At 51.5% G+C, this 56420-nt stretch carries 66 protein-coding genes, 1 rRNA gene and 1 other annotated feature (1 of these 68 running past the window's edge); of the genes, 1 reads left to right on the top strand and 66 read right to left on the bottom strand.

Annotation, left to right across the window (positions count from 1 at the left end):
* From DNH61_RS05365 to DNH61_RS05120, 50 genes are all read right to left on the bottom strand, one after another.
* On the bottom strand, window positions 1-111 hold the 5' portion of the coding sequence (locus tag DNH61_RS05365) for a KOW domain-containing RNA-binding protein (RefSeq protein ID WP_111145646.1). The gene continues 171 nt to the left of window position 1, outside the view; 111 of the gene's 282 nt are visible here — the first part of the coding sequence; its start codon is at window positions 109-111; the stop codon falls past the left edge of the window.
* A 63-nt stretch (window positions 112-174) separates the two neighbouring features.
* Window positions 175-930: a type I methionyl aminopeptidase gene (map, locus tag DNH61_RS05360; protein WP_111145645.1), complete on the bottom strand. Its 756-nt coding sequence runs from the start codon at window positions 928-930 to the stop codon at window positions 175-177.
* Window positions 927-1580: an adenylate kinase gene (locus DNH61_RS05355; protein WP_111145644.1), complete on the bottom strand. Its 654-nt coding sequence runs from the start codon at window positions 1578-1580 to the stop codon at window positions 927-929. The genes map and DNH61_RS05355 overlap by 4 nt, the downstream gene beginning before the upstream one ends.
* Before the next feature lie 87 nt (window positions 1581-1667).
* Entirely contained in the window at window positions 1668-2960 is a 1293-nt protein-coding gene (gene secY, locus DNH61_RS05350) for a preprotein translocase subunit SecY (RefSeq protein WP_111145643.1), read from the bottom strand.
* Complete coding sequence (gene rplO / locus DNH61_RS05345) at window positions 2961-3401, bottom strand: 50S ribosomal protein L15 (RefSeq protein ID WP_111145642.1); 441 nt, start codon at window positions 3399-3401, stop codon at window positions 2961-2963.
* 45 nt (window positions 3402-3446) lie between these two features.
* Window positions 3447-3632: a 50S ribosomal protein L30 gene (gene rpmD, locus DNH61_RS05340; RefSeq protein ID WP_111145641.1), complete on the bottom strand. Its 186-nt coding sequence runs from the start codon at window positions 3630-3632 to the stop codon at window positions 3447-3449.
* A 12-nt stretch (window positions 3633-3644) separates the two neighbouring features.
* Window positions 3645-4142 (bottom strand): 30S ribosomal protein S5, encoded by a 498-nt coding sequence (gene rpsE / locus DNH61_RS05335; protein WP_111145640.1) that lies wholly within the window; start codon window positions 4140-4142, stop codon window positions 3645-3647.
* A gap of 31 nt (window positions 4143-4173) precedes the next feature.
* Entirely contained in the window at window positions 4174-4542 is a 369-nt protein-coding gene (gene rplR / locus DNH61_RS05330) for a 50S ribosomal protein L18 (RefSeq protein ID WP_111145639.1), read from the bottom strand.
* A gap of 89 nt (window positions 4543-4631) precedes the next feature.
* The gene (gene rplF / locus DNH61_RS05325; RefSeq protein ID WP_111145638.1) at window positions 4632-5174 is read right to left on the bottom strand and encodes a 50S ribosomal protein L6; all 543 of its coding nucleotides are present in this window, start codon (window positions 5172-5174) and stop codon (window positions 4632-4634) included.
* Between the two features lie 30 nt (window positions 5175-5204).
* Window positions 5205-5603 carry a 30S ribosomal protein S8 gene (gene rpsH / locus DNH61_RS05320; RefSeq protein WP_111145637.1) on the bottom strand — a complete coding sequence of 133 codons (399 nt, stop codon included), beginning with the start codon at window positions 5601-5603 and terminating at the stop codon, window positions 5205-5207.
* 31 nt (window positions 5604-5634) lie between these two features.
* The gene (locus DNH61_RS05315) at window positions 5635-5820 is read right to left on the bottom strand and encodes a type Z 30S ribosomal protein S14 (RefSeq protein ID WP_013312154.1); all 186 of its coding nucleotides are present in this window, start codon (window positions 5818-5820) and stop codon (window positions 5635-5637) included.
* A 24-nt stretch (window positions 5821-5844) separates the two neighbouring features.
* Entirely contained in the window at window positions 5845-6387 is a 543-nt protein-coding gene (gene rplE / locus DNH61_RS05310) for a 50S ribosomal protein L5 (RefSeq protein ID WP_111145636.1), read from the bottom strand.
* 30 nt (window positions 6388-6417) lie between these two features.
* A complete protein-coding gene (gene rplX / locus DNH61_RS05305) occupies window positions 6418-6771 on the bottom strand; it encodes a 50S ribosomal protein L24 (protein WP_111145635.1) in 354 nt (117 codons plus the stop codon).
* 61 nt (window positions 6772-6832) lie between these two features.
* Window positions 6833-7201, bottom strand: coding sequence for a 50S ribosomal protein L14 (gene rplN / locus DNH61_RS05300; protein ID WP_111145634.1), 369 nt, complete (start codon window positions 7199-7201; stop codon window positions 6833-6835).
* 44 nt (window positions 7202-7245) lie between these two features.
* Window positions 7246-7509, bottom strand: a complete 264-nt coding sequence (gene rpsQ, locus DNH61_RS05295) for a 30S ribosomal protein S17 (protein ID WP_111145633.1) — start codon at window positions 7507-7509, stop codon at window positions 7246-7248.
* Between the two features lie 52 nt (window positions 7510-7561).
* The gene (rpmC, locus tag DNH61_RS05290) at window positions 7562-7762 is read right to left on the bottom strand and encodes a 50S ribosomal protein L29 (protein WP_111145632.1); all 201 of its coding nucleotides are present in this window, start codon (window positions 7760-7762) and stop codon (window positions 7562-7564) included.
* On the bottom strand, window positions 7749-8186 hold the full coding sequence (gene rplP / locus DNH61_RS05285) for a 50S ribosomal protein L16 (RefSeq protein WP_111145631.1): 438 nt from the start codon (window positions 8184-8186) through the stop codon (window positions 7749-7751). The genes rpmC and rplP overlap by 14 nt, the downstream gene beginning before the upstream one ends.
* A 2-nt stretch (window positions 8187-8188) precedes the next feature.
* Entirely contained in the window at window positions 8189-8854 is a 666-nt protein-coding gene (rpsC, locus tag DNH61_RS05280) for a 30S ribosomal protein S3 (protein ID WP_111145630.1), read from the bottom strand.
* 13 nt (window positions 8855-8867) lie between these two features.
* Window positions 8868-9203, bottom strand: coding sequence for a 50S ribosomal protein L22 (gene rplV, locus DNH61_RS05275; protein WP_111145629.1), 336 nt, complete (start codon window positions 9201-9203; stop codon window positions 8868-8870).
* Between the two features lie 44 nt (window positions 9204-9247).
* Window positions 9248-9529, bottom strand: a complete 282-nt coding sequence (gene rpsS / locus DNH61_RS05270; protein WP_111145628.1) for a 30S ribosomal protein S19 — start codon at window positions 9527-9529, stop codon at window positions 9248-9250.
* A gap of 78 nt (window positions 9530-9607) precedes the next feature.
* Window positions 9608-10438: a 50S ribosomal protein L2 gene (rplB, locus tag DNH61_RS05265; RefSeq protein WP_111145627.1), complete on the bottom strand. Its 831-nt coding sequence runs from the start codon at window positions 10436-10438 to the stop codon at window positions 9608-9610.
* Between the two features lie 17 nt (window positions 10439-10455).
* Window positions 10456-10749 carry a 50S ribosomal protein L23 gene (gene rplW / locus DNH61_RS05260; RefSeq protein WP_111145626.1) on the bottom strand — a complete coding sequence of 98 codons (294 nt, stop codon included), beginning with the start codon at window positions 10747-10749 and terminating at the stop codon, window positions 10456-10458.
* A complete protein-coding gene (gene rplD, locus DNH61_RS05255; RefSeq protein WP_111145625.1) occupies window positions 10749-11372 on the bottom strand; it encodes a 50S ribosomal protein L4 in 624 nt (207 codons plus the stop codon). The genes rplW and rplD overlap by 1 nt, the downstream gene beginning before the upstream one ends.
* Window positions 11373-11399: 27 nt before the next feature.
* Window positions 11400-12023 carry a 50S ribosomal protein L3 gene (gene rplC / locus DNH61_RS05250; RefSeq protein ID WP_111145624.1) on the bottom strand — a complete coding sequence of 208 codons (624 nt, stop codon included), beginning with the start codon at window positions 12021-12023 and terminating at the stop codon, window positions 11400-11402.
* A 43-nt stretch (window positions 12024-12066) separates the two neighbouring features.
* Entirely contained in the window at window positions 12067-12375 is a 309-nt protein-coding gene (gene rpsJ / locus DNH61_RS05245) for a 30S ribosomal protein S10 (protein WP_005544556.1), read from the bottom strand.
* Between the two features lie 373 nt (window positions 12376-12748).
* Window positions 12749-13939 carry an elongation factor Tu gene (gene tuf / locus DNH61_RS05240; RefSeq protein ID WP_111145623.1) on the bottom strand — a complete coding sequence of 397 codons (1191 nt, stop codon included), beginning with the start codon at window positions 13937-13939 and terminating at the stop codon, window positions 12749-12751.
* 119 nt (window positions 13940-14058) lie between these two features.
* Window positions 14059-16134: an elongation factor G gene (gene fusA, locus DNH61_RS05235; RefSeq protein WP_111145622.1), complete on the bottom strand. Its 2076-nt coding sequence runs from the start codon at window positions 16132-16134 to the stop codon at window positions 14059-14061.
* 29 nt (window positions 16135-16163) lie between these two features.
* On the bottom strand, window positions 16164-16634 hold the full coding sequence (gene rpsG, locus DNH61_RS05230; protein ID WP_111145621.1) for a 30S ribosomal protein S7: 471 nt from the start codon (window positions 16632-16634) through the stop codon (window positions 16164-16166).
* Window positions 16635-16687: 53 nt separating this feature from the next.
* Window positions 16688-17107 (bottom strand): 30S ribosomal protein S12, encoded by a 420-nt coding sequence (gene rpsL, locus DNH61_RS05225; protein WP_111145620.1) that lies wholly within the window; start codon window positions 17105-17107, stop codon window positions 16688-16690.
* 137 nt (window positions 17108-17244) lie between these two features.
* Complete coding sequence (locus tag DNH61_RS05220) at window positions 17245-17472, bottom strand: ribosomal L7Ae/L30e/S12e/Gadd45 family protein (RefSeq protein ID WP_111145619.1); 228 nt, start codon at window positions 17470-17472, stop codon at window positions 17245-17247.
* 234 nt (window positions 17473-17706) lie between these two features.
* Entirely contained in the window at window positions 17707-21324 is a 3618-nt protein-coding gene (rpoC, locus tag DNH61_RS05215; RefSeq protein ID WP_111145618.1) for a DNA-directed RNA polymerase subunit beta', read from the bottom strand.
* Window positions 21325-21481: 157 nt separating this feature from the next.
* On the bottom strand, window positions 21482-25027 hold the full coding sequence (rpoB, locus tag DNH61_RS05210) for a DNA-directed RNA polymerase subunit beta (protein ID WP_111145664.1): 3546 nt from the start codon (window positions 25025-25027) through the stop codon (window positions 21482-21484).
* Window positions 25028-25445: 418 nt separating this feature from the next.
* On the bottom strand, window positions 25446-26048 hold the full coding sequence (locus DNH61_RS05205; protein WP_111145617.1) for a class I SAM-dependent methyltransferase: 603 nt from the start codon (window positions 26046-26048) through the stop codon (window positions 25446-25448).
* A 76-nt stretch (window positions 26049-26124) separates the two neighbouring features.
* Window positions 26125-26490: a 50S ribosomal protein L7/L12 gene (gene rplL, locus DNH61_RS05200; protein ID WP_111145616.1), complete on the bottom strand. Its 366-nt coding sequence runs from the start codon at window positions 26488-26490 to the stop codon at window positions 26125-26127.
* A gap of 62 nt (window positions 26491-26552) precedes the next feature.
* Window positions 26553-27056, bottom strand: coding sequence for a 50S ribosomal protein L10 (rplJ, locus tag DNH61_RS05195; RefSeq protein ID WP_111145615.1), 504 nt, complete (start codon window positions 27054-27056; stop codon window positions 26553-26555).
* 59 nt (window positions 27057-27115) lie between these two features.
* Window positions 27116-27275 (bottom strand) — a sequence feature (ribosomal protein L10 leader region).
* Window positions 27276-27288: 13 nt separating this feature from the next.
* A complete protein-coding gene (gene rplA, locus DNH61_RS05190) occupies window positions 27289-27981 on the bottom strand; it encodes a 50S ribosomal protein L1 (protein WP_111145614.1) in 693 nt (230 codons plus the stop codon).
* 121 nt (window positions 27982-28102) lie between these two features.
* Window positions 28103-28528, bottom strand: coding sequence for a 50S ribosomal protein L11 (gene rplK, locus DNH61_RS05185; protein ID WP_111145613.1), 426 nt, complete (start codon window positions 28526-28528; stop codon window positions 28103-28105).
* A 114-nt stretch (window positions 28529-28642) separates the two neighbouring features.
* The gene (gene nusG / locus DNH61_RS05180; protein ID WP_111145612.1) at window positions 28643-29176 is read right to left on the bottom strand and encodes a transcription termination/antitermination protein NusG; all 534 of its coding nucleotides are present in this window, start codon (window positions 29174-29176) and stop codon (window positions 28643-28645) included.
* A gap of 23 nt (window positions 29177-29199) precedes the next feature.
* The gene (gene secE / locus DNH61_RS05175) at window positions 29200-29409 is read right to left on the bottom strand and encodes a preprotein translocase subunit SecE (protein WP_111145611.1); all 210 of its coding nucleotides are present in this window, start codon (window positions 29407-29409) and stop codon (window positions 29200-29202) included.
* 18 nt (window positions 29410-29427) lie between these two features.
* Window positions 29428-29577: a 50S ribosomal protein L33 gene (rpmG, locus tag DNH61_RS05170; protein ID WP_081666981.1), complete on the bottom strand. Its 150-nt coding sequence runs from the start codon at window positions 29575-29577 to the stop codon at window positions 29428-29430.
* A 326-nt stretch (window positions 29578-29903) separates the two neighbouring features.
* Entirely contained in the window at window positions 29904-30554 is a 651-nt protein-coding gene (sigH, locus tag DNH61_RS05165) for an RNA polymerase sporulation sigma factor SigH (protein WP_111145610.1), read from the bottom strand.
* Window positions 30555-30782: 228 nt separating this feature from the next.
* Window positions 30783-31313 (bottom strand): NYN domain-containing protein, encoded by a 531-nt coding sequence (locus DNH61_RS05160; RefSeq protein WP_111145609.1) that lies wholly within the window; start codon window positions 31311-31313, stop codon window positions 30783-30785.
* Between the two features lies 1 nt (window position 31314).
* Window positions 31315-32103 (bottom strand): 23S rRNA (guanosine(2251)-2'-O)-methyltransferase RlmB, encoded by a 789-nt coding sequence (rlmB, locus tag DNH61_RS05155; protein ID WP_111145608.1) that lies wholly within the window; start codon window positions 32101-32103, stop codon window positions 31315-31317.
* Complete coding sequence (locus DNH61_RS05150; RefSeq protein WP_111145607.1) at window positions 32100-32579, bottom strand: Mini-ribonuclease 3; 480 nt, start codon at window positions 32577-32579, stop codon at window positions 32100-32102. Before DNH61_RS05150 ends, rlmB begins: the two co-directional genes overlap by 4 nt.
* Entirely contained in the window at window positions 32576-34015 is a 1440-nt protein-coding gene (gene cysS, locus DNH61_RS05145) for a cysteine--tRNA ligase (protein ID WP_111145606.1), read from the bottom strand. Before cysS ends, DNH61_RS05150 begins: the two co-directional genes overlap by 4 nt.
* Window positions 34012-34674, bottom strand: a complete 663-nt coding sequence (gene epsC / locus DNH61_RS05140; RefSeq protein ID WP_111145605.1) for a serine O-acetyltransferase EpsC — start codon at window positions 34672-34674, stop codon at window positions 34012-34014. The genes cysS and epsC overlap by 4 nt, the downstream gene beginning before the upstream one ends.
* Before the next feature lie 663 nt (window positions 34675-35337).
* Window positions 35338-36798, bottom strand: a complete 1461-nt coding sequence (gene gltX / locus DNH61_RS05135) for a glutamate--tRNA ligase (RefSeq protein WP_111145604.1) — start codon at window positions 36796-36798, stop codon at window positions 35338-35340.
* Between the two features lie 42 nt (window positions 36799-36840).
* Window positions 36841-37323: a 2-C-methyl-D-erythritol 2,4-cyclodiphosphate synthase gene (gene ispF / locus DNH61_RS05130; protein WP_111145603.1), complete on the bottom strand. Its 483-nt coding sequence runs from the start codon at window positions 37321-37323 to the stop codon at window positions 36841-36843.
* Window positions 37324-37327: 4 nt separating this feature from the next.
* The gene (gene ispD / locus DNH61_RS05125; protein WP_111145663.1) at window positions 37328-38050 is read right to left on the bottom strand and encodes a 2-C-methyl-D-erythritol 4-phosphate cytidylyltransferase; all 723 of its coding nucleotides are present in this window, start codon (window positions 38048-38050) and stop codon (window positions 37328-37330) included.
* A 165-nt stretch (window positions 38051-38215) separates the two neighbouring features.
* A complete protein-coding gene (locus DNH61_RS05120) occupies window positions 38216-39313 on the bottom strand; it encodes a PIN/TRAM domain-containing protein (protein ID WP_111145602.1) in 1098 nt (365 codons plus the stop codon).
* 156 nt (window positions 39314-39469) lie between these two features.
* On the opposite strand from DNH61_RS05120, the gene DNH61_RS05115 reads away from it, so the two are divergent.
* Complete coding sequence (locus DNH61_RS05115; protein WP_111145601.1) at window positions 39470-39859, top strand: DUF1573 domain-containing protein; 390 nt, start codon at window positions 39470-39472, stop codon at window positions 39857-39859.
* A 71-nt stretch (window positions 39860-39930) separates the two neighbouring features.
* Here the strand turns inward: DNH61_RS05115 and pssA are convergent, their stop codons facing one another.
* The 16 genes from pssA to DNH61_RS05035 form a co-directional block, all read right to left on the bottom strand.
* Entirely contained in the window at window positions 39931-40674 is a 744-nt protein-coding gene (gene pssA, locus DNH61_RS05110) for a CDP-diacylglycerol--serine O-phosphatidyltransferase (RefSeq protein ID WP_111145600.1), read from the bottom strand.
* 113 nt (window positions 40675-40787) lie between these two features.
* On the bottom strand, window positions 40788-41864 hold the full coding sequence (disA, locus tag DNH61_RS05105; protein WP_111145599.1) for a DNA integrity scanning diadenylate cyclase DisA: 1077 nt from the start codon (window positions 41862-41864) through the stop codon (window positions 40788-40790).
* Window positions 41865-41874: 10 nt separating this feature from the next.
* Window positions 41875-43242 carry a DNA repair protein RadA gene (radA, locus tag DNH61_RS05100; RefSeq protein ID WP_111145598.1) on the bottom strand — a complete coding sequence of 456 codons (1368 nt, stop codon included), beginning with the start codon at window positions 43240-43242 and terminating at the stop codon, window positions 41875-41877.
* A 182-nt stretch (window positions 43243-43424) separates the two neighbouring features.
* Entirely contained in the window at window positions 43425-44522 is a 1098-nt protein-coding gene (locus tag DNH61_RS05095; RefSeq protein WP_111145597.1) for an ABC transporter ATP-binding protein, read from the bottom strand.
* Window positions 44522-46273, bottom strand: a complete 1752-nt coding sequence (locus DNH61_RS05090) for an ABC transporter permease (protein ID WP_245947951.1) — start codon at window positions 46271-46273, stop codon at window positions 44522-44524. The genes DNH61_RS05095 and DNH61_RS05090 overlap by 1 nt, the downstream gene beginning before the upstream one ends.
* A 14-nt stretch (window positions 46274-46287) precedes the next feature.
* Complete coding sequence (locus tag DNH61_RS05085; protein ID WP_111145596.1) at window positions 46288-47376, bottom strand: ABC transporter substrate-binding protein; 1089 nt, start codon at window positions 47374-47376, stop codon at window positions 46288-46290.
* Window positions 47377-47580: 204 nt separating this feature from the next.
* Window positions 47581-47964, bottom strand: a complete 384-nt coding sequence (locus tag DNH61_RS05080) for an antibiotic biosynthesis monooxygenase (RefSeq protein ID WP_111145595.1) — start codon at window positions 47962-47964, stop codon at window positions 47581-47583.
* 162 nt (window positions 47965-48126) lie between these two features.
* Window positions 48127-50583, bottom strand: coding sequence for an ATP-dependent protease ATP-binding subunit ClpC (gene clpC / locus DNH61_RS05075; RefSeq protein WP_111145594.1), 2457 nt, complete (start codon window positions 50581-50583; stop codon window positions 48127-48129).
* 2 nt (window positions 50584-50585) lie between these two features.
* The gene (gene mcsB, locus DNH61_RS05070) at window positions 50586-51662 is read right to left on the bottom strand and encodes a protein-arginine kinase McsB (protein ID WP_111145593.1); all 1077 of its coding nucleotides are present in this window, start codon (window positions 51660-51662) and stop codon (window positions 50586-50588) included.
* A gap of 21 nt (window positions 51663-51683) precedes the next feature.
* On the bottom strand, window positions 51684-52202 hold the full coding sequence (gene mcsA, locus DNH61_RS05065; RefSeq protein ID WP_111145592.1) for a protein-arginine kinase activator protein McsA: 519 nt from the start codon (window positions 52200-52202) through the stop codon (window positions 51684-51686).
* 48 nt (window positions 52203-52250) lie between these two features.
* Window positions 52251-52712, bottom strand: coding sequence for a CtsR family transcriptional regulator (locus DNH61_RS05060; RefSeq protein ID WP_111145591.1), 462 nt, complete (start codon window positions 52710-52712; stop codon window positions 52251-52253).
* 265 nt (window positions 52713-52977) lie between these two features.
* Window positions 52978-54153 carry a GNAT family N-acetyltransferase gene (locus DNH61_RS05055; RefSeq protein WP_245947949.1) on the bottom strand — a complete coding sequence of 392 codons (1176 nt, stop codon included), beginning with the start codon at window positions 54151-54153 and terminating at the stop codon, window positions 52978-52980.
* Window positions 54154-54275: 122 nt separating this feature from the next.
* Window positions 54276-54686: a DUF3147 family protein gene (locus DNH61_RS05050; RefSeq protein ID WP_111145589.1), complete on the bottom strand. Its 411-nt coding sequence runs from the start codon at window positions 54684-54686 to the stop codon at window positions 54276-54278.
* A 13-nt stretch (window positions 54687-54699) separates the two neighbouring features.
* Entirely contained in the window at window positions 54700-55068 is a 369-nt protein-coding gene (locus tag DNH61_RS05045) for a DUF3147 family protein (RefSeq protein ID WP_111145588.1), read from the bottom strand.
* Between the two features lie 311 nt (window positions 55069-55379).
* Window positions 55380-55592: a hypothetical protein gene (locus DNH61_RS05040; protein ID WP_111145587.1), complete on the bottom strand. Its 213-nt coding sequence runs from the start codon at window positions 55590-55592 to the stop codon at window positions 55380-55382.
* 207 nt (window positions 55593-55799) lie between these two features.
* Window positions 55800-56420, bottom strand: a 23S ribosomal RNA gene (locus DNH61_RS05035); the annotation flags it as partial.

The raw sequence follows: 56420 nt of genomic DNA, 5'->3' as shown, positions 1-56420 counted from the left end.
CGCGATGAGCACAAACCGGTCATCAACGATACCGATGATTACCGCCAGGCCATCTTGGCCTTTACCGCGCAGCACCTTTACGATCCGCCCGATAGCAACCTCCGATTCCATACCGATAATCCCCTCCTGGAATTGCCCATCCTGCAGCCTAGCAAGGGCTATTGCTTAAGTGTATTACGCAATAGCCGAACGGGTCAATATTTCAAAGCCATCAGGCGTCACGGCTACTGTATGCTCAAAATGTGCACACCATGTACCGTCCTGGGTTACAACCGTCCAATTATCCTCCAGCGTACGCACATAACGCTCGCCTAGAACAACCATCGGTTCGATTGCAAGAACCATACCGGGTTTAAGCCGCGGTCCACGATCCGGCATTCCGTAGTTCGGAATTTGCGGCTCCTCATGCAGACTGGTGCCGATTCCGTGCCCTACATATTCACGAACAATGGACATGCCCGCCGATTCAACGACCTGCTGAATCGCATGCGAAACGGTATACAGCCGAACATCCGGCTTGACATGCTGCAAACCCGCGTAAAGGGACTGTTCAGTGACCTCGAGCAGCTTCTGGACTTCCTCGGATATTTGACCCACACCATAAGTCCAGGCCGAATCGCCGTGGTAGCCTTTATACTGCGCACCGATGTCGATACTGATAATGTCGCCTTCATTCAAGACCCGAGATCCAGGGATGCCATGTACCAATTCGTCATTAACAGAAGCACATATACTCGCGGGAAATTGATTGTAGCCTTTGAAGGAAGGTATGGCGTCCTGGCTGCGAATGTAATCTTCAGCAATCTTGTCGAGCTCACTTGTGGTGACCCCTGGCTTGATTGCCTGCGCAAGGAGCCGATGTGTGTCGGCTACAATGCGACCTGCTTCCCTCATGAAACTTAGTTCCATCTCGGATTTGCAGATAATCATTCGGCCTGCCCCTTTAAGCAAGATACGATTTCCGAGGTTACCGTATCAATTTCCTTCTCACCATCCACCTCGCGAAGAAGGCCTTTATTCTCATAATAGGCCAGCAGCGGTGCTGTTTTGGAGATGTACTCGTCAAGACGGGTACCGACCTTCTCCTCCGTATCATCGGAGCGCTGGTACAGTTCTCCTCCACACTTGTCGCACACGCCTTCCTGCTTCGGCGGGTTGAATAACACATGATAAGTCGCTCCACAAGCTTTGCATATGCGGCGTCCGGTAAGACGGGCCAGCAGCAAACTGCGGTCGACTTTAAGGTTTACCACATGGTTGATTTGCTTGCCCATATCAGACAGCATGTCATCCAATGCTTCTGCCTGAGCAAGAGTACGCGGGAATCCGTCTAACAGAAACCCATTGTCGCAATCGCTCTGCTGAAGTCTTTCACGCACGATACCATTGGTTACGTCATCAGGCACCAGCAGTCCCTGATCTACGTATTCTTTGGCCTTCTGACCGAGCGGTGTTCCCTGCTTCATCGCAAGACGGAATGCATCGCCAGTCGAGATGTGCGGGATTTCAAATGTTTCCACGATCCGTTCGGCTTGTGTGCCTTTACCGGCACCCGGAGGCCCCATAAACAGGATATTCATTCGAAGTACCTCGCTTTAAGCAGAATAGGCCCGGTCGGGCGTGGCGTTCCGGCAAGCGGTATCCGTCAGCCCGTTCTGAACCTACTGTTATTTATTGATAAACCCTTTGTAGTGGCGTTTGATCAATTGGGTTTCGATCTGCTTCATCGTGTCGAGTGCAACACCGATTACGATCAGGAGCGAAGTACCGCCCAGCTGAACGGATTGCGGCAGTCCGGCCAAAGCGCCGAATGCTACAGGAAGCAGTGAAATCAGGGCCAGGAAGAGCGCACCTGACAACGTAATCCTGGACAAGACACGCGTGATGAACGTCGATGTCGGTTTGCCAGGACGAATACCCGGAATGTAACCGCCATTCTTCTTCATCTGATCAGCCATCTGTACAGGGTTAATCTGCACAAAGGTATAGAAGAAGGTGAAGGCGATAATCAGTATAACATACAGGACCATCCCAAGCGGCTGAACATAGTCAAGATGCTCTATGATCCAGTTCGCCCAAGCTTTACCCTGCCAGAACTGAGCTATCGTTCTCGGGAAGTAAAGCAAGGAAATCGCGAAGATTACCGGGATAACGCCGGCACCATTCACTTTAAGCGGAATGTGTGTCGATTGGCCGCCATACATTTTCCTTCCGACAACACGCTTCGCGTATTGAACCGGAATTTTGCGAACACCTTGTTGAACGAATATGACGCCCACAAGGATCGCGATAACCGCAATCAGGATTGCGACTACTTTCAGAATGCTAAGGAACAAGTTATCCGCATTATCCAGGAATTCACTGGCATACAATGTACGGATATGTCCCGGTATCGAAGCTACGATACCCGCAAAGATGATGATCGAAATACCGTTGCCAATCCCTCTCTCGGTGATCTGTTCACCGAGCCACATCAGGAATGCGGTACCCGCAGTCAATACAATTGCAATCATCGCATAGGTTGTAAACCCGGCATCAATAACGATATTGAACTGGTTATGGAAACCAATCGATGTTGCAAAAGCTTGAATCAACGCTAGAACAATCGTTCCGTAACGGGTGATCTGTGCAAGCTTGCGTTTGCCATTCTCGCCTTCTTTAGCCCACTCCGCAAACTTAGGTATAACATCCATACTTAGCAGCTGCACGATAATCGAGGCTGTAATGTACGGGAATATACTCAGCGCGAAGATAGAGAACTGGAACAAGGCACCGCCGGAGAACGTGTTAAGCAGTCCAAACAGGTTCTCCTGGTTGTTCGCCGCTTCCAGCATCGTCTTATCGATGTTGGGAACGGGGATGAACGAACCGACACGGTAGATCAATAAGATGAAAAGTGTGAAGAGAATACGTCTCCGCAAATCCTCCACTTTCCAGATATTGGACACGGTCTTGAACAATTAGATCACCTCGGTTTTACCGCCGGCAGCCTGGATTTTCTCTACCGCAGATTGAGAGAACTTATTTGCTTTAACAGTGAGTTGGACGTTGATGTCGCCGTTACCCAGGATCTTGATGCCGCTCTGCGGGTTCTTAACGATACCCTGCTCCATCAAAAGCTCAGGCGTTACTTCAGTACCTGCTGCAAAGCTGTTCAGCTCTTCAATGTTTACAACGGCGTATTCCTTACGGAACGGGTTGTTGAAACCACGCTTCGGAAGACGACGGTAAAGCGGGTTCTGGCCACCCTCGAAGCCCGGACGAACACCGCCGCCGGAACGAGCGTTTTGACCTTTGTGACCTTTGCCGGCCGTTTTGCCATTTCCGCTGCCGATACCGCGTCCTTTACGTTTCGGTTCCTGACGCGAGCCTTCAGCTGGCTTAAGCTCATGCAATTTCATCGTTCGTAGCACCTCCTTGTGATTTATGCTTTATCTATGGCTGTATTAGCCCTGTACTTCTTCAACTTTAACCAAGTGGCTGACATGATTCACCATGCCGCGAATGGCCGCGTTGTCAGTTTTAACAACGGATTGATGAAGCTTGCGCAGGCCCAGTGCTTGAACGGTAGCGCGCTGCTTCTCGTTACGACCAATCAGGCTGCGAACGAGGGTGATTTGAAGTTTTGCCATCAGATTCCCTCCTTAACCCAGCAGCTCTTCCACTGTTTTGCCACGCAGTTTGGCAACGTCTTCTGCACGCTTCAGGCGGGAAAGCCCTTCGAGTGTAGCGTTAACCATGTTGATGGAGTTGGAAGAACCCAGAGATTTCGTCAAAATGTCGCCAACGCCAGCCAGTTCGAGTACTGCACGAACCGGTCCGCCAGCGATAACACCGGTACCTTCGGAAGCAGGCTTCAGAAGAACTTCACCAGCGCCGAAGTGACCGAGCACGAGATGAGGAATCGTCGTGCCAACAAGCGGTACATGGATCAGGTTTTTCTTAGCATCGTCAATGCCTTTGCGGATTGCATCCGGCACCTCGCCTGCTTTACCGATCCCTGCGCCAACCCAGCCCTTGCCGTCACCGACAACTACAAGTGCGCTAAAGCTGAAACGGCGTCCGCCCTTTACAACTTTTGCTACGCGGTTGATATGAACAACTTTTTCTGTCAGTTCTAACGTATTCGGATCTACACGCAAGTCGTTTTACCTCCTTATTAAGTAAAGTCGATTAGAATTCGAGACCAGCTTCACGCGCTGCTTCAGCCAGTGCTTGAATTCTGCCGTGGTACAAGTAACCGCCGCGGTCAAATACGATTTTCTCGCAGCCTTTTGCTTTTGCACGCTGTGCAATCAGTTCGCCTACTTGACGAGCTGCTTCCACGCTGCCGCCGTTGCCGATCTTACCAGCGAGTTCTTTGTCCTGTGTGGATGCTGCAGCAACCGTTACGCCTTGAACATCATCAATCAGCTGAGCATAGATGTGTTTGGAGGAACGGTATACAGACAAACGTGGACGTTGTGTCGTTCCGCTGATTTTCTTACGGACTCGCAGATGTCTCTTCAGACGTGCTTTGTTCTTGTCGCCCTTAGTAATCATTGTGCATTTCACTCCTTCCTACCAGTCCGGTCTAAGCCGCATGTATAGGCGGGCTAGCCGCCTTCACGTTCATTAAGCCGCATGGCTTATTATTTCTTCTTACCTGCTTTACCTTCTTTACGAAGGATCCGTTCGCCTTCATACTTGATACCTTTGCCCTTATAAGGCTCTGGCTCACGTACGGAGCGGATTTTGGCAGCTGTTGCGCCGACAAGTTCCTTGTCGATGCCTTTAACGATAATTTTCGTGTTGGAAGGTACTTCGAATTCAATACCTTGCTCAGCAGCGATTTCAACCGGGTGAGAGTAGCCAACGTTCAGAACTACTTTCTCGCCTGTCTTATTTGCACGGTAACCAACGCCCACGAGCTCAAGGGATTTGGTGAAACCTTCTGTAACACCGCTGACCATGTTGGCAACGACACTACGAGTTGTTCCGTGCAGGGAACGGTGAAGTTTATTGTCAGAAGGACGTTCGATCGAAATTTCGTTTTCACCAACGACAACCTTCATATCTTTATGAAGCTCGCGGGAAAGCGTACCTTTCGGTCCTTTAACTGTAATAACAGAATTGTCCAGGGTAATGTTTACGCCGTTAGGCACCTGGATCGGTTTGCGGCCAATACGTGACATGGTGACACCTCCAATCGTTGTAACTTCTTCTTACCAAACGTAGCAAACGACTTCGCCGCCAGCTTTCGCTTGACGTGCTGCTTTATCGGTCATAACCCCTTTGGAAGTGGAAATGATCGCAATTCCGAGTCCGCCCAGTACGCGAGGGATCTCAGTTGATTTCGTGTACACGCGAAGTCCCGGTTTACTGATGCGCTTCAGTCCGGTGATAACGCGCTCGTTGTTCGGGCCGTATTTCAGGAAAATACGGATAATCCCTTGTTTGCTGTCCTCTATGAATTCAGCGTCACGAATGAAGCCCTCGCTCTTCAGAATTTCGGCGATTTGCTTCTTAATGTTCGAAGCGGGCATCTCCACGGTCTCATGACGTACAGTATTCGCGTTACGAATACGGGTCAGCATATCTGCAATCGGATCAGACATAACCATTATTCGAAAACCTCCTTCCCGGTCTAGCTGATTACCAGCTCGCTTTTTTAACGCCAGGGATCTGGCCTTTGTATGCTAACTCACGGAAACAAATCCGGCAGATTTTAAACTTTTGAAGAACGGAATGCGGACGGCCGCAACGTTCACAGCGCGTATAAGCACGCACTTTGAACTTCGGGGTACGTTGCTGCTTCACTTTCATCGAAGTTTTTGCCACTTGGTTACACCTCCTAGAAGTGGATTACTTCGCGAACGGCATACCCAGTTGGGTCAGCAGCTCACGAGCTTCTTCGTCCGTTTTTGCCGTCGTGACGATGACGACGTCCATACCGCGCGTTTTATCAACTTTATCATACTCGATCTCAGGGAAGATCAGTTGTTCCTTGAGGCCCAGTGTATAGTTACCGCGTCCATCAAATGCTTTGGTCGAAACACCACGGAAGTCACGTACACGTGGAAGCGAGATGTTGAACAGCTTATCGAGGAAGTAGTACATACGCTCACCGCGCAGGGTTACTTTCACACCGATTGGCATGTTCTCACGAAGCTTAAATCCAGCGATGGATTTCTTCGCGCGTGTTACAACTGGCTTTTGGCCGGCGATTTGTTGAAGTTCATCAACAGCTACGTCCAGAACTTTGGAGTTTGCTACCGCTTCGCCAACACCCATGTTGATAACAACCTTCTCAACCTTCGGCACTTGCATTACCGTCGAATAGTTGAATTTCTGCATCAGAGCAGGCGTAATTTCGTTTAGAAAACGATCTTTCATTCTTGCAGCCATGAATCATGGACCTCCTTTCCGCTATGCAAATTAGTCGATTACCTCGCCGGATTTCTTCGCAATCCGAACCTTCTTGCCGTTGCTTTGCACTTGGTAGCCGATACGAGTCGGTTTGCCGCTCTTCGGATCAATGTGCATCACGTTCGAAACATGGATCGGCGCTTCCTGCTCAATAATTCCGCCTTGCGGATTTTGCTGGGAAGGACGCGTATGCTTCTTCACCATGTTCACGCCTTCGATAAGTACGCGATTCTCACGCGGGTAAGCTGCGATAACGCGGCCTTTTTTACCTTTATCCTTGCCCGTGATTACGATGACGTTATCGTCCTTCTTCACGTGCAGCTTGTTGTTGTGCGATTCCAGAACTTTTTTGAGTCTTGGCATTTGTTACACCTCCTGCGTGCGTCTGCACTCAAGCATTTATCGAGTTCCCGTCTGTACGGGATTAGATGACTTCTGGTGCCAGCGATACGATCTTCATGAAATCCTTATCGCGAAGCTCACGGGCAACTGGTCCAAAGATACGAGTACCGCGTGGGCTCTTATCTTCCTTCACTACTACTGCAGCGTTCTCGTCGAACGAGATGTAAGAACCGTCTTTACGGCGAACCGTACGCTTCGTGCGAACGATAACCGCTTTGACTACGTCGCCCTTTTTGACAACGCCACCTGGTGTTGCGGATTTTACAGAACAAACAATCAAATCACCGATATGACCGACACGACGTCCCGTACCACCCAGCACACGAATACACATCAATTCTTTAGCGCCGGAGTTGTCAGCGACAGCCAAACGTGTAAATGGTTGAATCATGTTTAGGTCCTCCTTTCGGAAAAATGCTTAATGACACGCAAATCTTAAAGGATAACTGCTTCTTCAACGATCTCAACGAGTCTGAAGCGTTTGTCCTTGGAGAGCGGACGAGTTTCCATAATCTTAACAACGTCGCCGATCTTAGCTTGGTTGTTCTCGTCATGCGCCTTGAACTTCTTTGTGTATTTGATGCGCTTGTGGTAAAGATCATGCTTCTTGTAAGTTTCCACCGCTACCACGATAGTTTTGTCCATCTTGTCACTTACAACTTTACCGATTTGTACTTTACGTGCGTTGCGTTCACTCATGTTTTTCCTCCTTCCTGAAGGCGAGGTATTCCATCTATTCAATATCTATTAATTAGCTGGTGATACCCAGTTCACGTTCACGGATTACCGTTTTGGCACGAGCTATTTCTTTCCGAACATCGCGGATGCGAGTCGGATTGTCAAGCTGACCGGTGGCCAATTGAAAACGAAGGTTGAACAGCTCTTCCTTGAAACCTGCGATCTTTTGTTCAAGCTCAGCAGTGGTAAGGTTGCGGAATTCACTTGCTTTCATTTGCTTCACCACCCACTTCTTCACGTTTCACGAACTTCGTCTTTACAGGAAGCTTGTGAGCCGCCAGACGCATAGCTTCACGTGCGATTTCCTCGGACACGCCAGCAAGTTCGAACATTACTTTACCTGGTTTAACAACTGCTACCCACTTCTCAACGTTACCTTTACCGCTACCCATCCGGACTTCAAGAGGCTTCTGGGTGATTGGCTTAGCAGGGAAGATCTTGATCCATACTTTACCACCACGGCGAATGTAACGAGTCATGGCAATACGAGCAGATTCGATCTGACGGTTTGTGATCCAGCCTGGTTCAGTTGCCTGAAGACCGAATTCGCCGAAATGAACTTCCGTACCGCCTTTGGCACGGCCTCTCATGTGGCCGCGTTGCTGCTTACGATGTTTTACACGTTTTGGTACCAACATGATTAGTTGCCTCCTTCCTGGATGGCAGCTTTCTTCTTCGACGGAAGGATTTCACCACGGTAGATCCATACTTTTACGCCAATGCGGCCGTAAGTTGTATGAGCTTCTGCCGTACCATAATCGATATCGGCACGGAGTGTATGCAGAGGCACTGTGCCTTCGCTGTAGCCTTCAGTACGTGCGATTTCCGCACCGCCAAGGCGTCCGCTTACCGAGGTTTTGATTCCCTTCGCGCCTGCACGCATCGTACGCTGCAGCGCTTGTTTCATAGCGCGGCGGAACGAGATACGACGTTCAAGCTGCTGTGCGATGCTTTCTGCTACGAGGATAGCGTCCAGATCTGCTTGTTTGATTTCAGAGATGTTAATGTGTACTTTCTTGCCGTTTGTAATCTTAGCAAGCTCTGTGCGAAGGTTCTCAACCTCGGAGCCGCCTTTACCGATTACCATACCAGGCTTCGCTGTATGAATTGTTACGTTTACGCGGTTAGCTGCACGCTCAATCTCAATGCGGGAAACAGCCGCGTCCTTCAGTTTATTCTTAAGGAATTCACGAATTTTCACGTCTTCCAGGAGCAGATCGCCGAAATCTTTACCGGCGTACCATTTGGATTCCCAATCCCGGATGATCCCGATACGAAGACCGACCGGATTTACCTTTTGACCCACACGTTTTCCCTCCTTATTTTTCGGATACCACCAAAGTAATGTGGCTGGTTCTCTTGTTGATCCGGCTTGCACGTCCCATTGCACGAGGGCGGAAACGTTTCATAGTTGGACCCTGATTTACAAAAACTTGCGATACCACCAATTTGTTAACGTCCATTTGGTAGTTATGCTCTGCATTCGCGATAGCCGAGTTCAGAAGCTTCTCAACAACAGGAGATGCCGACTTCGGTGTGTGACGCAGAATCGCAATGGCTTCACCAACCTGCTTACCGCGGATCAAGTCCACAACCAGTTGTGCTTTCCGAGGAGCGATGCGGACATGGTTTACGCTGGCTTTAGCTTGTTGCATGGTTGAACCTCCTCTCTTACGTGTAGAAAATCATAACCGGCAGATTATCTTCTGCCCGTCTTCTTGTCGTCGTCTGTATGGCCTTTGTACGTACGCGTAGGCGCAAACTCGCCCAGCTTGTGTCCGACCATATCTTCCGTTACATAAACCGGAACATGCTTACGACCGTCATAAACAGCGAAAGTGTGTCCGATGAATTGCGGGAAAATCGTAGAACGACGGGACCAAGTTTTGATAACGACTTTCTTGTTCGTTTCGTTCAAATCTTCGACTTTTTTCAGAAGGTAGCCGTCAATAAACGGACCTTTCTTCAAACTGCGACCCATGGGTGTTCCTCCCTTCAAGCTTGCTTGATATCGTTCACGCCGCCTCAGGCAGGCTGAGGCGCACTGACTGAACGGTTATTATTTCGTGCGGCGACGAATAATATATTGGCTGGAAGCCTTCTTCTTCTTGCGAGTCTTGAATCCAAGCGTCGGCTTACCCCAAGGTGACATCGGCGATTTACGACCGATCGGAGCACGGCCTTCACCACCACCGTGTGGGTGATCGTTAGGGTTCATGACGACACCGCGAACTTCTGGACGCTTACCGAGCCAACGGCTACGGCCGGCTTTACCGATTTTCACGAGCTCGTGATCCTCGTTGCCTACAGTACCGATTGTAGCACGGCAAGTTTTCAGGATACGGCGCATTTCACCGGAACTAAGACGAATTACTACGTACTCATCTTCCTTACCGAGAAGCTGTGCTTCAGTACCTGCAGCGCGAACCAGCTGTCCGCCCTTGCCTGGCTTCATTTCGATGTTGTGGATAACTGTACCCACAGGAATGTTCTCAAGCGGAAGTGCGTTACCAACTTTGATGTCGGCGCCAACTCCGGACATTACCTGATCGTTTACTTTCAAGCCTTTAGGCGCGATGATGTAGCGCTTCTCACCATCTGCATAATGCAACAAAGCAATGTTCGATGTACGGTTTGGATCGTATTCAATCGTCGCTACGCGAGCTGGAACGCCGTCCTTGTTCCGTTTGAAGTCAATTACACGGTATTTACGCTTGTGACCGCCGCCATGATGGCGAACCGTGATTTTACCTTGGTTGTTGCGGCCTGCTTTCTTGTGAAGCGGCGCAAGCAACGATTTCTCCGGTTGATTCGTGGTGATCTCTTCGAATGTCGATACAGACATACCACGACGGGCCGGCGATGTCGGTTTATACTTCTTAACTGGCACTAGATTTCCCTCCTTACTTATACGGATGCTTCGAAGAACTCGAGCTCTTTACTGTCATCGCTCAATTGAACGATTGCTTTCTTCCATTCGGAAGTATATCCGGAATGACGGCCATAACGCTTCGGCTTAGCCGGCATACGCAGTGTATTAACGCTAACAACCTTCACTTTGAAGATTTGTTCGATAGCAGCTTTAATTTCGGTCTTGTTAGCACGGAGATCAACTTCAAACACATAACGCTTGTTAACCATGAAGTCGCTCGTTTGTTCCGTGATGACCGGGCGCTTGATAATATCGCGTGGATCTTTCATTACGCAAGCACCTCCTGTACTTTCTCGACTGCTTCCTTCGTGATGACCAGCTTGTCGTAGGACAATACATCCAGAACATTAATACCGTCTGCAGCGACGAACTTAACACCTGGGATGTTGCGAGCCGACAATGCAACGTTATCTTCGTAGTTAGCCGTTACAACCAGTGCCTTGCGGGCAACTTTCAGATTGTTCAGGATCGCTGCGAATTCTTTCGTCTTCGGCTGTGCCAATGCAAGTTGATCCAATACGATAATCTCGTTATCGATCACTTTGGAAGACAGTGCGGATTTAATTGCCAGACGGCGAACTTTCTTAGGAAGCTTGAAACCGTATTTGCGCGGAGTTGGGCCGAATACTGTACCGCCGCCAACCCATTGCGGGGAACGGATACTACCTTGACGTGCGCGACCAGTACCTTTCTGTTTCCAAGGCTTACGGCCGCCGCCGCGTACTTCAGAGCGTCCTTTCGTCTTGTGCGTACCTTGACGCTCAGCTGCCTGCTGAAGCAGTACGGCACTATGAAGGACGTGAACGTTTGGCTGGATTCCGAATACGCTGTCGGACAGCTCGAATTCACCAACCTGTGAACCGCTCACGTTGAAGAGTGCTACTTTTGGCATTTCATGTTCCTCCTTTCTTCAGTCGTATTATTTCTTCACCGTAGATTTAATTTTTACGAAGCTGTTCTTCGCACCAGGAATCGAGCCTTTAACGAGAATAACGTTACGCTCTGCATCCACACGTACAACTTCGAGGTTTTGAATCGTAATGGTCTCGGAGCCCATGTGACCTGGCAGGCGTTTGCCTTTAGGTACGCGGTTCGCTTGAATCGAACCCATGGAACCTGGTCCACGATGATAACGGGAACCGTGAGACATCGGTCCAGTGCTTTGTCCCCAACGCTTGATAACGCCGGCAAAGCCTTTACCTTTTGAAATGCCCGTTACGTCAACAAATTCGCCCTCTGCGAACAAGTCAGCCTTCAGTTCCTGGCCAACTTCATAATCACCGATAGTAATGCCGCGAATTTCACGAACGTAGCGCTTAGGAGCCGTGTTGGCTTTTTTGGCGTGGCCGATTTCCGGCTTGATCGTTCTCTTCTCTTTCTTATCAGAGAAGCCGACCTGGATAGCTTCGTAGCCATCGTTTTCTTGGTCTTTCTTCTGAAGAACAACGCAAGGACCTGCTTCGATAACCGTTACCGGCACCACGTTGCCTTCAGGTGTAAACACTTGCGTCATACCAAGCTTTTTGCCTAAGATACCTTTCATGTTGACACCTCATTTCCTTTCACACGTAAAATAATCTTCTCTATTAAAGCTTAATTTCGATATCTACACCGGACGGCAGGTCCAGACGCATCAACGCATCAACCGTTTGCGGCGTCGGATTCACAATATCGATCAGGCGCTTGTGTGTGCGCATTTCGAATTGCTCACGGGAATCCTTGTACTTGTGTACCGCACGCAGAATGGTGATAATTTGCTTTTCCGTTGGAAGCGGAATCGGACCGGAAACACCTGCACCGGAACGTTTTGCAGTTTCAACGATTTTCTCTGCTGATTGGTCAAGAATTCTGTGATCGTATGCTTTCAAGCGGATACGAATCTTTTGCTTTGCCATATAAGTCCCTCCTTCTATCGCCCAATTTATTATCGGACATACTCCGTGAGAATACCCCGACCACCTCTCCATGGCAAAGGAGCCGGGTGTGTCGGCAACCTCTCACATCATCGCAACGTCGCAGACCAACAGTCAATATTATATCGAATCAAACAGGCGAATGCAACATTTTTTTATTCTTTATTCTTAATTCCTGTATTTAGCTGCCTTTACCTTACTTCATGCGTTTCTTAGCTTATTAATAAAGTCACTACAGCCGCATAAGCAAACCATCAACATATATATAATAGAAGAAACAGACTCAGGAATATGAAAAAGAAGCTTCCGCCTAAGCGGAAGCTTCCGATCACGATGCGGCTAGTACCGCGCCGGATTATTTTTGGATAGTTGCTACTGCACCAGCGCCAACAGTACGGCCGCCTTCGCGAATCGCGAAGCGTGTACCTTCTTCGATAGCGATTGGAGCGATCAGCTCAACCGTTACCGTGATGTTGTCGCCAGGCATTACCATCTCGCTGCCTTCTGGCAGGTTGATGATACCCGTCACGTCAGTTGTACGGAAGTAGAACTGAGGACGGTAGCCAGTGAAGAAAGGCTTGTGACGGCCACCCTCTTCTTTGGTCAGAACGTAGATTTGAGCTGTGAAGTTCGTGTGCGGCTTAACCGAACCCGGCTTCGCGATAACTTGACCGCGCTCGATGTCTTTACGCTCAACACCACGAAGCAGTGCACCGATGTTGTCACCAGCTTGAGCGGAGTCAAGAAGCTTACGGAACATCTCAACACCCGTACATACGGATTTGCGAGTTTCTTCAGCCAGACCGATGATTTCAACCTCGTCGCCTACTTTAACTACACCACGCTCAACGCGGCCAGTTGCAACGGTACCACGACCAGTGATCGTGAACACGTCCTCGACAGGCATCAGGAAAGGCTTATCAGTGTCGCGCTCAGGAGTCGGGATGTAAGAATCGATGTGCTCGAACAGCTCAACGATCTTGTCAGCCCAAGGACCATCTGGATTCGTCAGTGCTTCACGAGCTGCACCACGAACGATTGGAGTGTCGTCGCCTGGGAACTCATATTCGTTCAGCAGGTCGCGAACTTCCATTTCAACCAGTTCAAGAAGCTCTTCGTCTTCAACCATGTCGCACTTGTTCAGGAATACGACGATGTAAGGAACGCCTACCTGACGGGAGAGCAGGATGTGCTCACGCGTTTGCGGCATTGGGCCGTCAGCTGCGGATACTACGAGGATAGCGCCGTCCATTTGTGCTGCGCCGGTGATCATGTTTTTAACATAGTCGGCGTGGCCTGGGCAGTCTACGTGTGCGTAGTGACGGTTAGGTGTTTCATATTCAACGTGAGCAGTGGAGATCGTGATACCGCGCTCGCGCTCTTCTGGAGCCTTGTCGATTTGGTCAAATGCAATAGCTGCACCGCCGTATTTCTTGGAAAGAACGGTAGTGATCGCAGCAGTCAGAGTCGTTTTACCATGGTCAACGTGACCGATCGTACCAATGTTAACGTGCGGTTTGTTACGTTCAAATTTAGCCTTAGCCATTGAACTTAATCCTCCTTAATATTGGAAAATGTATGTGTGGGCCAAGCGCGCGCATCACAAGTGTAACGCTGCGCTGGGCCAATTGCAACTCTTAAGGTATAGATATTGGAAGAACCGTATTAAGCACCCTTGCTCTTCGAAATGATCTCTTCGGAGATCGACTTTGGAACTTCCTCGTAATGGGAGAGCTCCATTGCGAATACACCGCGTCCTTGCGTACCAGAACGAAGAGTCGTGGAGTAACCGAACATTTCAGCCAAAGGCACCTTCGCACGGATGATCTGAGCGCCGGAACGGCTGTCCGTACCTTCGATACGGCCACGGCGGGAGCTCAGCATACCCATTACATCACCGAAGTATTCTTCCGGAACGGTAACTTCAACCTTCATGATTGGCTCAAGCAGCACTGGATTACACTTGTCCTTGGCTGCTTTCAGTGCCATCGAACCTGCGATCTTGAACGCCATCTCGGAGGAGTCAACATCATGATACGATCCATCTACGATTGTCGCCTTGATATCAACGAGCGGGAAGCCGGCAAGTACGCCGTTCTTCATCGATTCTTCAATACCAGCTTGAACCGCAGGGATGTATTCACGAGGAACTACGCCACCAACGATTTTATTCTCGAACACGAAGCCTTGGCCTGGCTCTTGAGGCGCAAACTCGATCCATACATGACCGTACTGACCGCGTCCACCGGACTGACGAACGAATTTACCTTCAACACGAGCTGGCGTGTTGAACGTTTCACGGTAAGCAACCTGTGGTTTACCGACATTCGTTTCAACTTTGAATTCACGAAGCATACGGTCAACGATGATTTCAAGGTGAAGCTCACCCATACCAGCGATAATCGTTTGGTTCGTTTCTTCATCCGTGTAAGCACGGAATGTTGGATCTTCCTCAGCGAGCTTGGACAGCGCTACGCCCATTTTGTCCTGGTCAGCTTTTGTCTTAGGCTCGATTGCGATTTCGATAACCGGTTCAGGGAAGTTCATGGACTCCAGAATAACCGGGCTCTTCTCATCGCACAGTGTATCGCCTGTAATCGTGTCTTTCAGACCGACTGCAGCTGCGATGTCACCGGAATATACTTCCGAGATTTCCTGACGGCTGTTCGCATGCATCTGGAGGATACGTCCGATCCGTTCACGCTTGCCTTTAGTGGCATTCAGAACATAAGAACCGGAATGAAGCACGCCAGAGTACACACGGAAGAACGTCAGCTTACCTACGAACGGGTCAGTCGCAATCTTGAAGGCCAGTGCCGCGAAAGGCTGGTCGTCAGCAGATTTGCGAACTGTTTCCGTTCCGTCTTCGAGCGTACCCTTGATGTCTGGTACGTCGACTGGCGACGGCAGGTAATCAACAACAGCATCCAGCATCATCTGAACACCCTTGTTGCGGTAGGAGGAACCAGCGATTACCGGGAAGATTTGAACGGAGCAGACACCCTTACGGAGTGCAGCTTTCAGTTCAGGAATAGTGATTTCTTCGCCTTCGAGATAACGCATGGTAAGCTCTTCATCAAGCTCGGCCACCTTCTCAACGAGTTCAGCGCGAAGTTCTTCGACCTTCTCCTTATACTCTTCCGGAATATCGATCTTCTCAGGCTCTTTGCCGAGGTCATCCTTGTACTTGTAAGCTACGCGCTCAATGATGTCGATAACGCCAACGAAGTCGTTTTCGGCACCGATTGGCAGCTGGATCGCTACCGCGTTAGCTTGCAGACGCTCACGCATGTCTTTTACAACATTCAGGAAGTCTGCACCAATGATGTCCATCTTGTTTACATATGCGATCCGAGGAACGCCATAACGGTCAGCCTGACGCCATACGGTTTCAGACTGTGGCTCAACGCCTTCTTTCGCACTGAAAACACCTACGGCCCCGTCCAATACACGCAGGGAACGTTCAACTTCAACAGTGAAGTCAACGTGTCCCGGGGTATCAATGATATTGATGCGGTGACCATTCCACTGAGCAGTGGTAGCAGCGGAAGTAATCGTAATTCCGCGCTCCTGTTCCTGCTCCATCCAGTCCATCGTTGCTGCACCTTCGTGCACCTCACCGATTTTGTGGGTACGGCCTGTGTAGAACAGGATCCGTTCAGTAGTAGTGGTCTTGCCGGCATCAATATGTGCCATGATCCCGATGTTACGCGTATTTTTCAAGGAGAACTCTCTTGCCATGATCATGTCTCCTTTCGTCTCTTAAAATCCTACCAACGATAATGAGCAAACGCTTTGTTGGCTTCTGCCATTTTGTGCGTGTCTTCGCGCTTCTTCACCGATGCGCCTGTGTTGTTCGATGCATCGATGATTTCTGCAGCCAAACGCTCTTCCATCGTCTTCTCGCCGCGGTTGCGGGAGTAGTTAACGAGCCAACGGAGTCCGAGCGATGTACGACGTTCCGGCTTCACTTCGATTGGCACCTGATAGTTTGCACCACCAACACGGCGGGCTTTCACTTCAAGTACTGGCATAATATTCTTGATGGCAGCTTCAAACACTTCCATCGGGTCTTTACCCGTACGTTCCTTGATGACATTGAATGCATCATACAGAATCGTTTGGGCAACACCGCGCTTGCCGTCGATCATAATGCGGTTGATCAGACGTGTTACCAGCTTGCTGTTGTACACCGGATCCGGAAGCACATCACGTTTAGGTACTGGTCCTTTGCGTGGCATGAGGATGTCCCCCTTTCTTTAATGGTTGTTACCAGGTAACCCTGGCTTATTAATTACTTCTTCTCTTTCGGACGCTTCGCGCCGTACTTCGAGCGAGCTTGTTTACGGTTGTTAACACCTGCTGTGTCAAGCGCACCGCGCACGATGTGGTAACGTACACCCGGAAGGTCTTTAACCCGGCCTCCACGGATCAGGACCACACTGTGCTCCTGCAGGTTGTGACCGATACCCGGAATGTAAGCTGTAACCTCTACGCGGTTCGTCAGACGAACCCTCGCATATTTCCGCAGAGCGGAGTTAGGCTTCTTCGGAGTCATCGTTCCTACACGAGTGCATACACCGCGCTTCTGCGGCGAGCTAAGGTCCGTGCTTTCACGTTTCAGTGCGTTAAAACCTCTTTGAAGTGCCGGCGATTTCGACTTTACTACTTTCGCTTGACGGCCCTTGCGTACGAGCTGATTAATTGTTGGCATGCTGCCACCCCCTTCCTCTGATAAATCCACTTACGCTCACCTTGTTAAGCCCACAGATCCAGGTGGTTCATAAAGAAACAAACGAAAGTTTTTGCCCAGAGCCTTGACGGCTTATAGCAAAAACAAGAAGTTCCTTATTATTCATCAGGGATCATTGCGGCCATGGCGGCTCCGACGTCAATGCCGCAGGTCTCCCCGAGGATTTCCATCGATTCAATCCATTCGACCTCGACTCCGGCTTCTGCACATAAGTCGATAATCTTGCCTGTGATCCGCGGATCTGCATCTTTTGCAACCAAGACTCGTTCAGCAATCTGCTGTTCTACCATCCTAGTTGTCTGCTTTGTGCCAATCTTATAAGGCATGGAACCTCATCCTTTCAAGCAAGCACAGGACCACCCTTTTAGGCACACTTCGATATAATAGCACCACTACTTATAGAATGTCAAGGCGATAACACTATGCCTGATAATATTTTTTCTAATAGCTGTTAGAACCAGGACGGCAGTGCGGCCGGGCAGGTATGAACCTGTTCCCGGCCGCCACCATGCAGTCCAGCGCTGTATAAACTATCAAGTCACTCGTATTCCGCTTGGCGATTAAGACTCCACCGGCACACTCTCGACAGATTCATCCAGCTGTTCCTCTTCATCCATACCCGTAAATTTGATGCTGCGGTAACGGTTCATACCGGTACCGGCTGGAATGAGCTTGCCGATAATGACATTCTCCTTCAAGCCAAGCAGCTGGTCTACCTTGCCTTTGATCGCGGCATCTGTCAAGACACGAGTTGTCTCCTGGAAGGATGCAGCGGACAGGAAGGAGTCCGTTTCGAGCGATGCCTTCGTAATACCAAGTAGCACCGGCTTCGCAACTGCAGGCTCGCGTCCTGCAAGAATCGCTTCACGGTTTGCTTCCTCGTATTCATGAATGTCAACGAATGCACCTGGAAGAAGCGTTGTTTCACCCGCATCTACGATACGGATTTTACGCAGCATCTGCTTGATCATGACTTCAACGTGCTTATCGTTAATTTCAACGCCCTGGTTCCGGTAAACGCGCTGAACTTCCTGCAGAATGTAGTTCTGAACGCCACGGATACCTTTAATACGCAGCATATCTTTCGGGTCAATTGAACCGTCAGTGATTTCATCACCAGCTTCAATGTGCTGGCCTTCGGTCACCCGGATTCTTGAACCGTAAGTAACTGCATATACTTTCGATTCTGCTTCACCCTGAACTTCAATCTCGCGGCGGTCCTTCGCTTCACGGATCTCTTTGACGACACCGTCGAGCTCCGTGATGATCGCTTGACCCTTCGGATTACGGGCTTCGAACAACTCCTGGATACGCGGCAAACCTTGCGTGATGTCATCGCCGGCAACACCGCCGGTATGGAACGTACGCATCGTCAGCTGGGTACCCGGCTCACCAATCGACTGAGCAGCAATGATACCAACTGCTTCGCCAATTTCAACATGCTTGCCAGTTGCCAGGTTGCGTCCATAACAGATCTTGCAGACGCCATGACGGGCGCGGCAGCTGAGTACGGAACGAATCTGGAGCTTGGCAACGCCAGCTTCAATGATCGCATCGGCCTTGTTGGAATCGATCAGCTCATTGCGGTTGACGATAACTTCGCCCGTCTCCGGATGACGGATTGTTTCGAAGGAGTAACGGCCTTCGATACGGTCATACAGATCCTCGATAACTTCTTTCCCATCTTGGATCTTCGAAACCATAAAGCCTTTATCTGTACCGCAATCATCCTCACGGACAATAACATCCTGTGCCACGTCAACCAGACGACGGGTAAGGTAACCAGAGTCAGCAGTACGCAGCGCGGTATCGGCAAGACCTTTACGCGCACCGTGCGTCGAGATGAAGTACTCGAGTACGGTCAGGCCTTCACGGAAGTTTGACTTGATCGGGAGCTCGATAATACGTCCCGACGGGTTAGCCATCAGACCCCGCATGCCGCCAAGCTGTGTAATCTGGGATTTATTACCCCGTGCTTTGGAATCCACCATAAGCATGATGGAGTTGTAGCGGTCCATCGATTTCATAAGAATATCGGTGATCTTGTCTTTCGTCGCACCCCAGATATCGATTACACGGTCATAACGTTCTTCGTTCGTAATTAGACCACGGCGATACTGGTTGGTAACTACACGTACTTTCTCTTCGGATTCATGCAAGATCTCCTGCTTTTCCTGCGGCACGATAACGTCGGATACGGCAATCGTAATACCGGCGCGTGTCGAATAGGTAAAGCCAAGCTGCTTGATCTTATCAAGAATTACCGACGTACGGGTGGTATGGTACTGACGGAAGCACTCAGCGATAATCTGACCCAGGTATTCCTTGCCCACCGCACCGGCTGTCGGAACGTCTTGAAGGAACTTCTGGAGATCCGTACCTTTTTCGTAGACAAAGTATTTATCCGGCGTTCCATGAAGCAGATTGGCCTTGGTTGCTTCATTGATATACGGGAAGTCGTCCGGGAAAATTTCGTTAAAGATGATTTTACCCACGGTTGTCACAAGCAGAGAATTCTGCTGTTCTTCCGTGAAAGTCTTCTTCTGTACAACACGTGCCGGAACAATAACACGGGCATGAAGCGAAACGATTCCGCGCTGGTAAGCCGATATCGCTTCATTCACAGTTCCGAACAGCGAGCCTGCACCTTTAGCTTCCATGTTATCCATGGTCAAGTAGTAGCTGCCGAGTACCATATCCTGAGACGGCGTAACAACTGGCTTACCGTCCTTAGGGTTAAGGATGTTGCCGGAAGCAAGCATCAGCAAACGGGCTTCAGCTTGAGCTTCAGCAGACAGCGGAACGTGAACAGCCATCTGGTCACCGTCGAAGTCGGCGTTGTATGCCGTACATACGAGCGGATGAAGCTTAATCGCGCGTCCCTCTACGAGGATCGGTTCAAAAGCCTGGATACCAAGACGGTGAAGCGTAGGGGCGCGGTTCAGCAGAACCGGATGCTCCTTGATAACTTCTTCGAGTACGTCCCACACTTCAGGGCTGACACGCTCGACTTTGCGCTTCGCGCTCTTGATGTTGTGGGCAAGACCTTTGTTCACAAGCTCCTTCATGACGAACGGCTTGAAGAGTTCAAGTGCCATTTCCTTCGGAAGTCCGCATTGATACATCTTCAGGCTCGGGCCTACAACAATAACTGAACGGCCGGAGTAGTCAACACGCTTACCCAGAAGGTTCTGACGGAAACGACCCTGCTTACCCTTCAGCATGTGGCTGAGAGACTTCAGAGGACGGTTACCCGGCCCTGTAACAGGACGTCCACGGCGGCCGTTATCGATTAGCGCATCAACCGCTTCCTGCAGCATCCGCTTCTCGTTCTGTACAATAATATCCGGTGCGCCGAGGTCAAGAAGACGCTTCAGACGGTTGTTCCGGTTAATAACACGGCGGTAAAGGTCATTCAGGTCAGAGGTGGCAAAACGTCCGCCATCCAGCTGTACCATCGGACGAAGCTCCGGCGGGATGACAGGAAGGACGTCCAGAATCATCCACTCCGGCTCATTACCCGAGTTGCGGAAGGCTTCAATGACTTCAAGGCGCTTGATCGCACGGTTACGGCGCTGGCCCTGAGCGGTACGAAGTTCTTCCTTAAGTGTTTCCAGTTCCTTGTCGACATCGATGTCCTGGAGCAGCTTCTTCACTGCTTCGGCACCCATACCGGCATGAAAACCATAGCCGTACTTCTCACGGTAGCTCCGGTATTCCTTCTCCGACAAAAGCTGCTTCTTCTCAAGCGGCGTATCGCCTGGATCCGTTACCACATAAGATGCAAAATAAATAATCTCTTCAAGCGAACGAGGAGACATGTCCAGTGCCAGACCCATACGGCTCGGAATACCTTTGAAATACCAGATATGCGAAACCGGTGCAGCCAGCTCGATATGACCCATCCGCTCACGGCGAACCTTGGCGCGAGTTACTTCAACACCGCAGCGGTCACAAACAACACCCTTGTAACGAACACGCTTATACTTGCCACAGTGACATTCCCAGTCCTTCGTCGGTCCGAAGATCTTTTCGCAGAAAAGACCCTCTTTCTCCGGCTTCAGAGTCCGGTAGTTGATCGTTTCCGGCTTCTTAACTTCACCGCGCGACCAGGAACGGATTTTATCCGGCGATGCCAGGCCAATCTTCATGTACTCGAAGTTGTTTACATCCAACAAGGAGCAACCCTCCTTAAGTCTCAGTCACACCTTGCGCAGCTTGGCGGCTGCGCCTATGACAGGTCTTATCGTGATTTATTCATAAGCGTCCGCAAGCATCGCACCTGTCAGCAGGCACGACGCTTGCGGTCGCATAGTTCCTTGCAATGTTGGCCGATTACTCAGCTCCGACTTCTGCACCTTCGAGGTTGAGGTTCAGCTTATCGCTGGTGCCGTCATCCTCATCGTCCATTTCCTTCATCTCGATCTCTTCTTCATTCTCGGTCAGGATCTTAACGTCCATACCCAAGCTTTGAAGCTCTTTGATCAAGACCTTGAACGACTCCGGAACGCCCGGCTCCGGCACGTTCTCACCCTTGACGATCGACTCATACGTCTTCACGCGGCCGACAACATCATCAGACTTAACGGTGAGGATCTCCTGGAGGGTATAAGCGGCGCCATAGGCTTCAAGCGCCCAAACCTCCATCTCTCCGAAGCGCTGTCCGCCGAACTGGGCTTTACCGCCGAGCGGCTGCTGCGTAACAAGAGAGTAAGGCCCTGTGGAACGGGCATGGATCTTGTCATCAACCATGTGCGCGAGTTTGATCATGTACATGACGCCAACGGTAACTTCCCGTTCAAACTCTTCACCGGTACGACCGTCATACAGAACTGTCTTACCGTTACGCTGCATACCAGCCTCTTCAATCGTATCGAATACATCATGCTCCCGCGCACCGTCAAATACTGGCGTTGCAGCATGGATGCCAAGACGCTTACAAGCCATACCAAGATGGACTTCAAGGACCTGACCGATGTTCATCCGGGACGGAACGCCCAGCGGGTTAAGGACAACCTCAACCGGCGTGCCATCCGGCAGGAATGGCATATCCTCTTCCGGAAGAATACGGGCGATAACACCCTTGTTGCCGTGACGGCCGGCCATCTTATCGCCTTCGGAAATCTTCCGTTTCTGTGCGATGTAGACGCGAACCAGCTGATTAACGCCAGGCGGAAGCTCGTCGCCATTCTCACGGGTAAAGACTTTAACGTCTACTACGATACCGTCCGTACCATGCGGCACACGCAGCGAGGTATCGCGAACTTCACGGGCCTTCTCGCCGAAAATTGCATGGAGCAGGCGTTCTTCTGCAGTAAGCTCCGTCACACCCTTAGGTGTAACTTTACCAACAAGAATATCTCCTGCGCCGATCTCTGCGCCAACCCGGATAATCCCGCGCTCATCTAGATTTTTGAGGGCCTCTTCACCGACATTCGGAATGTCGCGTGTGATTTCCTCGGGTCCAAGCTTCGTATCCCGTGCTTCAGACTCGTATTCCTCGATATGAATCGAAGTGTATACGTCCTCTTTTACCAGCTTCTCGCTGAGCAGGATAGCATCCTCATAGTTGTAGCCTTCCCACGTCATAAATGCTACAACGACATTGCGGCCAAGAGCCAGTTCGCCCATCTCAGTGGAAGGACCATCAGCCAGTATCGTACCTTTCGTGACGAATTCATTCTTCTTCACGATCGGACGCTGGTTGATGCAGGTTCCCTGGTTGGAACGCATGAATTTGTGAAGCTTATGCTTAATCAGGTCGCCAGTCACCTGTTTGCCGTCAATCATCTCAACACGGCGCAGCCAAATCTCATTGGCGCTGACACGTTCAATGATGCCGTCATGCTTGCTGACAATACAAACGCCGGAGTCTTTAGCAGACTTATGCTCCATTCCTGTACCTACAAGCGGTGCTTTCGGTATCAGAAGCGGAACGGCCTGACGCTGCATGTTCGATCCCATCAGTGCGCGGTTAGAGTCATCGTTCTCAAGGAACGGGATGAGCGCTGTCGCAACCGATACAACCTGCTTAGGAGATACGTCCATGTAGTCAACGCGCTCGCTAGGCATAGTGAGGATGTTGTCAGCCTGCTTGTTGTAACGGACGATTACCATATCCTCGGCAAACTTGCCTTCGTCATTAAGCTTCGCATTGGCCTGCGCGATAACGTAGTTATCCTCTTCATCCGCAGTCAAATATGCGATTTGCTCGGTTACGATACTGGTCTTCGGATCAACCCAGCGGTATGGCGCCTCAATGAAGCCATATTCATTAATCCGAGCGAAGGTTGACAACGAGTTGATCAGACCGATGTTCGGACCCTCTGGTGTCTCGATTGGACACATCCGGCCATAGTGCGAGTGATGGACGTCACGGACTTCGAAGCCTGCGCGCTCACGTGTCAGACCGCCTGGTCCAAGAGCCGACAGACGGCGTTTGTGCGTCAGTTCAGCAAGCGGATTCGTCTGATCCATGAACTGGGACAGCTGAGAGCTGCCGAAGAACTCCTTGATCGATGCAATGACGGGGCGAATATTGATCAGCGCTTGAGGCGTGATGGCATTCGCATCCTGAATCGACATCCGTTCCCGAACCACACGCTCCATACGGGAGAGACCGATACGGAACTGGTTCTGAAGGAGCTCACCCACCGAACGCAGACGACGGTTGCCCAGGTGATCGATGTCATCCGTGCTTCCAACGCCGTGCAGCAGGTTAATAAAATAATTAATAGAAGATATAATATCGGCCGGTGTAATATGCTTGACCGATTTATCAATATTGCCGTTGGCAATGATCTTGATAACTTTACCATCTTCAATTGGAGAGAATACATTGACAGCTTGAAGCGGAATACTATCAGCGTCAAGCACACCGTTAGCCACATGATAGGTCTTGTAGGCTACGTTCTCTTCCAGATGCGGGAGAATCTCATCCAGCAATCTGCGATCGATCATTTGGCCTGCCTCGGCGATAATTTCACCCGTAGACGGATCGACCAATGTTTCAGCCAGACGCTGGTTGAACAATCTATTCTTAATGTGCAGCTTCTTGTTGATTTTATAGCGGCCGACATTCGCCAAGTCATAGCGCTTCGGATCAAAGAAGCGTGCTACAAGCAAGCTCTTGGCATTATCAAGAGTCGGCGGCTCACCCGGACGAAGACGCTCGTAAATTTCAATAAGCGCTTTTTCCGTAGAATCAGTATTGTCTTTATCCAGCGTGTTACGGATGTACTCATCATGTCCAAGCAGATCCATAATCTCCGCATCAGTTCCAAATCCCAATGCACGCAGAAGCACCGTTACCGGGATCTTACGGGTACGGTCAATCCGGACGTAGATAATATCTTTCGCGTCCGTCTCCAGCTCGAGCCATGCACCACGGTTAGGGATAACCGTTGCCGTATAGGTCTTCTTGCCGTTCTTATCAACTTTCGTGCTGAAATAAACACTGGGGGAGCGAACCAATTGGCTGACGATTACCCGTTCGGCGCCGTTGATAATAAACGTGCCGGTTTCGGTCATCAGCGGGAAGTCGCCCATGAACACTTCCTGTTCCTTTACTTCCCCGGTTTCCTTGTTGATGAGCCGCACTTTAACGCGCAGCGGTGCCGCATAGGTTACATCCCGTTCCTTGGATTCATCGACCGAATACTTCGGCTCACCCAAGCTGTAATCAATGAACTCAAGTGACAGATTGCCTGTGAAATCCGAGATAGGAGAAATGTCTTGGAACAATTCAAGCAAATCGCGTTCCAAAAACTTCTCATACGACTTCTGCTGGATTTCAATCAGGTTCGGTACTTCAAGAACCTCGTTGATCCGGGCGTAGCTTCTACGCGTGCGTCGGCCATACTGAACAAGTTGTCCTGCCAACTTAACCTCACCCCTCATGTCTGCTTCACTTACTACAGAAAACTTCTAAATAAAGAAAAGCCCTTATCGAATAGCTTCGAAAAAAGAGCGTATTTCCATCAGCCGTCGCAACCGATGTAAAACGCGCCTCCACAACACATGTTGCAGCAAATCCGCGTCTTACCGAAGAATTCGAAAGAGAAGGACAAACCTCCTGTTCCCTGTCATTCCTGAATACGGAAAGCGATCATCTCATATCAACTAATTTTCGCCCAAAATCTAAACATTATACGTCAAGGCGCAATTTTCTATGCATGAAAGGCTAGAAAATTATCCTTGACATTTTAGTTAGCTAAAGACTTTGAGCCCATCTTAATACTGACATTTAATAATATTACCATAATCGAAATGTCAAGTCAACAAAAGTTTACTCTTTTACCTAAGCTTCTTTTTCAGCCCTAAATATGCGATACCCTTTATCCTTGGTAATCTCGCGAACAGAATCATATACCGCTTCAAGCTTAGCGAAGGCAGACGGAGCACCCTGCTTCTTTTGGATAACAACCCATATTGCACCCCCAGGTACAAGAAGCTCGTCAGCCTCCTCGAATATCCGGTGTACGGTTTCTTTACCAGCCCGGATAGGCGGATTCGTTAAAATAACATCAAAGCGTTTGTCAGTAACAGCTTTATACAGGTCACTCTGCATGACCGTTACGTTGCTGATCCCATTCAGAGCCGCATTTTCGGCTGCCAGCTGAACAGCCCTTTCATTGACGTCAATCATGGTGACATGCCCGGCTGGAGCTTTAACTGCAGCCGCCAATCCAATCGGACCATATCCGCAGCCAACATCCAATATCTTCGCCTCTGCTGCGAACTCCATTGCATCAATCAGAACCCTGCTGCCGTAGTCTACACCCGTCTTGGAAAACACTCCTGCATCGGTAACGAAGCGGAAGGGTCGTCCGACTAATACCGCTTCATGCACTTTACGGTCACTCTCGATTTGCGGTGTGCGAGAATAATAGTGATCGGACATACTGTGCCTCCCTGGCTTAATGGATATAGCGAACCCCTTGAAGACAAGTCTCCAAGGGGTTCGTGTATGGCATGAATTACTTCACTTCTACGGAAGCGCCAGCTTCTTCGAGCTTTGCTTTCATAGCTTCTGCGTCTTCTTTGCTCACTTTTTCTTTCAGTGGCTTCGGTGCGCCGTCAACCAGTTCTTTTGCTTCCTTCAGGCCAAGACCAGTGATTTCGCGAACAACTTTGATAACGTTGATCTTGGAACCGCCAGCGCTTGTCAGGATTACGTCGAACTCGGATTGCTCAGCAGCTTCAGCTGCTCCGCCGCCGCCGCCAACTACTGCTACAGGTGCAGCTGCAGTTACGCCGAATTCCTCTTCGATTGCTTTAACCAGATCGTTCAGTTCCAGGACGTTCATGCCTTTAATGGCTTCCAGGATTTGCTCTTTAGACATGGAAATACCTCCAAATGTAGTTTTATTTTGTAGTCGCTCATACGAGCTGTGCTATACGTTGATTAAGCTTCTTGCTCTTGCTTTTCCGCCACGGCTTTAACCGCAAGCGCGAAGTTGCGCATAGGCGCTTGAAGCACGCTGAGGAGCATGGAGAGCAAACCTTCGCGGGAAGGCAGATCTGCCAGTGCTTTCATTTCTGCTGCGTCGAACACACGGCCTTCTACTACGCCGCCCTTAACTTTAAGAGCTTCGTTCTTCTTCGCGAAATCGTTCAGAATTTTAGCCGGTGCAACAGCGTCTTCTTTACTGAATGCTACCGCAGTTGGACCAGTCAGCACAGCGTCCAACTCTGTAAGCTCGGCATTAGCTGTAGCGCGGCGAACCAGCGTGTTCTTCAACACTTGGAATTCCACACCTGCTTCACGCAATTGCTTACGAAGTTCGGTCACTTGCGCAACGTTCAGTCCGCGATAGTCAGCTACAACAGTGCAGGAGCTTTCACGAAGTTTCGTTGTGATTTCGTCCACGCTTTGTTGTTTCTCTTGGATGATCTTTGCGTTTGCCAAACTTTACACCTCCCGTTAGATTGATTCCTGCATTCCGTTTATCACGAGTGATCCCGACCTTGATGCATGAGAAAGGCCTCCGCGCGCAGACGCGAAGGCCATGATCGTAATAGCTCACAATATGGCGGTGCCATATGTGTCATCACGTATATCATAACACCTCGGTAGGAAATTAAGCCTTGCGGCACCTACTGTCTACGGTATGCATATTCGAAATTTGGATAGCAGTCTCTTAACGATATACAGCAGTGCTGACAGTAGCGCCAGGACCCATCGTCGAGGATACTGCAATATTCTTCAGGTACACGCCTTTTGCTGCTGCAGGCTTAGCACGGTTCAAAGCATCGATAAGCGCTTTGAGGTTTTCAGCCAGCTTCTCGGCATCAAAGGATACCTTGCCAATTGGCGCATGGATTTGACCTGCACGGTCAAGACGGTATTCAATCTTACCAGCCTTAATCTCTTGAACCGCTTTGGAAACGTCAAACGTTACCGTACCGGCTTTAGGGTTAGGCATCAGACCTTTACCACCCAGAATACGACCCAGTTTACCAACTTCAGCCATCATATCAGGCGTAGCTACGCAAACGTCGAATTCAAACCATCCCTGTTGAATCTTGTTGATCATGTCAGCATCGCCAACATAATCTGCACCAGCAGCTTCTGCTTCCTTCGCCTTGTCACCCTTAGCGAATACCAGAACGCGCTTGGTCTTACCAGTACCGTGCGGCAGTACAACTACGCCACGAACAGCCTGATCTTGTTTCTTAGGGTCTACACCCAGACGAACTGCTACTTCAACGGATTCGTCAAACTTAGCAGATGCGGCTTTCTTTACGAGTTCAATCGCTTGAAGCGGCTCGTATACAGCTTCGCTGTCAATTACCTTGGCAGCTTCTTGGTACTTCTTACCATGTTTTGCCATGTTGTTTTCCTCCTTTGTGGTCGTAGCGGAAAATCCTCCTACCGGATGATCCTCCCACGCGAACATATTGTCCGCTTGCCGGCTTTGTAGCCAACGTTCGTCGACTTCTCCTGCAAGAGGATTAGTCTTCGATTGTAACGCCCATGGAACGGGCTGTGCCTTCCACCATACGCATAGCAGCTTCAACAGACGCCGCGTTCAGGTCGGCCATTTTTTGCTCGGCGATTTCACGTACTTTATCACGTTTAACCGTTGCGACTTTCTTCTTGTTCGGTTCACCGGAACCCTTCTCGATACCAGCTGCTACGCGGAGCAATACTGCTGCCGGCGGAGTTTTGGTTTCGAATGTAAAGGAACGGTCCTCGAATACAGAAATTACAACCGGAATGATCAGACCAGCCTGATCAGCCGTACGAGCGTTGAACTCTTTACAGAACGCCATAATGTTCACGCCTGCTTGACCCAGTGCAGGACCGATCGGCGGAGCCGGGTTCGCTTTACCTGCTGGTACTTGCAGTTTGACCATCTTGATGACTTTCTTAGCCATGTTGCACACCTCCTTGCCCTAAAATGTGGTTCGACGGGAACGATTCATTCCCTCCCACCACCGTGGAACACACCCACTTAACGTGAATGGTTTACGGCAATCAGAAACCGGATATTATATCTTCTCCACCTGAGTGTAATCCAGCTCAAGCGGGGTTTCCCTACCAAACATGTTGACATGGACTTTCAGCTTGCTTTTGTCGAGCAGAATTTCTTCCACTGTGCCAACAAAGTTCGCAAACGGACCCACCTTAACACGAACAGCCTCTTTCAGATCAAATTCGATCTTCGGCTTCGGCTCCTCCATACCCATATGACGCAGAATTTGTTCCACTTCATCGGGCAGCAGTGCCGTCGGCTTCGAACCTGAACCTGTTGATCCTACAAAGCCAGTCACACCAGGCGTGTTTCGCACAACATACCAGGAGTCGTCGGTTTGAACCATTTCCACCAGAACATAGCCCGGGTAAACTTTACGCATGACAGTTTTCTTCTTGCCATCCTTGTTCACAAGCTCTTCTTCCATAGGAACTAGAACACGGAAAATCTTGTCCTCCATGCCCATCGATTCAACCCGTTTCTCCAGGTTCGTCTTGACTTTGTTCTCATAACCGGAATACGTATGCACGACATACCATCTTTTTTCCATAACAAGCCACCTTTGGACCCTTCTTAAACGATCAGTTCGACCAATTGGGAGATCCCGATGTCAAGAACCCAAAAGTAAATCGTTACAGCTACGATTGTCACCAATACGACGATCGTATAGCTTGTCAACTCTTTACGGTTTGGCCAGCGGACTTTCTTAAGTTCAGCCCAGCTGTCGGCAAAGAAGGCAAACGTCGACCCGAAGCCTTGCTTCATTCTAGCCAGAAATGTCACGTCCACACCTCCAATTGACTATCTTGTCTCGCGATGAGGAGTATGCTCGTTGCAAAACTTGCAAAACTTCTTCATCTCGATGCGGTCGGGGTGATTCCGTTTGTTCTTGTTGGTCGTGTAGTTTCTTTGTTTGCAGTTCGTGCAAGCCAAAGTAATGATAACCCGCATTGAAGTACACCTCCCGAACTATAAAGCCGAATAAAGCGATAAAGCATTTCTGCTGAACCGTGGTAGATTCAAGAACCCACAAAAATATCCGTACGCATATTTAGGGCTACCTGATACACTTTATCACAACGTAACCATGCGTGTCAACGAAAATAAAACCGCACCCTTACTGGGAAGTGTAGGCTTTCTGCAGCCTTCAAACCCAATCGCCGACCGACATCGGAGACTCCGGTCTCATTATCGCCAACTTTTGACTGTTTAAAACATTGCCTTCTAACGCATCACCAACAAAAAAAGCCCCTGAGGGCTCCTCCGCAGCCACCGGCCTAACCGCCAATATTGCGGAGCTCTAGATATCGTTCAAGCTTGCGCTTCACACGCTGCAGCGCATTATCAATCGACTTCACATGACGATCCAGATCGACAGCAATCTCCTGATAGGAACGCCCATCCAGATACAGCATGAGCACTTTCCGTTCCAGGTCGCTAAGGATCTCTGACATCTTATCTTCCAGACCAACGAATTCTTCTTGATTGATGATGAGCTCTTCCGGGTCAGAAACTCTGGAGCCGCAGATGACATCCAATAGCGTCCGGTCCGAGTCTTCATCATAAATCGGCTTGTCCAACGATACATACGAATTGAGGGGAATATGCTTCTGGCGGGTTGCCGTCTTGATGGCAGTGATGATTTGTCTCGTGATGCACAGTTCGGCAAACGCTTTGAAAGAGGCCAGCTTGTCCCCTTTAAAATCGCGTATCGACTTATAAAGTCCGATCATGCCTTCCTGCACGATATCTTCACGGTCAGCCCCGATCAAGAAATAGGACCGCGCCTTGGCACGCACGAAATTCTTGTATTTGTTTATCAAATACTCCAGTGCGTCACTATCACCTTGGCGTACCGCTTCCACGACATCTTCGTCCGTTTTGCAGTCATATTCGTGCATTCTCAATTCTCTGAGGTCGATGCTCACGAACTATCCCTCCGGCCTGCAAGGCGTACACTCTCGAACTCTATGAAACATAGGATCAGTATACATTATGTAACCTGAGACCGTCAACAACGCATTCGCCGAAAAACCCGCATTTATCTTGTAAAAGTGGCACTATCTAACAACACAGCGGCACTTTTCCGTAAGGTTAACTTCCATAAAAATGACATTAATCCATCACACCCTACACCGAGCCACCAAATCCCAACCCTATTCACTGTCGCCTCTGCGGAGCTTCTCCAGCTTGCTCTTCACATCCAAGCTTAGAATGCCATCAAGAGGGTTTCGCTTAACTGGCGGATTGCCATTTACTGTCTGCTCGATTTCCTTGCGGTTCTGCTCAATCTCGATGAACAGCTCCCTGGCCGAAATGCGAAGTGCCCCCTTGCCGAAGGCCACATGCTGCTCCACCAGATCAGAAGTGGCCACATAGATATTGCGTCCGCGCTTGGTGAGTTCAATCACAAGCCGTTCAATGCATTCATCCGCCGTTTCCTTCTCTTTCGTGTAGATCACGATGAGCTTGTACTGGGTGAATTTGGCTCCCTGACCCGGTACCTGATGCGCATCAAACACCACATATACCTGCATGCCCGAAAACCCTTGATAGTCCGCCAGCTTGTCCAGCAGACGATCCCGTGCGCTCTCCAGGTCGGTCTCCTTCAACAGCTCAAGTTCCTTCCAGGCGCCGATCATATTGTAGCCATCAACCAGTAAAATGTCCTGCCGCCCGGAAACCATGCTAACCGTTCCGCTGTGTTCCCGAAGCCGTAGAGCCTGCTGCTCCGCGCTGCCTGACCACTTCGTACATCAGCACCCCGGCAGCAACAGAAGCATTCAGTGAGTTCAGGCGGCCATGCATAGGGAGCTTCACCAGAAAATCACATTTTTCACGAATCAGTCTGCCAATCCCCTTGCCTTCATTACCAATTACCAAAGCAAGCGGAAGATTAAAGTTCGCCCGGTATACTTCCTGTGCATCCGTTACATCCGTACCCGCTATCCACACACCCTGATCCTTCAGCCGGTCAATCGTTTGGGCGAGATTAGTCACTCTTGCAACCGGGATATATTCCACTGCGCCAGCGGATGTCTTGGATACGGTAGGTGTAAGGCTGGCCGATCTCCGCTTCGGAATGATTACACCATGCACCCCCGTACATTCTGCCGTCCGCAGTATGGAACCCAGGTTATGCGGGTCTTCGATCTCATCAAGCAGCAAAATAAACGGCTCCTCGCCCTTCGCCCTTGCCGCTTCCAGGATTTCATCCAGTTCAGCGTACCGGTATGCTGCAGCCTGCGCGACTACGCCTTGGTGCGGAACACCCTGTACCATCTGGTCGAGCTTGCGCTTGTCGACAAACTGCACAATAATCCCCCGGTTCTTGGCTTCGGCGATGATCGGCTGGGTCAGAGACCGCTGCGACTGCTCGGCGATCCAGATCTTATTGATCTCCCGCCCTGCCCGAAGCGCCTCCATGACAGGATGCTTGCCTGTAATCCACTCTTGCTGTTCATCATGCTCTGTCATCCTAAATCTCCTCCTTGAAGTGTCGGCAAGCCTGTGCCGTCATCCGGCTGCCGGCCGGTGCCAAACGCAGCATCCATTAAGGTCTGCAGCCGGTCTAGACGGCGGCAGTAGTACAAATACCCGACCAGACATTCCAGCGCTGTCGCATGCCGGTAATCCTGATGATCAGCATTCTTGGGGGGCGTGCCGGACTTGGCATTGCGCCCCCGCCTTACGATATCAGCTTCCTCTTCCGTCAAAAGCGGCTGCCACTTCTCAAGCAGCTCCCTCTGTGCTCTTGCGGACACAATCTTCGTGGCACTCCGGTGAAGATGGTCGCTCTTTAAATTGGGCCTTGATACAAGATACTGCCTTACATACAGCTCGAATACCGCATCACCCACGTACGCCAGCACAACTGGCGGGAGCAGCTGCGGCTGCTTGGCCGGAGGATGCATGAAGAGCAGATCGGTCCGGTCATTCATCTCTTCATTCATTTGCGCCGCCACCTGATGCCCTGCGGGGTATCTTCCAGAACAATCCCCTGTTCTGCGAGAAGGTCGCGGATCTCATCCGCCCTAGCCCAGTTCTTCGACTGTCTGGCCTCCGTACGTTCTTCAATGAGCCGGTCGATTTCTTCATCCAGCAGGCCGTCAACCGCCTGTGTATGAACGAATCCGAGAACAGAGTCAAACGATTCCAGCATTTTGATCAGCACCTGCAGCACATTACCCGATACAACTTCACGCTTCAGGTAAAGATTGGCTTCACTGACCAGATCAAACACCGCCGTAACAGCGTCTGGTGTATTGAAATCATCACTCATCTTCGCATGGAAGCGGGTACGGATTTCCGCCAGCTTCTCATCCAATTCAGGCAATCCCGTAGACAAACTATCATCCGCTCCGCCAGCTGCAGCGACGCGGTCCCCTAGTGCTGCAAGCCTGTGCTGCAGATTGGCCGCGCAGTTGGCAATCCGCTCCACACTATTTTCCGCTTGAGCGAGTGTCTCGTTATTGAAGTTGAGCGGGCTGCGATAATGCGTCGTCAGCATAAAGTACCGGACAGCCTGTGGCTTGGCCCGCCTCAGCAGTTCTTTGACGGTAATCCCGTTGCCAAGCGACTTGGACATCTTCTCGTTATTAATATGGATGTACCCGTTATGCATCCAGTAACGTGCCAGAGGCTCGCCGTTCAGGCTTTCCGATTGCGCCACCTCACATTCATGATGCGGGAACTGAAGATCATGCCCGCCGCCATGAATATCAAGAGTATTGCCCAGATACTTGCGAGCCATGGCCGAGCATTCAATATGCCAGCCGGGACGGCCGTTGCCCCACGGGCTTTCCCAGTAAATTTCTCCAGGCTTCGCCCCTTTCCACAGAACAAAATCCTGCGGGTTCTCCTTCTTCTCTCCCACTTCAATCCGGATGCCGAACTGAAGCTCCTCCAGATTCTGGTGAGACAGCTTCCCGTATTCCTCAAACCGGCTCGTCCGGAAGTAGACGTCTCCGCCGCTTTCATATGCATATCCCTTATCAATCAAGCCTTCTACAAAGGCAATGATCTCCGGTATATTTTCCGTTACCCGGGGATTATAGGTTGCCGCATGCACGCCCAGCGCTTCGATATCTTCGTTGAACGCAGCTATGAAGGTGTCCGCCACCTCCGGCACCGTCGTGCCCATCTGCTCCGCTTTACGGATCAGCTTGTCATCCACATCGGTAAAATTGACGATATAGCGCACATCAAGACCAGTCAGCTCAAGATAACGCCGTACCACATCAAAGAAGATGACCGGACGTGCATTGCCGATATGTATGTAGTCATAAACCGTCGGGCCGCATACATACATCTTCACTTTGCCCGGTTCAAGCGGAATGAATGCTTCCTTCGTTCGCGTCAGCGTGTTATAGATTTGAATCGCTGTCATGCTCCCTTTCCTCCATCCTGATTTTTCTGCCTGAGAGCAGCTATTTCGCTCTTCAACTCGTTTATTTCCTGATGCATCGTACGGAACATTTCAATAACCGGGTCAGGAAGATGGGAGTGATCGAGACGTCCTGTCACACGCTTGCCATTGCTCTTGACAATCTTACCCGGGATCCCCACAACCGTGCTGTTGGGCGGCACTTCCCGTACCACAACGGAATTCGCCCCTATATTTGAATTATCGCCTACTTTGAAGGATCCCAGTACCTTGGCCCCCGATCCGATAACAACATTATTTCCAATCGTCGGATGACGCTTCCCCTTCTCCTTGCCTGTTCCGCCAAGTGTAACCCCTTGATAAACGACAACATCGTCTCCAATTTCACAGGTTTCTCCGATGACTACCCCCATGCCATGGTCGATGAAAAACCGCTGGCCGATCGTGGCTCCCGGATGAATCTCAATCCCCGTCATAAACCGGCTGGCCTGGGATATGAACCGCGCCAGCGAGAAGAATCTTCTCTTGTACAAGGCGTGCGCAACGCGGTGGGCCCAAATTGCATGCAAGCCGGAATAAGTAAATATGATTTCCGCCGTACTTCGCGCTGCCGGGTCATTCTCATAAATCGCCTGAATATCTGACCTTAAACTGCGAAACATAGGATAACCCCCTTCTCTCTGCATCAGCCGAGGCGCCGGTATCTGTCCCCTCACCAGCATTAAAGTGACTAGTCTGAAGTTGGGCTGTAACCCGATGGGACGGCTTTTACCTGGCTGTCTCTCCATAGCACGGACATGACCTCACCGTCTCTCAACCGGTTATGCTCGAGGCCATGTCTGGCAACCACGCTCCTGAAACGGACAAGTGGTTGCACTGGATAAACGCACTGACGTAAGGTGACGTAAGGGACGGACAACAGAAAAAAAATAAAAAAGCCCCTGCAGCCAGCATGGGCTGCAGAGGCGTAATCACGCGGTTCCACTCTGCTTGTTCGGGCAACTAACTCAGATGCTGCCCTCTCATGCCGCTGCTAACGGGAACGACCCGTTGCCGCCTACACCGTCAGCGTCTGCCGGATCATACCGGCATAAGCGTCAAGGTTCGGGGCAAGGCTTACAGGTGCATATTCAGCTCCGGTAACTGGACAACTCCCAGCCAGTCATTACAGCAGCATAACGCAGCTGCATGACGGTTGTCCTCTCTGTGAAGTCCCTTTGAACTTACTCTTCCTGATCATCGCCTGTGTGACTATAGTCACGGATTCTTATTGCTTAACTGTAAGTATAACTGCCGCTCCTGAATCTGACAAGTAAATGACAGCCTTACAGGCGGGCGGACAGACGCTCCAGTACCCGGTCGCGGCCAAGCAGCGCTATGGTCATATTGAGATCCGAGCCATGTGTCTGCCCTGTAAGAGCCGCCCGGATAGGCATGAACAGCTGTTTGCCCTTGGCACCTGTTTCCTTCTGTACCTGCTTGATCAGCGCCTTCACACTGTCTTCGTCAAAGCCTGCATCAGGCTGGCTTGATACAGCCTCGTGGAAGGCACGAAGCACGGTCGGCACCTGCTCCTCTACAAGCACCTCCGCAGCATCCGCTTCATCCGTAACGGTATCAAGGAAGAACAGCTCCGTGAGCGGTACGATATCCGCAGCATAACGCAGCTTCTCCTGATAGAGGGCAACCAGCCCCTGTACCCAGCTGTACTGTTCAGGCGTCAGCTCAGCCGAAATTCTTCCCGCCTTCTGCAGATGCGGAATACACAGCTCGGTAACACGGCTGTTATCCGCCTTCTTCATATACTCGTTATTCATCCAGCTCAGCTTCTGCGTATCAAATACAGCTGGACTCTTGCTGAGGCGGGCGGCATTGAAAGCTTTCACCAGCTCTTCGCGCGTGAAGATCTCCTGCTCACCCTCCGGCGACCAGCCAAGCAGCGCTATGAAATTGAACATCGCCTCCGGGAGGTAGCCCAGCGCATCATACTGCTCAATGAACTGAATAATCGACTCATCCCGTTTGCTGAGCTTCTTCCGCTGTTCATTCACAATCAGTGTCATATGACCGAATACCGGCGGCTCCCAGCCCAAAGCTTCATAAATCATAAGCTGGCGCGGCGTATTCGAGATGTGATCTTCCCCCCGCAGCACATGGCTGATCTTCATCAGATAGTCGTCCACCGCTACGGCAAAATTATAGGTCGGAATTCCATCCTTCTTCACGATAACAAAATCGCCAAAGCCGTCCGACTCAAAGCTGATTTCTCCCTTGACCATATCTTCAAAGCGGTATACCCGGCCTTCCGGCACCCGGAAGCGAATACTCGGTACACGGCCCTCTGCCTCATAAGCAGCCTGCTGCTCCGGGGTCAGGTCACGGTGCTTACCCGAATAGCGGGGCATCTCACCCCGTGCAGTCTGCTCCTCGCGCTCCTGCTCGAGCTCCTCCTCGGTGCAGTAGCACTTATAAGCCAAGCCCTTATCAATAAGCTCCTGCCAGTAGGTACGGTACAGATCAAGACGCTCCGTCTGACGGTAAGGTCCATAGCCGCCCCCGATATCCACACTCTCATCCCAGTCGATGCCAAGCCACTTGAGGTATGTCAGCTGATTTTCTTCACCGCCGGCAACATTACGCTTCACATCCGTATCTTCAATACGAATAATAAATTTTCCGCCCAGATTGCGGGCAAATAAGTAATTGAATAAAGCCGTTCTGGCATTGCCGATATGTAAATGTCCTGTTGGCGACGGCGCGTAACGGACACGCACTTCATTAGTCATAATCACCAAGTCCCCTTCGTATCGTATCGTTCATTCAACCGATCATAGCACATCGCGCACCAGGCAAACAACAGACTGGGCGGCGATTCCTTCGCCTCTGCCCGGAAAACCAAGCTGCTCGGTAGTCGTCGCTTTTACGTTCACCTGCTCCAGCTCCGCTTCCAGCACACGCGCAATAACCTCCGTCATCTGCGGGATATACGGCAGCATCTTCGGCCGCTGGGCGATGATCGTGGAATCAATATTCCCAAGCTTATAACCCCGCTCCTTCGCCAGCTCCCATACCCGCTCCAGCAGCTTGACGCTGTCCGCATCCTTAAAGGCAGGATCAGTGTCGGGAAAATGCTTGCCGATGTCACCGAGGCCGAGTGCGCCAAGAACGGCATCAGCGATCGCATGCAGCAGAACATCCGCATCCGAGTGACCGAGCAGCCCTTTCTCATACGGTATCGTTACTCCGCCAATAATACAGGGCCTGCCCTCTACCAATTGATGCACGTCAAATCCTTGTCCAACCCGAATCATGCTTCTATTCCCCTTCCCTATTTCCGCCGCGCCGGTCCCGCTCTTCCAGCAGGAAAGCAGCCCACGGCAAATCCTCAGGCGTCGTAATCTTGATGTTCGTGTACTCACCCTCTGCCACGGTCACCTGCTGTCCGCAGCGTTCCACCAGCATCGCGTCATCCGTGCCTACGAATGCGTCCGCCTCCGCCCTGACATGGCACTCCATCAGCCTAGCGCTGTTGAAGGCCTGCGGCGTCTGAATGGCCCAAAGACTGCTGCGGTCAGGTGTGTCTTCGATCACCCCGCCCGGTCCCACCTTCTTGATCGTATCCTTCACCGGTACGGCCAGCACCGCTGCTCCGCTGTGGACAGCAGCCGCCATGCAGCGTCTCACTGCCAAGGGTGATACGAGCGGCCTGACAGCATCATGCACGAGCACCCAGTCTGAGCCGGATGCCTTCAATCCTTGATAAACAGAATGCTGGCGTTCCGCCCCGCCGGGCACCACAGCCTTCACTTTGCCCAGCCCGTATTCCCGGACAAGCTCCCGGCATCGCTCGATATCATTCTCACCCGTAACCAATATCGTCTCTGCTATGTCCTCCATCCGTTCAAACAGCTGAAGGGTATGTATCAAAATCGGCTTGCCGAGCAGCGGCAGATACTGCTTGCTCTCTGCAGTCCCCATGCGGGTTCCGCGGCCAGCCGCTACAACTATCGCGCTCCAGGTCCTCTCTCCGCTCATCATTCTCTTGTCCTCGCTGTACATGGAATACGTCTATCATACACCACCTTTTCCAGCGTATACAATAACCTGCACACCGCCGCAGCAAGCAAAAGCAGCCGGTCTTATCGCATATGCAGAGCATCCGCGTAAGACCGGCCATTCTTTTATTCTATGAACACAGCTCGTTCACTGCGCCTTCTCCAGCAGCTTCGGCTTAGCGAATATCATCCGCCCTGCTGAGGTTTGAAGCACGCTTGTCACAAGCACTTCCATGGTTGTTCCAATGAAATCACGGCCGCCTTCCACCACGATCATCGTGCCGTCGTCCAGATAAGCAACTCCCTGTCCATGCTCCTTGCCATCCTTAATGACTTGAACCACAATTTCCTCACCTGGGAGCACGACCGGCTTAACGGCGTTCGCCAGATCATTGATATTGAGCACGGATACACCCTGCAGCTCGCACACCTTATTGAGGTTAAAGTCGTTGGTTACCACTTTTCCGCGAAGCGCTTTAGCCAGTTTAACCAGCTTGCTATCCACTTCTCCGATCTCCTCGAAATCACCTTCATAGATGAGTACCCGCACATCAAGCTCCTTCTGGATCTTGTTCAGTATGTCGAGTCCCCTGCGGCCCCGATTTCGTTTCAGGAGATCGGAGGAGTCAGCGATATGCTGCAGCTCTTCCAGAACGAATTCAGGGATAACCAAGGTGCCTTCAATGAATCCGGTTTTGCAGATGTCTGCAATCCGTCCGTCGATAATAACGCTTGTGTCCAGAATCTTATGTTCTTCATAGAAGCGGTCTTCCTCTTCCGCGGGAGCTGGCTTGCGGGCCTCAAGCAGCGCCTTGACACCCGCTGTAATCTCCTCACGCTTGTTCAATCCGATCCGCATACCCATATAGCCGCATAACAGCGTTAGCACTGCAGGCAATATCATTCCAGCCCCTGTCAGGCCTGCTGTAACCGGATAGAGAAGAGCGGACAGGGTCAGGCCGGCTAACAGGCCTATGCTGCCGCATACCAGCTCCGGCATTGGAACGGCTGTCGCCCGTTCGGCCCCCGTCTGCATCCAGCGAATGATCGAACCCGCCAGTACAGTTGCTGTCAGCAAACCGCACAATGCTCCCAGACCAACATTCGTATAATAAGCTCCACTTTGCTTCATCATCCCGAAGGCAGGCTCATTCCAGATTGCACCGGCATTCATCCAGCCGTATGCCAAATCTCCGCCCATTCCTCCAAAGACTATCCCCATGATTTGTATCATGCGTTTCAACATTGGGTTCACCTCCATTACAATTATGCGCCAATATTTCGCGGTCTAACCGTAGGGGGTAAATTTTTACCAATGAGAATGTGATAAAGATTTTTGTAACCGGCCCTGCCATGTTCTATAATAGAGTGGGAAAGCAAATTATGAAGTGAGGTGGAATGCATGAGCGCCCTAACGCTGGAACAATTTCAGCAACAGGTATCAGAACTACTGCTTCGTCACCGCAGTTTGCTGGATGTCATGACTAAATTTGGACAATCGGGTGCTTCTGTCAACCGAGCTGTCACGAAGGCTGTAACCGAATGCGGCTGTGTCGAGCTTCATGCCCGGAAGCAGGACTTCCCTGACGAACTGGAGCAGGCCAAGAGCAAGCTTGACCATCATCTGAACGGCCAGCTCTGCGAGCACTGCAAGGATGCAATCCGCTCGGAAATCGGCAGAAACCTATTTTACTTATCGTCTATGAGCAATCTGCTCGATATTAAACTTGAAGAAGTGCTGGACCAGGAATCGAAGAAATGCTCAACGCTTGGCATATTCAATCTGACTTGACCGCTCAAATATAAAACCGCCTGACCATTATGGCAGGCGGTTTTATTGTTGCTGGCAAACCTATTCGCTGATTAGGCGCTATGCTCCGAGTGTTTCGGTTCATCGCCGCTGTGGCGGGATTTCCCGCGTTTGCGGGTTTTCACCAAGCGGCGGTCAACGTTTTTTTTTAGACCGTAGAGTGCGTACAGCACAAGCGGAACAAAGATGAGTTTGGATAAGTGCTCCGGCAGATAAATGCCCAGGACCACCACGACGGCAACAATTAACGGAACCGCCCAAACTGCCCCGCGAGGAATACCGACCTTCTTGAAGTTCGGATACTTGATGTTGCTGACCATCAGATAGGACAGTACCAATGTGCTGATCAGCAGCACGGACACCGGAATATCCTGGTAGAACAATGCCAGCGTACAGACAACGCCTCCGGCAGCCGGGATCGGCAAGCCGATAAAATAGCCAGGCGTTCCAGCGACAACATTGAAGCGGGCAAGCCGCAGCGCCCCGCAAATCGGGAACAGGGCAGTAACGATCCAGGCTACAGCCGGGTTAAGCTCTTGAAATGCGACAACGTACATAATGAATGCCGGTGCTACACCAAAAGATATGACATCGGACAAGGAATCCAGCTCCTTGCCAAACTCGCTCTGCGCATTAAGGGCACGTGCCACTCTGCCGTCCACGCCATCTAAGAGCATGGCGATAATAACCATCATCGCCGCCATCTCCGGCTTTTCGTTAAAAACCGAGATGATGGCTATGACACCCAGGAACAGGTTGCCAATCGTGAAGAGACTCGGTATGGATTTTGTGATCATTGGCTCCACCTCATTTATACTATACCCCATTTTGCGTTCTTCGGAGCGGAAAATCGACAGAAAGATGCAGGGACAGACAACTTTTTTGAACCCATCAGAAAATTTTACCTATTTTAGATCTGTCTGTCAATGAAAACTTGCTCCTGAATACGCTTCAAGCCTTCCTTGATTGCACGGGCACGAACCTCGCCGATACCGTCCACTTCGTCCAGCTCTTCGATGGTAGCCATTACAATATGGGGCAGGTGGCCGAAACGCTCAACCAGATTGTTCATAATGATTATCGGCAATCGCGGTATTTTATTTAACAGCCGATAGCCTCTTGGCAGAACTGATTCCTCTGACATGGCCCCCGCTGCCGGGTAGCCCAGAAGCTTGATAATAATATTCACATCGAGCAGCTCTTCCGAGCTCAGCTTCTTGAGACCCGTACGAATTTCACGGATTTTATCATCCACATTGTCCCTGACGTAATCCTTCAGCAGGAACCAGGCATCCTCTTCCACGCCGCCGACGAGCTCTTCCATCTGCATGCTGATCAAGCGGCCCTCAGTGCCAAGTTCATTCACGTACCGCTTAATCTCCGTCTTGATCCGCAGCACCCGCTCCAGCCGCTGGATCACGCCAGCCACCTCCTGTAGCGTCACCATCTCTTCAAATTCGGAAGCGGACAAGTTCGTGAAATCCTGGCTCAGTACAGCCTTGTACTTCTCCAGTGTTTGAATGGCCTGGTTCGCCTTGGTGAGGATGACCCCAATGTCCTTAAGCGAGTAACGAAGATTGCCTTGATACAGGGTTATGACATTCCGGCGCTGCGAGATGGACACGACCAGCTTCCCGGTCTGCTTCGCAACCCGCTCAGCCGTACGGTGACGGATCCCCGTCTCGATTGACGGAATAGAGCTGTCCGGGATCAGCTGTGTATTCGCGTACAGAATTCGGCGCAAATCCTCACTTAAAATGATAGCTCCGTCCATCTTGGCAAGCTCATATAAATAGTTCGGTGAAAAATCACAGTTGATCGAGAATCCTCCATCGACCACTTCCATGACTTCGGGACTATAGCCCACTACGAGAAGGGCTCCTGTCTTGGCCCGCAGCACATTCTCCAGCCCTTCACGAAAGGGCGTACCCGGCGCAATCAGCTGCAGCAGTTGATTCATAACTTCCTGTTGATTTGACTCTTTCATGATGGCCCCCCTAGCCAAGCGCAGCCTGCAAGGCTTCCGCCACCGTTCCTACGCCGATTATTTCGATTCCCTTCGGCGGTGTCCAGCCTTTCAGGCTCTTCTCAGGCATAATAACCCTCTTGAAGCCCAGCTTGCCGGCTTCCTTCACCCGCTGCTCTGCACGGGACACCGCGCGCACTTCTCCTGTTAGTCCCACCTCACCGAAGAATACATCAAAGGGGCGGGTAGGTGCATCTCTAAAGCTTGAGGCAATACTGACGGCTGCAGCTAGATCAACAGCTGGTTCATCCAGCTTGACCCCCCCTGCGACATTCAGATAAGCGTCCTGGTTCTGCAGGAACATACCCATCCGCTTCTCCAGAACAGCCAGAATCAAGGACATACGGTGATGGTCAATACCCGTGGACATGCGCCTCGGAGAGGGAAAGTTGGTCGCAGCGACCAGAGCCTGAAGCTCTACTAGTACCGGGCGTGTGCCCTCCATACTGGCGACAACGGTTGACCCGGATACGCCAAGCGGCCTTTCCGACAGGAATAACTCCGAGGGGTTCTCCACCTCGCGGAGTCCTTCCTCCCCCATCTCAAAAATCCCGATCTCATTCGTGGAGCCAAAGCGGTTCTTCACCGCCCGCAGCAGCCGGTAGGAATGATGGCGTTCCCCTTCAAAATAAAGCACACAGTCCACCATATGCTCAAGGAGTCTGGGGCCCGCAATTGCCCCTTCCTTGGTTACGTGACCGACCAGCACCGTAGCGATTCCCTTAATCTTGGCCAGCCGCATAAAATACGCCGTACATTCGCGCACCTGCGCGACACTGCCCGGCGCTGACTGAACCGACGGCTCATAGACCGTCTGTATAGAGTCAATGACCAGAAAATCGGGCTTGACAGCCTCAATGGCATCGCCGATCTGTTCAATGTTCGTCTCGCAGAGCACATATAGCTTATCGGTCAAAGCCCCCAGCCGGTCTGCGCGCATCTTGGTCTGCCGGACCGATTCCTCGCCGGATATATAAAGCACGGTGAGCCCTGTTACCGCAAGGGCATGAGAGGTCTGCAGCAGCAGCGTGGACTTCCCGATGCCGGGGTCTCCCCCCACCAGAATCAGTGATCCTGGAACGACGCCGCCCCCGAGTACACGATTGAGCTCACCCATTCGGGTCTCGATACGCGGTTCCCGCCCGCTCTCTATGTTTATGATAGCCTGCGGCTTTTCTTTCGTCTGAATGATGGAGGAACCGAATCCCTGTGTCTTAACTACTGTTTCCTTCTCTTCCACCATTGTGTTCCATGCACCGCAGCCTGGGCATTTACCCAGCCATTTCGGCGACTCCGTACCACACTCTGTGCAAACAAACTTTATTTTTAATTTGGCCATCAGCCGCTCCTTTAACCGATTACGTATCATTCAAAGTTTACCATTTCCCGCCCGCCGATAAAACCCCTGAACGAATATCTGTTCGAGAATTTAACAAAAAACCGCCTGCACTAACCGTTTCCGGTTGTGCAAGCGGCCTATAGAACGATTTCTCCCTCAGTAAACTCCCCTGATCCCGCTGATCACGCCTGGTACTGAACGGCAAAATTACGGACGGCCGGTATACGGTGACCGGATTGTTCACGGTAGGTGACCGTTACCCTCTCCCCCCTGCCAAACCGCTCATCGGCATGAACGTCAAGCATCAGATTGCCGTCCGTCTTCACAATGTAATGATATTCCTTGCCCTGGAACTGCACATTGATGATCTCAGCCAGCAGTCCGGGTTCCGCCCCTTCCTGTTCATGAGCCCCAAGCTTAAGCTCGTCTGGCCTTGCTGGAAACAGCTTCGATGATTGAAAGGACTGTGCCACGTGGCGGCCGTCCCATCGGCAGCCCGCACCCTTCGGCACAAAACGGCTTCCCTGCCAGATGCCAGGTATCAGGTTCGCCTTGGATACGAACCGGGCAACAAATTCTGTCTCCGGGTGCAGATAAATCTGCTCCGGCGTACCGACTTGCTCCATGCGGCCTCCGTTCATCACCACGATACGGTCTGCCATCGCAAGCGCCTCCCCTTGATCATGAGTGACATAGACGATCGCCGCGCCGGTGGTGTGGTGAATATTCTGAATTTCGCGCCGCATGTCCATTCGCAGCATAGCATCAAGGCTGCTGAGCGGCTCATCCATCAACAGCAGCTCCGGTTCGGCGGCAATTGCCCTTGCCAGCGCCACACGCTGCTTCTGGCCGCCCGACAGCTGATGAGGCTGCCGGTTGGCCAGATGGGCCAGGCCAACCAGCTCCAGCACCTCTGCCACGCGTTCGTTCACCCGCTGCCGAAGCGCTGCCGATACACCTCTATGATGCTTGAGCGGGAATGCCACATGCTCACGGACCGACAGATGCGGCCATAGGGCGAAGGATTGGAACACCATACCAACGAGGCGCTGCTCAGGGGGCATGGTCCATCCTGGTGCGGACATGCGTTTTCCGTTTAGGACGATTTCGCCTTCTGTCGGCTCCTCGAAGCCGGCAAGCAGCCGCAGCAGCGTAGTTTTCCCGCAGCCTGAAGGGCCTAGAATGGCCATAAACTCGCCGGACTCAATGGTCAGGCTAATATTCTGGAGCACCTCGGTTCGGCCGAAGCGTTTGGTGACACCGGTGATTTGAATACTCATTATGAATTTTCCTCCCGTCTTCCGCTGAACCGCTTAACCAGCTGCAGCATTCCGAATCCGATCAGTATCAGCAGTACAATCAGGCTCGACAAGGCCGTTGAATAGGCGGTGTCGCCTGCCTGCTCAAAATTAAAGATCGTCACGCCGATCGTCCGGCTGCCTGGTGACCACAACAGTGCAGATACCGTCAGCTCCGTCAGAGCCGTCAGGAATACGAGCAGCGCGCCTCCAGCCAGTCCCGGCAGAAGCTGTGGGAGAAGGACGTACCGCCACAGCTTCCATGAGCCCGCCCCAAACATCCTTGAGGCTTCCTCTGTTGCCGGGTCTACCTGCATGATTGCCGATACCGAAGCCCTTACCTGGAGAATAAGAAAACGGCAGAAGTACGCGATCAGCAGAATGCCCGCACTGCCGTAAATACCCGGATTCCATCCTGGCACCGGCTCCATCCACGCCAAAATCATCATGAGGCCAAATACGATGCCCGGCAGCGTATACGGGATACTTACAGCCGACTCCGCCAGCCTGGTGATCCAGGATGGACGGCGCACCGAGGCATAAGCAAGCGCAGTACCGGCCAACAGACAGCTCACAAGCGTCACCAGAGCAAGCGTGAGGCTGGTTTCCACCGCTTCTCCCACCCGCGGATTATCAAGCAGGACATACCTGTAGTTAGCGAATGTCATATTGCTCCACGTGAAGGGAAGCCCATATGCCCGCTTCAGTGAGGTCGCTGCCATCGACAGAAGCGGCACGAAGGTGATCACTGCAAAGCCGCCCCACAGAATGACTTCCAGCATTCCTCTGTATCTGCCCAGCCTGATTCTGGGCCTGTCATCCTCCTTGGCCGACTCTCCCGTACGAACACGTCTTACCGCCGCCCACTGCACCAGGGTGCCTCCCAGCGCCAGCAGCCCCAGCAGCATGGATAAGACAGCTGCACGCGAGAAGGCTGAAGGGCCAAACCCGGCGATTTCTTCATAGATCAGTGTACTCAATACCGAGATCCCTACGGGTATTCCCAGAAAGGCGGGAATACCAAAGTTGTCCAGGGAGGCCAGGAATGCAAGCAGCGTGCCCCCTGCCAGTCCCGGCATCGCCAGCGGCAGTGTTATGCGAAAGAAAACCTTCCAGCGGCCTGTGCCGCTTACTCTGCCTGCCCATTCCAGATCTCGGGGGATTTTCTTCAGCACACTCAGGGTCAGCAGGTATACCAAGGGGAAATGATGAATCCCCATCACAAAGATAATGCCGCCATAGCTGTAGATGCTGAAGGGCTTGGCACCCGGATCGAACAGGCGAAGCAGCTGGGCTGCAAGTCCCTGATTGCCCAGAAAGGAAGCCCATGACAGGGTCAGCACATAGGAGGGCAGGATAAAAGACAGCAGCATCACCAGATGCAGCGCCTGTTTGCCGCGGATATCGGTATAGGCCATCACCCAAGCCGCTCCGATTCCACAGACAGCAGACACGAGTGTAGATCCGGCCACAATCCACAGGGTATCCTTAAGCGTCTTCCACGTGCGCGGCTCGTTCATCACATCCATGTATGAACTCAGCCCGAGACTGCCCTGTCCCTCAAAGCTCAGCAGAATCAGCTTGAACAGCGGAATAATGAAGCAGAACAGCAGGATCAGCAGCAGGACGAAGAGCCACGTTTTTCGCAGGGCCATACGGATATAAAGAGAGGGACCGCCATCAATCCGGCCGATCCCTTGTTTCTGGTTTGCTCGTGTCGGTATCGAACTCATCTGCAGATCCCTTCTTATTCCCCAAAGAGACTGATGAACGCCTTCTTGTCCTCTTCACGGGCTTCAGTGAGCACCGCAATGTCCCCGGACAGAACCTTCATCTCGCTGACAGTCTTCAGGCCCTCTGGTGCTGCGATTCCTTCACGAACCGGTGTGTACCCCGTTTCAGCCGCCAGCTTCTGCCCCTCTTCTGACAAAACAAAGTCGACAAAGGCCTGTGCAGCAGCCTCGTTCTTCGTCTCCTTCATAATACCGATCGGCTCGGTTATGACCGGCACGCCTTCTTCAGGGTAAACCAGCTCCACCGGAGATCCCTTTTGCTTTTCCCTGACTGCCAGGAAATCCACGACCATGCCGTATGATTTTTCACCGGCTGCTACCGCCTTGATCACCGCACCGTTGCCTTTAATGACGGTCATACCATTCTCCTTCAGCTGTTCGAAGAAGCTCCATCCGAAGTCTTCACTGCGGGAGAGAACGCCCACATTGTAGGCCGCAGCACCGGAATAAACCGGGCTTGGCATAATCGCTTGATCCTTATTCTCCGGCGCCGTTAGCACGGACCAGGAAACAGGGGCCTCCTGTACCGCTGCTGTGTTATATACGAGAGCTGTTGCCATCACTTTGGTACCAGTATACATGCCGTCCGGGTCAGCCATCTCCTCCGGAATACTCGCGCGCTCCGGAGATTCATATTTCAGCAGCATATCGGCTTTCTTCAAGCCTTCGAAGGTAACCGCATCGGCGACCAGCAGCACATCGGCCTGAACCTTGCCCGCTTGCTTCTCGGCCATTACCTTAGCAATGACTTCTTCTGTTCCTGAACGGAAGGTCTCCACTTCAACATCCGGATATCGGCTGTTAAAAGCGTCCACAAGCTTCGTGACATCCTCTTCAGGCTGCGAAGTGTAGAACGCCAGCTTGCCGCTGACTCCGGAAGCTTCCGTTTCACCAGCTTGTCCATTATTCGAAGCGGCTGCTCCTGTTGTACTCGTATCTCCTCCAGCATTCTCCGCCGTATTCGTCGTTCCCGTCTGGTTTCCGCCGCATCCGCTCAATGCCACGATGACCATCAAGCCAGCCAGCAGTGTCTTGAATTTCATAGCTGCATCGTCTCCTCTATAGAATCTATGTACAAGGGCAAATTATAGAGAAGGTTTGTTAGCCTTATGTTATCCAGGGTTTATCGGGCCATCAAATTTTCTGGGCATGCAAAAAAGCCGCAAACGTCCTGACGTTTCGGCACGTTTACGGCTTGCATGAGGTTCTTCTAATTCAGCTAACAGTCGGGCTGACACTTCTCCAGCTTATGCCTTCTCCTGCGGGTGCGTGAACAGCACCTGATGGATTGTCAGCTTGGCCCCCAGCATAATCGGGCCTTCACCCGCCTGCTCGGCTTGTCCTTCAGAAGCGGGCCGGCCATGCTGGCCGCCTCCCTGCGCAGATGCCCCGCCCTTGCGGCCATGGGCTTCCTTGAACGCATCGCTGTTGACCCAGCCGTCAAATGCCTCCCGGCTCTCCCAAGTGGTGCAAACCTTGAGCTCGTCATGCTCCTCTGTACCTTCCGTCTTCAGCAGCTCCATCCGGACAAACCCAGGCGCATGCTGCACTCCCTTCGGGTTCATGAACCGCTCGGCCACTGCATCCGCGTGACCGGCTTTGATTTTGATCGTATTGGTTACAAGAATCATCTTCATTCCTCCTCTGAAGCGTATGGCTTCAGTTTACCAATGATCTCCATCGTGTACAAATTGGGCTGAGTTCCGGTATGCAAAAAGCCGCCCCCGGCAGCTAAAGCTGCGGAGACGGCTGTCTATGGTTATATGCAATCTGCTGGTGGTCCGGCTAACTTCTTACTTCTTGCCTGCCGGCTCCTCCGATGATGCGCCAGCCGGCTCTACGACCAGCGTACCCTCACGCTCATCAATGACCAGCGTATCGCCTTTGGAGATTTTGCCCATCAGCAGATCCTCGGACAGACGGTCCTCGATGTGCTTCTGGATCGCGCGGCGAAGCGGTCTCGCACCATACTGCGGATCAAAGCCTTCCTTCGCCAAAAATTCTTTGGCAGTGTCTGTGAGAGTGAAGTCAACCTCCTGCTCACGCAGACGCTTGCGAAGCTCCTCGGACATCAGCGTCACGATCTGGGCGATATGCTCCTGCTCAAGTGAATGGAACACAATCGTCTCGTCGATCCGGTTGATGAACTCCGGACGGAAGTTCTTCTTCAGCTCGGCCATGACTTTGTCCTTCATTTGGTTAAACTCTCTGCCTGCATCCTGTGCAGCCGTAAAGCCAAGCGTGGAATTCCGCTTGATCTGATCAGCACCCACATTGGAAGTCATAATAATCAGCGTGTTGCGGAAATCAACAACGCGGCCTTTGGAATCAGTTAGACGGCCGTCTTCCAACACTTGCAGCAGAATGTTGAACACTTCCGGATGAGCCTTCTCAATCTCGTCAAGCAGAACAACCGAATACGGCTTGCGGCGGACCTTCTCGGTCAGCTGGCCGCCTTCTTCATAGCCAACATATCCCGGAGGCGCTCCGACCAGTCTGGACGTCGAATGCTTCTCCATGTACTCGGACATATCAATCCGGATAACAGCCTGTTCATCACCAAACATCGCCTCCGCCAGAGCGCGGGCCAGCTCGGTTTTACCAACACCTGTAGGACCAAGGAAGATGAACGAGCCCATTGGGCGCTTCGGATCCTTAAGACCTGCACGGGCGCGGCGGATAGCTCTTGCTACCGCTTTGACCGCTTCATCCTGACCGATGACACGGTCATGCAGAATCTCCTCCATCTTCAGCAGGCGCTCCGTCTCCTCTTCCTTCAGCTTGCTGACCGGAATTCCCGTCCAGCTTGCCACTACCTGAGCAATATCCTCAGGCGTCACTTCAGAGTCCGTGCGGCCCTGCTTTTCTTTCCACTGGTTCTTCGTAACATCCAGCTCTTCGCGCATCTTCTGCTCGGTATCGCGCAGGGCTGCTGCCTTCTCGAACTCCTGGCTCTGCACAGCCGCATCCTTCTCCTTGCGGATGTCATCCAGACGCGTCTCCAGCTGCTTGAGGTTTGGCGGTACCGTATAGGAATTCAGTCTCACCTTGGAGCCTGCTTCATCAATCAGGTCAATCGCTTTATCCGGCAGGAAGCGGTCGGTAATATAGCGGTCCGACAGCTTAACAGCCTGTTCAATCGCCTCGTCGGTAATCTTCACCCGGTGATGCGCCTCATAACGGTCACGCAGGCCGCTGAGAATCTGGATCGCTTCTTCAACAGACGGCTGATCAACCGTAATCGGCTGGAACCGGCGTTCAAGAGCGGCATCCTTCTCAATATACTTGCGGTATTCATCCAGCGTGGTCGCACCGATACACTGCAGCTCTCCCCGCGCGAGAGCCGGCTTGAGAATGTTGGAGGCATCAATCGCGCCTTCCGCGCCGCCCGCGCCAATCAAGGTATGAAGCTCGTCGATGAAGAGGATGATGTTGCCGGCCTGGCGAATCTCATCCATGATCTTCTTCAGCCGATCCTCGAACTCACCGCGGTACTTCGTTCCGGCTACGACAGACCCCATATCCAGGGTCATGACGCGCTTGTCACGAAGGGTTTCGGGAATTTCATTGGCAATAATCTTCTGGGCTAGGCCTTCAGCAATCGCTGTCTTACCAACGCCTGGTTCACCAATCAGCACCGGATTGTTCTTCGTCCGGCGGGAGAGCACCTGAATTACACGCTCAATCTCCTTGCTGCGGCCGATAACCGGGTCAAGATGGCTCTCGCGTGCGCTTGCTGTCAGGTCACGGGCCAGACCGTCAAGGGTCGGTGTGCTGACATTCGCAGGCGTGCCATGGCTGCTTGATACTGCTTCGCTGCTGCCAAGCAGCTGAAGCACCTGCTGGCGGGCCTTGTTCAGGCTGATGCCCAGGTTGTTCAATACGCGTGCAGCTACGCCTTCGCCTTCACGAATGAGGCCAAGCAGGATATGCTCGGTGCCGACATACGTGTGGCCCAGCTTGCGCGCCTCATCCATCGAGAGCTCGATAACCTTCTTGGCACGCGGCGTATAGGCAATATTCGTAGGCTGCTCCTGACCGCGGCCGATCAGCGTTTCCACTTCATCCTGGATCTTCTCCAGACCCAGTCCGAGGCCGATCAGCGCTTTAGCCGCTATACCTTCACCTTCCCGGATCAAGCCGAGCAGGATATGCTCCGTTCCAATGTTGTTATGACCCAGTCGTACCGCTTCCTCTTGTGCAAGAGCAAGCACCTTCTGCGCACGTTCCGTAAATCTTCCAAACATCATGTTCAAACACCTCCGCTTTCCGATTTCAATAGCTGCCCGCGGATTAGTTCCGCTCGGCGTATGTCACGCTGCTCGGGGTTCAGCACCTCGTCAAACACCTGCTGCAAAAACCCGGGCTGCGTCATCACCATTAGTTCATTCATGACACAGGGCGGCACATCCTGAATAATGCCAAGGTCAATACCCAGCCTCACATCCGACAGCCGCTGGGCGGCTTCCTTGGAATCCATAATGGAGGCATGGGACAAAATTCCGAAGGACCGGTTCACGCGATCCTCCACACGAACGCGGGATTCCGCCATCAGCCGCTCGCGCGCCGCCTTCTCATGCTCAATAATCTGGCGGGCCACGCCATACAGATTATCAATAATTTCTTCTTCCGATTGTCCCAGCGTAATCTGATTGGATATCTGGAACAGGTTGCCCACTGCTTCGCTGCCTTCGCCGTATAGACCTCTTACTGCCAAACCCACCTGGGTAATTGCCGACAGAATACGGTTGATCTGCTGGGTCAGCACCAGCGCAGGCAAATGCATCATGACAGAAGCCCTTATTCCTGTGCCGACATTGGTCGGACAGCTGGTCAGATAACCGAGCTTCTCATCGAAGGCAAAATCCACAGCACCTTCAAATGTATCATCAATCCGGCTGGCGACCGTCCAGGCTTCCTTGATCTGAAAGCCCGGGTACAAACACTGGATGCGGAGATGATCCTCCTCATTAATCATAATGCTGACGGACTCCTTATCATTCAGGAGCAGCGCTCCACCCCTCGACTCATTGGCAAGCCCGGGACTGATGAGATGCTTCTCCACCAGCACTTTCTTCTCCAGCTCGTTCAGCTCGGATAATATAAAAATATCAAACCTTCCGAAAGATTCCAACCTTTCATCCCGCGCAACGCCTGTCAGCTGCTCCATCACTTCTCGTGACTGCTGGTTTGTCGCCAGCATCGGGAAGGGATGGCGGCTTAAATTGCGGGCGATCCGAATCCGGCTGCTGATGACAATTTCCGAATCCGGCCCATTGGTTTTCATCCACTCGCTGAGCGCATCCTGCGCAAAACGTCGGCGTTCCATACGCACTACTCCCCCTTCCGCTTAAGCGTCCGCTAATCGCCGCTCCAACTCACGGATCCGGTCCCGGATCTGAGCCGCACTCTCAAACTCTTCATGCGAGATCTTCTCCTGAAGCTCCAGCTTGAGCTGTTCAATCTCCCGCCTGGACTGGATTTGCTGGCCGCTGCGCAGCGGGATTTTACCCACATGCACTGTGTTGCCATGCACACGCTTGAAGAGCGGATCAAGCCTGCCTGAGAAATGACGATAGCAGGAGCTGCAGCCAAAGCGTCCAATCTTGCTGAACTGGCTGTAAGTCAGACCGCATTCCTCACAGCGGATGGTCTGGGGCTTGGGACCAAGTCCCGATTGAGCCGCCGGCTCAAAATCGAGCAGTCCGGACAAGAGACTATGGATGGAGAAGCCGCCGGGCGTACCAGGTATCAATTCACCCTTCTCCCGTGCGCATGCCTCACAGATATGAAATTCGGTCTTCTCCCCATTTACAATCTTCGTAAAATGAAGTGTGGCGGGCTTCTTTCCGCACTCCTGACATTGCATCTGGAATACTCACTCCTTCTCCCGGTCATGCCAAGCACCGAGCGATGATCAGCGTGCCAACAGGGAAATCAGCATAGCCTTCAGCAGCCTAGCCCGCAGTTCGTCACGCTGGGGAAGCTTAAGTGCAATCGTATTACGGCAAATAGCCGCTCTCAGCAGGTTCGCCTCCCGCTTTGCAATAATACCCGCTTCCTCCAGCTGATAAATCAGGCCTTCTGCCGCCGTCTGGTCAACCTGCTCCCCAATCGTCTGATGAATATGGGTATGAATGACCTTCAGCGTCGGAAGCTCAACTCGCTGGATACGGATATATCCGCCGCCTCCGCGCTTGCTCTCCACCACATAGCCCTTCTCCAGTGTAAACCGGGTACTGATCACGTAATTAATTTGTGAGGGCACGCATGAGAACTTGTCTGCCAGCTCATTACGCTGAATTTCGACGGCTCCTTCAGAGCTTTCCTGAAGCATCTGCTTAAGATACTGCTCAATGAGATCGGAAATGTTGCGCATATCACCAACCTCCCCAAGCTGCTGCAGAATTACGGGACTGCATAACTTCGCCTCACTTGACTTTGACTTTCTTTGACTTTAACTTAATTATACGCAATTTTATCGTGTCGTCAAGCCTGTTATCCATGATGTTCATTAAATAGCTTGGGGCGGATGCGCCGCGATTTATACTTACCCTTACCCTGTTTTCCAAACTTTGATTGTTTGGCAGGCTTTGGGTAACTGCAGCGGCATCAGCCCCATGGAAGACGATAACCCCAAAATTTTAGAAGAAATCCGTTAAATAGGTCGTCCGGTCAGGAATCAGCCGCTCCAGCAGCTGGATCGTCTGTTCACCTGCTGATAACCTGCCAGCCTGAGAGAGCAGAGAAGGGCGCTTAAAGCTAAGCAACATCGCCGTAAGCGTCTGAATATCACAGCTGGCATCCGGCGTATGCGCCTCCATCTTGTCACACGGCTGCACGGAGGCTGTTCCATCAGCGGATATCCTGACTGTCCAGGTACCCTCATTCCAGGGGGCGTAGGGGTCAGACAGCTGGATAGTGAATTCGTGCAGCTCTCCGGTTGCCTGAAGCTTATACTGCTCCAGGAAAGGCTTCACATCTACAACTCTCGCCATAAAGTAAGGAATAATCTCCTGCTTAAACCGCGGGTTGCCTGCCACAAAAGAGGTATAATCGTTAATCGGCACAGTCATCTCAACGCGGTCAATCATCGAGTCATGATTGCTGATGAAGGTCCACAGCGCTGTCCGCGCCTCTTCATCCAGCGGTATGAATTCGTGTACGGTAAACACCCGGTCCTTGACTGCATATAGCATGTAGCCGGCCGGCTCTCCATCCGCCCGATAGTAAACAGCCGCATGTCCGGGCTTTCTGTCAAATACCGACTCCTTCCACCAGCTTTCGTCACGCTTCAGCATGCCGTTATACCGGACAGCGTATTGCCGGTAGATCCCATCCAGCAGCGGAATATCACCATTCCGGCGTTCAATCCTGCCCTGGTACGGCTGGCGCTCCGGCAGGAATGCCGTTTCAATCACATAACGCTTATATTCACAGTACATTTCATATCCGTATTTATGATAAAAGGAAAACGAAAACGGGTGTAGGCAGGAGATCGTTTGCCCCTCCTTCTTCATCGTTTCCAAAGCATGAGACATCAGCATCGCAACCAGGCCTTTACGTCTTTCCTCAGGCCAAGAGGCAACAGACGCCACACCTCCCATCCGGTATACCCCGCCATTGACATACAGCTCCAAGGGATGTAGGGACAGCGAGGCTTTCAGCTTGCCGTCCTCGAACGCTCCCCAATTCTCTTCCGGCTTAAACTGGCTTCTGTTCTCCTCCCTCTCCTCTTCAGTAAGCTCAGCTTGAAAGGCATACAGAAGCAGTTCCATTTGGGTATCAAATTCATCTTGGCGAAATTGTCTGATCTCCACTTGCGCAAGCACTCCTTCCCGGTTCAGTTATTGACTTGTATGTATGTCACAGCATGATGTATATAAATCCCATTATATACCTACCCTTCTACCGCTTCAAAAGGCAAAAGAAAAACCGGAGACTATAAGTCTCCGGCTGCTCGGGCTGCCGCTGGCGCTGCTGCTGCTTTGTGCTTATGCTGCTGGGTTACCCAATCCTTCATACGTGCTATGACAACCGCACTTCCAAACCATAAGACAATACCGAATAGTATACTAAGCCACCAATATGGCCGCCAATTCAAGAACACTAGCACCGTTAAAACACATACCGCGCAACCAAGCATCCCGTAGAAGGCACCCTGAGCAATCTGGGCTGCTTTCCTTGATCCATTCTCCTGACCCACCACCATAACTGCAGTCACCATAACCGCAGGGAAAGCTGCAAACATTCCCGCCAAGAGCTTCCAGGGCAGTACAACCGACACCAGATAACTGAGCATTACAGCCAAACCGCCTAATACAAAACGAAGAATTAAATCCTTGCTTTTCATACCTATCGCTTCCTTATGAATAAGATTGCGCGAAAAGCGCGATTAGCATCGATACAGAAAGCCAGCATACGACAGACAATGCAATGCCTTTCTTCCAGCCCTGCTTCATGCACAGCACACCTGCCATAAGAGCCACGAAGCTGTTAATTCCCATCCCGACTAGAGCACCCTTCGACAGCATGATGGACTGGTCAATGAGCTCTGCTCCCGACGCATCCATTCTAATCGTCAGCAAGGCTGCCAAATATACGGCCGGAAAAGCCGCGAATATGCCGCCGATTCTGCCGCCAAGCTTCCTTGCTATTAATGTAGATCCAAGAACCGCAGCGCCGCCAATGATGAATCGTATAGCCATAGCGGCTACTAACGAAGTATCCAGCATGGTTCCTCCTCCTTACCAGTTGATCCGGTACATTCAGCACCTGGCTTGGTTCCTTATGCCTATCCTCTGTATGCCTCATCGGCTCTCTATTATCTGTATCGATCATAACATGATCAATCTGTTCTAAATGTGAAATAATTCACTATAGATTTGAGCGGCCACCTCATGTGCCCAAAATAAGAAAACCTTCTCTCCAGTGGAGGAAGGCTAGATTTATTGTTTCCATAGAAGGATTAGAACGATTTAAACCCAATATCTGTGGTGGAGCGTTATAGCTTCGCTGATGGATAAAACCGTGCAGTTAAAAATTTCTAGTGATGCTCTTCCGGGTCAGCAGCAAGGTGCAGCCCAATTTTTGCAGCCTCGGTGATGGCATTACTTACTGGCTGCGGTTCCTCGCACTGAAGACCTTGTTCGACATGGTTACGATGTTCATCTGCCTCTGCAATTCTTTCCTTAACCCGGGCCGTATCCGTTGTCGACCGATGACCCATGTTCCGTCCTGTGGTCTGCTGCTTCTTCATTGAATTCTCTCCTCCTTCAATATCCCGCTGCGCCGATTATTCTCTTCAATAGGATGCTCAACAATAACGACAATACTCATGAACGTAGGCATGCAAAAAAGAGCGCCTGCCCAATATCTCGGACAAACGCTCTTGCTTATGGGTGTTACACCCTGAAAACCGGATGCGAATGAAGTTATAGAACCTTAGCTGGTTTGTTGTTCTTAATAGGATAAGCCCTCGACCGATTAGTATTCGTCAGCTGCACGCATTGCTGCGCTTCCACCCCGAACCTATCAACCTGGTCGTCTACCAGGGGTCTTACGAATTGGGAAATCTCATCTTGAGGGGGGCTTCACGCTTAGATGCTTTCAGCGCTTATCCCGTCCGTACTTGGCTACCCAGCGGTGCTCCTGGCGGAACAACTGGTACACCAGCGGTACGTCCATCCCGGTCCTCTCGTACTAAGGACAGCTCCTCTCAAATTTCCTGCGCCCGCGACAGATAGGGACCGAACTGTCTCACGACGTTCTGAACCCAGCTCGCGTACCGCTTTAATGGGCGAACAGCCCAACCCTTGGGACCTACTTCAGCCCCAGGATGCGATGAGCCGACATCGAGGTGCCAAACCTCCCCGTCGATGTGGACTCTTGGGGGAGATAAGCCTGTTATCCCCAGGGTAGCTTTTATCCGTTGAGCGATGGCCCTTCCATTCGGTACCACCGGATCACTAAGCCCGACTTTCGTCCCTGCTCGACTTGTAGGTCTCGCAGTCAAGCTCCCTTATGCCTTTGCACTCTCCGAATGATTTCCAACCATTCTGAGGGAACCTTGGGGCGCCTCCGTTAC

Source organism: Paenibacillus sambharensis (assembly GCF_003233845.1).
Taxonomy (GTDB): domain Bacteria; phylum Bacillota; class Bacilli; order Paenibacillales; family Paenibacillaceae; genus Paenibacillus_I; species Paenibacillus_I sambharensis.
Note: the sequence above shows the minus strand (reverse complement) of the source record. Positions and strands in the feature narration are given on the sequence as shown.

Excerpts from the sequence above, each read along its gene's own strand:
- map (WP_111145645.1), bottom strand. The coding sequence starts at position 930 with ATGATTATCTGCAAATCCGAGATGGAACTAAGTTTCATGAGGGAAGCA.
- DNH61_RS05355 (WP_111145644.1), bottom strand. The coding sequence starts at position 1,580 with ATGAATATCCTGTTTATGGGGCCTCCGGGTGCCGGTAAAGGCACACAA.
- rplO (WP_111145642.1), bottom strand. The coding sequence starts at position 3,401 with ATGAAATTGCATGAGCTTAAGCCAGCTGAAGGCTCGCGTCAGGAACCG.
- rpmD (WP_111145641.1), bottom strand. The coding sequence starts at position 3,632 with ATGGCAAAACTTCAAATCACCCTCGTTCGCAGCCTGATTGGTCGTAAC.
- rplR (WP_111145639.1), bottom strand. The coding sequence starts at position 4,542 with ATGATTACTAAGGGCGACAAGAACAAAGCACGTCTGAAGAGACATCTG.
- rplF (WP_111145638.1), bottom strand. The coding sequence starts at position 5,174 with ATGTCACGTATTGGCCGCAAACCGATCCAGGTGCCTAACGGCGTAAAC.
- rpsH (WP_111145637.1), bottom strand. The coding sequence starts at position 5,603 with ATGGTTATGTCTGATCCGATTGCAGATATGCTGACCCGTATTCGTAAC.
- rplE (WP_111145636.1), bottom strand. The coding sequence starts at position 6,387 with ATGGCTGCAAGAATGAAAGATCGTTTTCTAAACGAAATTACGCCTGCT.
- rplX (WP_111145635.1), bottom strand. The coding sequence starts at position 6,771 with ATGCCAAGACTCAAAAAAGTTCTGGAATCGCACAACAACAAGCTGCAC.
- rplN (WP_111145634.1), bottom strand. The coding sequence starts at position 7,201 with ATGATTCAACCATTTACACGTTTGGCTGTCGCTGACAACTCCGGCGCT.
- rpsQ (WP_111145633.1), bottom strand. The coding sequence starts at position 7,509 with ATGAGTGAACGCAACGCACGTAAAGTACAAATCGGTAAAGTTGTAAGT.
- rpmC (WP_111145632.1), bottom strand. The coding sequence starts at position 7,762 with ATGAAAGCAAGTGAATTCCGCAACCTTACCACTGCTGAGCTTGAACAA.
- rplP (WP_111145631.1), bottom strand. The coding sequence starts at position 8,186 with ATGTTGGTACCAAAACGTGTAAAACATCGTAAGCAGCAACGCGGCCAC.
- rplV (WP_111145629.1), bottom strand. The coding sequence starts at position 9,203 with ATGCAACAAGCTAAAGCCAGCGTAAACCATGTCCGCATCGCTCCTCGG.
- rpsS (WP_111145628.1), bottom strand. The coding sequence starts at position 9,529 with ATGGGTCGCAGTTTGAAGAAAGGTCCGTTTATTGACGGCTACCTTCTG.
- rplW (WP_111145626.1), bottom strand. The coding sequence starts at position 10,749 with ATGAAAGATCCACGCGATATTATCAAGCGCCCGGTCATCACGGAACAA.
- rplD (WP_111145625.1), bottom strand. The coding sequence starts at position 11,372 with ATGCCAAAAGTAGCACTCTTCAACGTGAGCGGTTCACAGGTTGGTGAA.
- rplC (WP_111145624.1), bottom strand. The coding sequence starts at position 12,023 with ATGAAAGGTATCTTAGGCAAAAAGCTTGGTATGACGCAAGTGTTTACA.
- rpsJ (WP_005544556.1), bottom strand. The coding sequence starts at position 12,375 with ATGGCAAAGCAAAAGATTCGTATCCGCTTGAAAGCATACGATCACAGA.
- tuf (WP_111145623.1), bottom strand. The coding sequence starts at position 13,939 with ATGGCTAAGGCTAAATTTGAACGTAACAAACCGCACGTTAACATTGGT.
- fusA (WP_111145622.1), bottom strand. The coding sequence starts at position 16,134 with ATGGCAAGAGAGTTCTCCTTGAAAAATACGCGTAACATCGGGATCATG.
- rpsG (WP_111145621.1), bottom strand. The coding sequence starts at position 16,634 with ATGCCACGCAAAGGACCAGTACCTAAACGTGATGTGCTTCCGGATCCG.
- rpsL (WP_111145620.1), bottom strand. The coding sequence starts at position 17,107 with ATGCCAACAATTAATCAGCTCGTACGCAAGGGCCGTCAAGCGAAAGTA.
- DNH61_RS05220 (WP_111145619.1), bottom strand. The coding sequence starts at position 17,472 with ATGCCTTATAAGATTGGCACAAAGCAGACAACTAGGATGGTAGAACAG.
- DNH61_RS05205 (WP_111145617.1), bottom strand. The coding sequence starts at position 26,048 with ATGTCCGATCACTATTATTCTCGCACACCGCAAATCGAGAGTGACCGT.
- rplL (WP_111145616.1), bottom strand. The coding sequence starts at position 26,490 with ATGTCTAAAGAGCAAATCCTGGAAGCCATTAAAGGCATGAACGTCCTG.
- rplA (WP_111145614.1), bottom strand. The coding sequence starts at position 27,981 with ATGGCAAAACATGGTAAGAAGTACCAAGAAGCTGCCAAGGTAATTGAC.
- rplK (WP_111145613.1), bottom strand. The coding sequence starts at position 28,528 with ATGGCTAAGAAAGTCATCAAGATGGTCAAACTGCAAGTACCAGCAGGT.
- nusG (WP_111145612.1), bottom strand. The coding sequence starts at position 29,176 with ATGGAAAAAAGATGGTATGTCGTGCATACGTATTCCGGTTATGAGAAC.
- rpmG (WP_081666981.1), bottom strand. The coding sequence starts at position 29,577 with ATGCGGGTTATCATTACTTTGGCTTGCACGAACTGCAAACAAAGAAAC.
- DNH61_RS05160 (WP_111145609.1), bottom strand. The coding sequence starts at position 31,313 with ATGGTTTCCGGGCGGCAGGACATTTTACTGGTTGATGGCTACAATATG.
- rlmB (WP_111145608.1), bottom strand. The coding sequence starts at position 32,103 with ATGACAGAGCATGATGAACAGCAAGAGTGGATTACAGGCAAGCATCCT.
- DNH61_RS05150 (WP_111145607.1), bottom strand. The coding sequence starts at position 32,579 with ATGAATGAAGAGATGAATGACCGGACCGATCTGCTCTTCATGCATCCT.
- cysS (WP_111145606.1), bottom strand. The coding sequence starts at position 34,015 with ATGACAGCGATTCAAATCTATAACACGCTGACGCGAACGAAGGAAGCA.
- epsC (WP_111145605.1), bottom strand. The coding sequence starts at position 34,674 with ATGTTTCGCAGTTTAAGGTCAGATATTCAGGCGATTTATGAGAATGAC.
- gltX (WP_111145604.1), bottom strand. The coding sequence starts at position 36,798 with ATGACTAATGAAGTGCGTGTCCGTTACGCGCCGTCGCCAACAGGACAT.
- ispF (WP_111145603.1), bottom strand. The coding sequence starts at position 37,323 with ATGATTCGGGTTGGACAAGGATTTGACGTGCATCAATTGGTAGAGGGC.
- ispD (WP_111145663.1), bottom strand. The coding sequence starts at position 38,050 with ATGATGAGCGGAGAGAGGACCTGGAGCGCGATAGTTGTAGCGGCTGGC.
- DNH61_RS05120 (WP_111145602.1), bottom strand. The coding sequence starts at position 39,313 with ATGTTGAAACGCATGATACAAATCATGGGGATAGTCTTTGGAGGAATG.
- DNH61_RS05115 (WP_111145601.1), top strand. The coding sequence starts at position 39,470 with ATGAGCGCCCTAACGCTGGAACAATTTCAGCAACAGGTATCAGAACTA.
- pssA (WP_111145600.1), bottom strand. The coding sequence starts at position 40,674 with ATGATCACAAAATCCATACCGAGTCTCTTCACGATTGGCAACCTGTTC.
- disA (WP_111145599.1), bottom strand. The coding sequence starts at position 41,864 with ATGAAAGAGTCAAATCAACAGGAAGTTATGAATCAACTGCTGCAGCTG.
- radA (WP_111145598.1), bottom strand. The coding sequence starts at position 43,242 with ATGGCCAAATTAAAAATAAAGTTTGTTTGCACAGAGTGTGGTACGGAG.
- DNH61_RS05095 (WP_111145597.1), bottom strand. The coding sequence starts at position 44,522 with ATGAGTATTCAAATCACCGGTGTCACCAAACGCTTCGGCCGAACCGAG.
- DNH61_RS05090 (WP_245947951.1), bottom strand. The coding sequence starts at position 46,273 with ATGAGTTCGATACCGACACGAGCAAACCAGAAACAAGGGATCGGCCGG.
- DNH61_RS05085 (WP_111145596.1), bottom strand. The coding sequence starts at position 47,376 with ATGAAATTCAAGACACTGCTGGCTGGCTTGATGGTCATCGTGGCATTG.
- DNH61_RS05080 (WP_111145595.1), bottom strand. The coding sequence starts at position 47,964 with ATGATTCTTGTAACCAATACGATCAAAATCAAAGCCGGTCACGCGGAT.
- clpC (WP_111145594.1), bottom strand. The coding sequence starts at position 50,583 with ATGATGTTTGGAAGATTTACGGAACGTGCGCAGAAGGTGCTTGCTCTT.
- mcsB (WP_111145593.1), bottom strand. The coding sequence starts at position 51,662 with ATGGAACGCCGACGTTTTGCGCAGGATGCGCTCAGCGAGTGGATGAAA.
- mcsA (WP_111145592.1), bottom strand. The coding sequence starts at position 52,202 with ATGCAATGTCAGGAGTGCGGAAAGAAGCCCGCCACACTTCATTTTACG.
- DNH61_RS05060 (WP_111145591.1), bottom strand. The coding sequence starts at position 52,712 with ATGCGCAACATTTCCGATCTCATTGAGCAGTATCTTAAGCAGATGCTT.
- DNH61_RS05050 (WP_111145589.1), bottom strand. The coding sequence starts at position 54,686 with ATGAAAAGCAAGGATTTAATTCTTCGTTTTGTATTAGGCGGTTTGGCT.
- DNH61_RS05045 (WP_111145588.1), bottom strand. The coding sequence starts at position 55,068 with ATGCTGGATACTTCGTTAGTAGCCGCTATGGCTATACGATTCATCATT.
- DNH61_RS05040 (WP_111145587.1), bottom strand. The coding sequence starts at position 55,592 with ATGAAGAAGCAGCAGACCACAGGACGGAACATGGGTCATCGGTCGACA.